Source organism: Neobacillus terrae (assembly GCF_011393025.1).
In the GTDB taxonomy this organism is placed as follows: Bacteria; Bacillota; Bacilli; order Bacillales; family Cytobacillaceae; genus Neobacillus_A; species Neobacillus_A terrae.
The window spans coordinates 1-57,671 of the sequence record NZ_JAAOEO010000011.1 but is presented as its reverse complement, the minus strand read 5'-3'; the positions used below and the strand labels follow the sequence as shown (position 1 = coordinate 57,671).

The window sequence follows — 57,671 nt, the reverse complement described above, 5'->3', positions numbered from 1 at the left end:
ACTCCAATAAAAGCTCAATCTGGAAACATTGACGGATATGTTGTAATGCTTATGGACGTTACTACAAAGGCGGAAGAAGACGAAAGAAGAGAGAAGCTTATTAATGCATTGTCTGTTCCAATTATTAATATATGGGAAAACACCCTCGCTCTTCCTCTAATAGGTGAGTTTGATAAAAGCCGTGCTGATCGGTTAATCGTTTCTGTTTTAGAACAATGCGCTCAAAATAGTATTAAGAACGTCCTAATTGATCTTAGTGGCTTGTATGAATTTGAAGGGGAAACGAAGTTTGAGCTTCAAAAATTAAATGACTGTTTAAATCTGATAGGAACACAATGTATTCTAGTTGGAATTAGCCCAGAATTAGCCATGGCTGCTGGTGATTTAAACAAGAATATTTTGACCTTCCAATCAGCTTATGCTGGATTGCAATACATAATAAAATCTGATCAATAGGAAGTCAGAGTGGTGAAAAATCACCTGGATAAAGAAAACCAAACAAGTCTTCAATATAATGCATTGCCGGAACAGGTTAAAAACCGTCCTGCTATGATGACGGTAAGTGGATTACTATTCCAAAAAGTATAAAAAATCAATGAAAAATAATAAACAGGAAAAAGCTTGGGGAAACCAAGCTTTTTTGTGTGGTAAACAATTAAAATTCATAGGTTTTTGACCATCGACTAAATGTTTATTTTTATATTTAAGCCTAGATTCCGCTAAAATCCTGAAGAAGTTCCTTGTATACCGGATTCTTTTTAAGAATAGAAATGATTTCATTCGCAAGTTTAGTCATTTTCTTGCCATCCTTGCTTTGGTCGCATTCCTTCCATTTAATCTCCCGGGTGGCATCATTAATCCAGACTGTCAGCTCATACGGCGTTTCTAGGGAGTCACCGCAATTGGATGAGAACTTTTTTTCACCAAGGTAGTTTGAAAAAAGCATATATTTATATATTTGATTCATTTCATTTCTGGATAATTGGAAATCCTTGACGACCTTGTAATCTCCATTAGGAAGGGCCATTGTTACAGACTGTTCTTTAGTATTAATCTCTTGTTTTTTTGTTTTTCCAAACTTAAGCCTGAATCCAAAATAGTCTTCTTTTCCTGTGTCATATGAAATCGTAAGCAGATTTCCTACTTCATTATTAGGGCATCCTGTTAGAAAATAATTAGTTTCAACATCGGTTTCTGTTTTCTTAATACCCTTACACTCATATTTGGTTTTTCCACCCTGACCATATTGGTCATAGGAAGTATCAATTGTCAAAATCAATTTTTCTCCGTTAAAGTCAAGGATGTGAAAAATGGGGTCTCCCTCAATTGTATATCTGACCAGCCGAACTTTATCCTTTACGTTCTTGTTTACTTGTTCCACAAATAGGTCAAGTCTCTCTGCATTCTCCATTTTTCCATGCATTTCTGTTATATCAGACTCTAAAATCTCAGGTTTGGGCTTTGTAATTGTTTCCTTAGAAATACTGCAGCTAGATAAGAAAATAAAAGTTAATATAAAAAATCCAGACAGGATGAACTTTTTCAATTAAATCCCCCCCTTTTAAAGGTAGACGGTCAGTATAGGATAAGGTTCCACTCTAATAAGAATAATACCCTTATTTATCCTGAAAAATTAGTAATACAGGGAACGAAAAGGCTCATTCATTCGAGTTATTGTGCAAATGGAATGGAAGGAGGCTGATGGAAGCCTTCTAGCTGTACATGTAATCGTGTAAGCTGGAAAAATAATAAGGAGCCTAATAAAGAAAAAGTTATACCTGATTTTGGATATACTCCCGTCAGCGGACAGAAGTAAATGGATTTAGGTTTAAATCTCATTTGTCATGAAAGCAGGGATATCAGGAAACAAGAGCTGGGTGTAAGAAGAGGAGCCGGAGCAAACATTGTTTTCCATCCTCAATTTACGGGAAACGTACATAATGCCGATATTTTTGATGGGGGCTATGATTGTGCAAAGTCTAGAGAGAATGTAACAGATATTAATAACATTTGGATGTTATTATTTCATTTAAGGGCACAGTGCTTTGAAAAGCTAGTCCCGATAAAGAAGAAATTATTAGTTTTAGAGGTGGATTCTTCGAAAGTGAGGAGAATTCCTGCAAATCGTTTAAACGAAAATCTTTTATAAATGATTGGCTTTACCAGGTGCATTTTAATAGATTTCTATATTATAATATATCCTTGTGAAGATTATGTTTTAAAAATTAGTTGGGTAAGGCGGTGAATATATGTCTAAAAAGAAAAGGAGAAAAGGAAGCTCTTTCTTTACAATTATACTTTTAATATTGGCTGTTTCCTCCTTTTGGGCATATAATACCCTAGTTGAAAAGCCGCAGGAAGATCGAATGCTTCAATATAAACCTCTAATAGCAAATGAGTTGTTAAAATATAAAATGGATCAATTTACTCCATTGCTCATGGCAATCATGTATCAGGAAAGCAAGGGAAAAGGAAATGATCCTATGCAGGCGTCTGAATCAGCCGGAAAACAGCGCAATGAAATTAACAGTCCTGAAAAAAGCATACAGCAGGGTGTATTTCATTTTCATCAAATGTATCTTTATGGCGGAAAAAAGAAGGTAGACCTTGATACTATTATCCAGGCTTATAATATGGGCCCTGGTTATATTGATTTTGTTGCTAAGCACGGCTTAAAGCATACCGAAGCTTTAGCAAAAGCATATTCCGAATTCCAAGTGAAGAAATCCCCCTCTACCTATAAATGCGGAGGTAATTTCGGCAATTTTCGATATCCATATTGTTTTGGGGATTATACCTACACCAAAAAGGTAAAAGATAGTATACCTGTTGTAACCAAGATTATGCAAAAATCGATGGAGATATAGATGAGCCAGCCCCTATTTTATGGGGGCTTTATTTATTTCGGTAAAAGATACACGCGTTGTATAGGTGTTTGTTTATACAGATAATAATCCAGTGCATACACATATAAAAAATTAGAGGGGAGCTTTTATTTGTGGCGATCCGTGGTGAAGGTATTTATATTAATACCATTTCTGGAGGTATTGTTAACTTTGGCGGAGCTGTTTATATCTCCCCGATTTCAATCACAAATAATTTATCTGGTTCAGGAAGTTCAAATTCGGGAGGGGAAATAAATGGAACTGCTGATACATCAGCTTTAGGCTCGCCTCTAACACAGATGAATGAGCAAGCAGCTGACCATTCTCCTCATTATTCTAAGTCCAATTTACCGAGCGTTAGAGGCACTTAATTACTAATAAAGTGAAAAATACTAATTATGAAACTTCATTTGTTTTTTTCATAAGAGATGATATTTTGTGGATTAGCATACTGATAAAGGAGCCTAAAATTGCGCTCCCAGCTATGTCAGAAGGATAATGATGCCCTATCCAAATCCGGGACACGCCAGTTAATAAAGATAACACTGACATGATAGTTCCTAAAGTACGCTTATAATAGAAGATGGTAGTTGAAACTGCAAAAGCAAATAAGGTATGTTTACTTGGAAAAGAAGAATCCTTTTTTGATGGAATAAGTATTCCTACACGTCTTTTTAAAAAAGGTCTTGGCTTAAAATAAAATATTTTAATTAGAAAATGGATGATGAGTGTAATTAATATTGTGATTACTGCCTCAATCGTCATTTTTTTATAGTTCCTTTTTTTAAACCACATAATTAACATGATAGCGATATAGACATATCGGATTCTATTTGAAATTAATATCATGAATTTATCTAAAAGTAAAGAACGGCCTGAAAGAAGATTTATGGCACGAAAAATTTTAAGATCCACAAAATCACCCGTTTTCTGAGTTTTGGATAAATTGGCTAATAAGCTGATTCAGCTCATTCGCTTTTTTGGTAGGAATTTGATGGCTTACATTATTAATAAACTTCAGTTCATTACATTTTAATCTCTTACGCAGAATCTCCGCATAGTGATAAAATTGCTTATCCTTCTGACCATAAATCAATAAAATTGGAAGATGGATCTTATCTAGCTGATTAGTACAAGAATAGCTTAGACAATACTCGTAATATTGCTGAATGTTTCTTGGGTGCCCCTTTTTTGAATCCTTAAACATCTTAAAAAACAGCTTTTTTGTATCCGAGTTGGTCCAGGATATTCCCCACGACAAAACCGAAACTGCCTCAGCCTTTGCCAGATTTATGGCCAAAGTAAGCTGCTTTTTTAGAGTGCTATCGCTTACTTCGGACAATCCGCTTATTGCGATCCCACCTAAAGCAAGATTTTCGTATAAAAGTAAAAATTCCAACAAGATAGATGCTCCAGTAGAATAGCCGCATATAAAAGCTTTTTCAATTTGCAGATGATTTAACAAATGTTTAATATCATCTGCAACAAGCTTATAGGTTATTGGTTTGTTTGAATAATCACTTCGTCCATGGCCTCTAATATCAAAAGTGATTACTTGAAAGTTTCGTGATAATTCCTCAACCTGGTATACAAAGTTGAGGGAAGTGAGTACAGGAGGATGAATAAATACAATAGGAACCCCTTTTCCTTTTACTGAAAAAAATATGCTGCTCTCATCAACATCTAACATTGGCATGTACCTGTACACCTCACAAAATATATAAAAAAATTTTGCCAGCTCCACCTTTTTTAGTCCTTTTTATAATGTACAATATCCAATTTTAAATACAAAAACTCTGACTTCTGCCGTCCTAATTCTTATAAAAAGTTTCCTTATAGCAAGTCAGGATATTATATGAACCCGAGTTTTTATTATTTCTTCCATTTCAATATTAATTAATGAATGCTCCCATATAACTGAATTTCGATTATTATAGAAATAGGAGTACCAAAAAAATTCTCCAATGATTATTTAACCTAAACCAAAAGAGAAATTGTGAATAAATACAATTTAAAATGAATGGATGTTTAAAATTGACTGAACAATTATTAAAAAGAATTTTTAATGCAACACCAATCCGCTTGTCTGGGGGTTACACGAATGAAACCTTTCTATTAGAAGGAACTGAACCACAAATGGTAGCAAAGGTGGTAAACACTTTTAATGAAGATTTACATAATGAAATTTCCAGTTTGAAAATTTTAGATGGTTCAGGCATATCCCCAAAGATTCTTGATGTGGTTGAAACAGACGCCATTCAGATTATTCTTATGGATTACCGGGAAGGTTTTAATGGACAATCCCTGCTGGACAATAAGAAAATAGAAAGAACAAAAGAGCTATACAAATATATGGGAGACACTCTGGCGAAAGTTATTCACTCGAGGAAATACGATAATGATCCAAAAGGCGTAAGGGAATGCAATTTACAAAAACTTGATTTGAAATTGGACTTTGTTCCTGATGACCTTATTCAGCAATCTAAAGAGATTCTTTCTTCTATAGAGGACCAGAAAAGCAATTGGGTATTAACTCACGGTGATTTTGGCATTCATAATGTCCTGTTTACCGAAAACAGCAAAATAACAGTGCTGGATTGGGAGTGGGCAGAGTGGGCTAACCCCTTAACAGATATTGGCTGGGTTTGCTGGTTTACGAGGCTTCATTACCCGGAATATGCTGATGAGCTGCTCCCGCTTTTTATGGAGACCTTTAATACAATGCACTTTTCGCCGGATGAAATGAAAGCTTACTGTGTCTATAGGGTGTGGAAGGTTTTGTATAGGGTACAAAATGCACCACTTGAAGCCAAGAAGGAATGGGTCAGGCGCTTAAAATGGACGCTCGAAACTGAACTGTGGAAATAAAATATATAAATGAAAAATGATGAGTATACCTTTCGTGTTAAGTGTTGACATTCCATGTTGTTGATTGTAAGGGAATCTGCGACACCCCTGCGGAAAAGGGGGCGCGCAGGAAAGTAGGTTAGAAAGGAGTTGCCACTGCCTTTCATCCTACAAACAAGTGCTTGCGCTTTTTTATAAAATCGACAATATAAGTAAAAAGGCCTAAGAAGATTTAATGTATTAGCTTCTTTAATTTCTCTCTTTCCTGGTTAATTTCCCAGGCTGTTCTTATTTTGAATCTCCTAATTACTGATAATGGCGGACACCAGCCTTTAAGGGCATGCTGCATCATAAAAACACTGGCCACTCCAGATAAAAAAAGCCATTTTTTGCTGCCAAGAAGTCCCAACAGAGATGACCACAATGCAAGGGAAGCGAAGTTCATCTCTAAAACCCGTTCTGTATCCCATTCATGATCTAATTCATTTAGGCGGTCTTTTATTTCATGAGAAGATTTTTTTCTGTACAGGTTAATACTTTCATCAATCTCTCTCATGATTTCTTCATTGATATGTGGTGGTGTATTCATATTAACTTTTTTTGAAGTCGGCCGTAAAAAGGTAGTGTCTGAAAACATATAATCCCTCTCGCTTTCAAATTAAGGTATTATCTAGTAGTATGCCAAATAGGACTTACGCTGATTCAGAATCAGTAAACGAACAAGCTGCTATCACGAATATTTACCCTTCATTATGATTAGAAGGCTTTTTTTCATTTACTAGATTCAATACTCGGGATATAGAATCACTAATATTTTCTGCTGTTTCTGTAATGATTTCTCCCAGCTGATCCATAGTATTTTCATTGTTGTGATTGGTTGAAATTTGCTTTTTTTGGTTTTTAGCATTTTGGTTTTCCATTATATCACCCCTTAAAATTAGATGAACAATAAGGCTGAATTTATCCTACTAGGTTAATTAGATATATGGTCACGGAACAGATCAATATACAAATTGCCATGTGTTCCTATAACAGCATAGGATATATCTTCAACTTTAAGTTTTCTTTTATTTAGTTCAGTGTTTAGCCACTCTTCACTATAGCCGTGTTTTAGTAAATTGTTGCTTAAGATGCAAGCATTGTATATTAACTCAATTGCTGTGGTGGTGGGAGGAACATTAATGTGTAAGTCCTGTTTTGTGATAGCTTGATATTCTGCCTTTTTTTGTACAGATAGGGTGCCATCCACCTCCAAAATGGCAAATGCCACCTCATCTATATTGAAAATTCCTTTTTTCCGCAGGGACTGCTTGAGATCCTCAAGTGTGAAGCCGCCTGCTAGCATCGTACTCTCTAGAATATGGCCTTTTTCAATTAAAATGATTGGTTTGCCTACTATCCACTTACGGTAACGAATATTACCGACGGCCATTTTATTAAGTATTAAAATAACTGTCCCCAAAATAAAAAAAGATAAGATAAAGTAACCAAATTTTATTTTTATATTAAAAGCTAAATTCCCGGCAAGGGTCCCCATTGTTATCGAAGCAATATAAAGATGGTACGTTTTTTGGAAAATGGTCTGTTTACCAAGGATATGAACAAAAGTCCAAAGTAAAATAAATGCTATTAAGGTCCTAATGATGATTTCCGTATATTCTGGCATTGGGCGGCTCCTAAGGATAATAATGGCATATGTTATTTTGTCTTTTTTCTCCTTTCTTAATCCTTATTTCTAGTATTAGTGATTCATTTTATAAATGCGAAATATTTTGAATATTATTGACAATATAGTGTATCTAAGTTAAATTAAGTGGTAATAGAAAGACGAAAAAATACGCAGTCGGAAAAATTTCGTTATATATATCAAAGGATATGGAGGTATTTCTGAATGATTTTGCATAATTTTGAAACCGCTTCCAAAAGTGAGGTAGAACATTTTCAACTGCAGCATCTTCAGCAAACAGTTAGGAGGGTATACGAAAAGGTTCCTTTTTATAAAAAGAAGTTTGATGAACTGGGAGTAAAACCTGGTGATATTCAATCAGTCATAGACATTACAAGGCTTCCGTTTACTTTGAAAAAGGATTTAAGGGACCATTATCCATTTGGTTTATTTGCTGTTCCGCAAAACGAGTTAATCCGTATTCACGCTTCCTCCGGCACGAGCGGTAAGCCAACTGTAGTGGGATATACGAAAAATGATATTAATAATTGGGCAGAAATAGTGGCCCGTGCAATCACAATTGGCGGAGGAAAGCCAGGGGAAATCATGCACAATGCATATGGATATGGTCTGTTTACAGGCGGACTCGGCCTTCATTATGGAAGTGAGAAGCTAGGGATGGTGACGGTTCCTGTATCTGGAGGAAATACAGACAGGCAAATTACCATTATTGAAGATTTTAAGCCAACTGTTATTTGCTGTACTCCTTCCTATTTATTAAATCTAGCCGAAAGGATGGGGGAGCTGGGAAAGAATCCTAGAGAAACATCGTTAAAGTTTGGAATTCTTGGAGCAGAGCCATGGTCTGAGGAAATGCGCCAGACGATAGAAGATAGGCTAAATATAAAAGCATGTGACATTTACGGATTAAGTGAAGTTATTGGGCCCGGTGTCTCAATGGAATGCCCCGAGGCACAGGATGGATTACATATCGCTGAGGACCATTTCCTTGTTGAAGTCATTGATCCACTTACACTTCTGCCTGTTCCAGATGGCGAGGATGGGGAATTGGTATTTACAAGCTTAACGAAGGAAGCTTTTCCTGTCATCCGGTACCGGTCAGGTGATGTGGCCTCAATTAATAGAGAAAAATGCAAATGCGGGCGGACTACTATCAGAATGTCACGAGTAAAAGGCCGCATAGATGATATGCTGAACATTCGAGGGGTTAACGTATTTCCATCACAAATTGAGCATTTTCTCCTGCATGTCAAAGAACTCGAACCGCATTATCAAATCCACCTCTTTAAAAAAGGCAGCCTCCAGCACATCGAACTTCAGGCAGAAGTATGTGAATCACTTTATTATGAAGTGAATGGCGATATGCATCACACCAAAATAGACAACCTCAAAAAAGAAATCCAAAGAATTATTAAAAGTCATTGCCTCATTACAGTTGACGTAGAAATTCTGCAGCCAAAGTCTATTCCTAGATCAGAAGGGAAAGCGGTAAGGATAGTTAGTCACTCTGAAGTGAAGATGGGGGGTTAATGAATTAACGATTGAAGATTTCATAGATCATTAATACAAAATTAAATGTTAAAATCTAGCTTCCCTTTTGATGAAGGGAAGCTTTTTACTATCAAAAGAAGAACCCATAAATTTCGCTGAGATACTCAGGCTTAAAAATTGCTATCCAATTGTTTTTAGTGCTTTTAAACAGGGTAAACAGTGATGGCATCCTGTTTTTACATAAAAGAAATATAGAGGAGGAACAACTGAATGGGTGAAGAACGAAAAGTGAATAGTCAAAGTAAAAATGAGCAGCTAGAGCATTTTAGAGCGGATGACAAGGATAAGATTCTCACTACCAATCAAGGGTTAAAGGTTTCAGAAGATGAGTTTTCCTTAAAGGCTGGTGATCGGGGCCCTACATTAATGGAGGATTTCCATTTCAGGGAAAAAATGACCCACTTTGATCATGAAAGAATTCCAGAACGAATCGTCCATGCAAGAGGGTTTGCTGCTCATGGAGAGTTTGAAGTATATGAATCAATGAAAGAATATACAAAGGCGAAGTTTTTACAGGATCCAGCTGCTAAAACACCCGTATTTGTTAGGTTTTCAACTGTTGCCGGTTCACGCGGGTCTGCTGAGACAGTCCGTGATGCAAGGGGATTCGCAACCAAGTTTTATACTGAGGAAGGAAACTATGACTTGGTAGGAAATAATATTCCTGTCTTTTTTATCCAGGATGCAATTAAATTTCCTGATTTAGTGCATGCTCTTAAACCGGAGCCCCATAATGAAATGCCACAAGCAGCATCCGCCCATGATACTTTTTGGGACTTTGTTGCCAATAATCAGGAGTCTGCTCATATGGTAATGTGGGCGATGTCAGATCGGGCAATACCAAGAAGCTTCCGAATGATGGAAGGGTTTGGTGTTCATACTTTTCGTTTGGTTAATGAAGAGGGTAAGGCCCATTTTGTAAAATTGCATTGGAAGCCTGTCCTGGGGACACATTCACTGGTTTGGGATGAGGCACAAAAAATAGCTGGTAAGGATCCCGATTTCCATCGCAGGGATCTATGGGAGTCTATTGAAAAAGGCGATTATCCTGAATACGAATTAGGAGTTCAACTTCTTAGCGAAGAAGAAGAATTTAAATTTGACTTTGATATATTGGATCCTACAAAACTATGGCCTGAAGAGGATATTCCGGTTAAGATAATTGGAAAAATGACTCTTAACCGGAATGTTGATAATGTTTTTGCAGAGACAGAACAGGCGGCCTTCCATCCTGGACATGTTGTTCCGGGCATTGATTTTACAAATGACCCTCTATTACAGGGCCGTTTGTTTTCCTATACGGACACTCAGCTGATTCGTCTCGGCGGCCCTAACTTCCATGAACTGCCGATTAATAGGCCTGTATGCCCTTTCCATAACAATCAGCGTGATGGATATAGCCGACAAACTATTAATGTTGGCCGCGTTAGTTATCATAACAATTCGCTTAGCGGCAATACACCTGCTCCAGCCACTGAAGCAGAGGGTGGCTATGTCCATTTCCAAGAGAAAGTAGAAGGCAGAAAAGTTCGCAGCAGAAGTGAAAGTTTTAAAGATTTTTTCACACAGGCAACGATGTTTTGGAACAGTATGAGTGAACCAGAGAAAAAGCACATTATTGATGCTTTTAGTTTTGAGCTTGGCAAGGTAAAGAGTAAATCTGTACAGCAACAAGTGGTCGACATGTTTGCCAATGTCAGTACGGTGCTGGCCACAGGATTTGCCATGGCAATTGGTGCGAATCCGCCGGAAGCAAAGGTATCTGAAAATAGAAAGTCTTCCCCTGCTCTAAGTATGTTAAATACCAAGAAACTGCCAAATACCCGTAAAGTAGGGGTAATCCTCGCAGAAGGATTTAAGGATAACGAAGTAATGTCAATTTTAGAAGCGTTAAAAAAAGAGGGAATCCAGCCAGAAATTATTAGTGAGAATCTCGGTACTTTAAAAGGGGAGGAAGGGATGGAACTGAAAATTGATCATACCTTCCTGACATGTGACTCCGTACTCTTTGACGCTTTGTATTCGGCTGGTGGTAAAAATTTAAATGATAAATTAATGAAAGAAGCTTCCTACTTTATTACTGAAGCATTTAATCACTATAAGCCGATTGGTGCCACACATGAGGGAATAAACATCATTGCGGGACTGGAAGACAGTCCGGGTGTAATTACTGGAGAAGAGCCAAAAGAGTTTTCTTCTGCATTTATAGAAGCTATAGCTGCACATCGCCATTGGGAGAGACAGATATAGGATAGGTTATAAACAAACAGAGAGGATAATTTCTTCTCTGTTTTTTATTGGACAAATTTCTGTTTTTGAAAACTATCAACGTCAGAGAAATAAAATGTTTTTAAAGGGATAGATAGAATGTTAGTTGAATAGAATGTAAATGATTCAAAAATATTTATTCATGGGAAGTTAAAACTTAATTGAAGGAGAAGAGCATGAAATTATTGTCCTTAAGCACAAAGATTTTACTGCTTTTAAGTCTTATCTCTTTATACTTTATTAAATCAGTAACCATGAGTCCAAAGACTATTTCAGGCAACGGAAATTTGGGTATCTTATTTATCCTTCCTACCGTTATCATTATTCTGTTATTGGCTTTTAAGCTTTGGTCGGATTTAGACAATCTGGAGCTGAGTCCAAAAACCTTAAAGTATATTTCTGTGTGCTCCTTATTTCTTCTGCTCTTATTTTGTTATCTTGAATACACATATGTTTTGAATTTGATTGATCAACTAGGGGGCACACCCGCTCAGAAGACATCCAGGATATACAGATTCCCATGGCTTAATCAATATACTAATACATTATTTTTTAATTTTTATACTTTTATCATTTTGATTTCGGTTGTTGCTGGCCTTTATTCAGTATTCAAATGGGCTGGTGACAGGCATTAGCCTAGAAAGATTGGGCTTCTTGCAGGTTATGAAAGTATGGAGAAAATATAAATGTTAAAACAAATTGACTAATTCTTTATTTTGCCAAAATAAGGAATTAGCAGAAGATTTTTGACTCATTAATCTCTTCACTGAGAATATTATACTTCTGCTATTAAGGGCATAATTCTATTTGGATTATGCTTTTTTGAATATCGATTCACACTGGGGACATTTAGTTTGAGCCCTAAAAGGTTGAATTTAGAATAAAGTAGTTATAACCTTTATATAGGGCCTGGGATACAAGGTTCGAAGGGCTGCAGTTTGAAAAAGGGGTAATCAGCATGACACAAAACAATAGGCAATCAAAATCTTCGCCCTCTTTATTAAGACAGGCTTTGATGGTGAATAATAAACCATTCCCCTGGGTAAAGGCATTCTGTGCAGGATTAGCTGCATCGCTTCCCATTTTTATTGGATTATTATTGGGGAATTTTCAGTATGGACTTTTAGCAGGGCTGGGCGGTTTTACCTATCTGTATGTATTTAATATTCCTTATGCTCAAAGAGCAAAAAAATTATTCTTTGTAGTGTTGGGTATTTCTTTTGTAACGGCTTTAGGGACTTTGGCTGCTCCTTATCCATTTGCTACGGCAATTCTAATGGGAGTCATTGGTGCTGGAGCCATTTTTATTTTTGGTGCTTTAAAAATTATTGGGCCTTCTGCTATCTTTTTCGTTTTAGTTTTCGCAATGACAACCGGAATGCCGGTTCATCCAGAACTTGCTCTATTACGTTCAGGTCTTGCTTTCTTGGGAGGAGTTTTATCGTGGATTATTGCCATGTTGGGATGGTTCTCCAATCCGCATGGTCCGGAAACAGATATGGTAAAAAGAGAATTTTTTGCCCTGGCTTCGTTCGTTGATTCCGTGGGAACTGAGAAATATCATGGAGCTAGACAACGAGTAATGTCGGCCCTTAAGGAAGCAGAAGACAATCTTAATGCCGGGTATATTTCATGGAGAACAACTGACAAGTTTAAGAGGCTTTATATATTAAATGAACATGCAAATTCCATATTTATGTACATACTTGGAAATTTTCAGGGTGACCGAACCATGCTTCCACCTGAGATAGGGGAAGCACTCAGAGAAATTGCAAACAGATTGAATCAAAAAGATAGAATAGACAACGATTTAAAATTAATTCTCCAGCCTGAAAATATAAGTAGGCCAGTTGCAGGGCTATTCTCTAAAGTTTTTGAGGCTGATGCTGTTTTAAATGAACCAGTAACAAAAATAAATAAAGTTATCGGGATATCCAGGACTTCGATTAAAACAGTTTTTCTTGGTGCTATTGATAAAAACTCAATTGTTTTTATTTCTGCTTTAAGGTTTGGAATTGTCATTATTATTGCTGCTATTATTGCCTATCAGTTTGGTTTTCAGCGTTCCTATTGGGTACCGTTATCCTGTGTAGCGGTTATGTCAGGAGCAACAATAGTGGCAACCTATCACCGGGCGATTCAAAGAGGGATTGGTACAATTATCGGGATATTAATTGCCAGTTTGGTTTTAGCCACGCACCCAACCGGTTTTATTATTGCTTTATTTGTTCTTCTTTTAACATTTATAACAGAACTGTTTATTGTAAAAAATTATGGGCTTGCAGCCTTGTTCTTTACTCCGAACGCATTACTTATGGCTGAAAGTGTAAGCAAAGGAAACTTTACCTTTTCCTATTTTGCTTCAGCCAGGCTGTTGGATGTGGCTATCGGAAGCCTTATTGGTTTAATTGGAGTTTTATTAATCGGAAGACGTTCAGCCTCAAGCCGTTTGCCGCATTTATTAACGAAAACGATACGGAGTCAGGGGCAGTTCCTGTTTATTCTGTTTTCTGATCAGGGAAGAGGTTTTAATCCTGAAAAAAGCAGAGAGCGGAACAAAGTGAGAACTAATTTAACGAACTTAAAGACCCTCTATAGTACTGCAGCAGGTGAAATTCCTTTAAACAAAGATGCCGTTGAATATTACTGGCCAATTATTTTTTCGCTGGAACAATTAGGATACCTGCTTGAAAAGAGTGCCCATATGGAGAATCGGCCGCTTCTTAGCGATCAGTCACTTGCACAATTAATATTCATTTTTGAAAAAATGGCAAACGCAGTAAATCGAGAACTATCGCCACCGCTAAGTAATATTCCTGAAATCGAAGGATTTCCGGCAATTCAAAATGAGATAAAATCACTTATGCTTGCAATGCAACTAAAGGAGAAATAAATAAAAAGTAAATCGAGAGGAGGGTAAGCTGACTCTCGCTTTTTTATGAAGAATAACGCTATGAAAATTGCGGGGCTCCCTTGGACTCCTTTTCCAGAGGGACATTGAATAGCACCCTTGAATAGAAGACACACGAAGCAAATGCGAAAGCATAATTGAGGATTTCCGAGGAGGGCATTAAAAGACACCAATACAAAAAAATTTGCGCAAAAGGCTAGTTTCTCTATTGGAAACTAGCCTTTTGTAGCTAATAAAGTCTCGTAGCGAAAAGAAACTATTCTGTTTTCTTATTCGATTCCTTTATGACTTCTGCATAAAATTTAATTGCTTTGATGTAGTTTTTGACGCTGACACGTTCGTTGGTCCCATGCATTCTGTTTAAATCCTCTGAAGTAATTTGAACAGGTAAGAACCTGTAAGTATTTTTCGAGATAGGGTCATATTGTCTTGCATCAGAGCCTGCAAACATTAAGTAAGGAGCAACGACTGCATGATTATAAACATTCCGTGCCGCCTGCTGTACGGTTTTAAATTGCCAGCTGTCCACAGTGGATACCTTCGAAGCCTCTGTTCCTTCCACAGTTACTTTAATATCTTTATCATCTATTGTATCTTCAATAAACTTTTTTACATTTGATAATGAATCACCAGGCATTAGCCGAAGGTTAATAATGGCGGATGCTTGTTCTGGTAAGGCATTATATTGCTCCCCTGCCTGGAAAATGGTAGGCGCAATCGTTGTTCTGATTAAGGCCGCTGATGCAGGCTGCTGCAGTAATATCTTTTCAATGAGAGGCTTAAAAACCATTTTATTGGCGAACACATACTTCATTCCAAAGTTCATCTCTGGAGCGACAAATTCAAATAAATCATTTCCAGGGCCTTTAAGCTCTCCTTTAAACTGTGTATCTTCTAATTTGGCAATCGCGCTTGCTATTCGCCCAATATTGGTGTGGTCTTTTGGTTGGGAAGAGTGACCGCCGCTGCCCTCAATTGATAATTTCGCAGTCGCAGATCCTTTTTCGGACACACCGATAACACCCACTGGGGCTTTAACACCTGGAACCATGTTTTCGACAATCGCTCCGCCTTCATCTAAAACAAACTCAAACTTAATTCCTCTTTCTTTAAGTGTATTTACTATCATGCTTGCCCCTTCGTCTCCGCCAATTTCTTCGTCAAAGCCGAACATCAAATATATATCACGATCCGGTTTAAATTCTTTGTCTAGTAAATATTCCACTGCTTGTAAAATTCCGATAACGCCAATCTTATCATCCAAAGATCCGCGGCCCCAGATTATCCCGTTCAGAACAGCCCCGCTGAAGGGAGGCTGTTTCCAATTTGCTTCCGTTCCTTTTAAAACTGGAACCACATCATAATGACTGGTCAATCCAATTGGATGTTTACTGGAATCAGTGCCTTTCCATTTATACACAAGACCGTAATGGTTCACTTTCTCAAATTCAAGCTGCCTATAAATTTTTGGAAAGCTAACCTGTAAAAAATTTATAAACTTATCAAATTCAGAGAAATCAATTTTACTGCGGTCCTCATAGGAGATTGTTTTATATGTAATGGCTTTAGATAGATGATCTACCGCTTGTTTTTCGTTGATGGAGACTTTAGCAGTGTGCGGGGTGGGCTGTTTCGATTTGACAGTTAAAGTGTTTATTACTGTCACAATTATAAATAGACCAACCAATACAGCGGTTAATAATAGAATAGACTTCCATTTTTTCATTGACATTCCCCCTAATTTTTTACCTTCTTTTTTTATTAATATAGGATGGATCATTTTTTTAGAATACAGAGGTACATTTCAAAAAAGGAAATTTTTACATTTAGTACTATTATTATACTAAAAATTCAGATAAAATAATCTAAAAATAGGTAGAAAGCAGGGTTTTAGTCAATGTTGTATAACTTAGTTTTATTTCTTCATATTTTAGGGGTAGTGATCATGTTTGTTGCAGTTGGTATCACTCTTACTGCAATGATGGGAATGTTACATGCCAAGAAGGTGGATGACTTGAAAGTTTGGTCTTCATTAGCTGTAAAGGTTGATGGTTTACTTCCATTAAGTGTAATCTTTATTTTGGTGCCTGGCTTATATTTGGTTTTCTCCACTTGGGGATGGAAAATTGCTTGGGTGAACATATCTCTTGCAGCATTGATTGTTATGACAATTATGGGACCAGCAATCAACTTACGCAAATTAAAAGGAATTTTAAATGCTGTTAAATCTGAAACTGAGAGTACTCCTTCAGCTGGTTTACAAGAAAAGGTTAGGAACAGGGTACTATGGAACTCAGTTATAATTATGACAATGTTAACAATCGCTATATTATTTTTAATGGTAGTAAAACCGGCTCTTGTCTGGGCTTTCCTTACAATTGCAGCCGCGATCTTGTTGGGAGTAATCACTGCCGGACTGATTTTAAGAAGCTCAGTCAATACATCAATATCAAAAGAAAGCAATTCCTCTGTCAATATTTAAAAAAATAAAATAAGATCGGATAAGGTTATCTCAAAATTGGGATAACCTTTTTAGTCCTAAGAATACAAGTAAAGAGTTTCAAAGGCTTAAACAAATGATAGAGTATTTTCTCATCAAATCTTAATAATTTCAAACATTACATTTTGTTTACTTTTATAAAAGAGTGGAATAAAAAAAATTAAGCCGAGAAATTTCCCAATAATTTTATAAGAAAGCAGGTGGAGAGGATTGAAATCAGAAAGTAATTGGGGTGTTATTGCTGGATTTTCTGCTCTTATTATCGTTTCCGTTCTATTTTATTTCTTTTTAACAACAGTGGATAATAATGAAAAAGCGGATAATAAGTCAAAAGAGGGCCATAAAATAACTGCTTCCAAAGAGAAAGACAATCCCAAAAAGAATACTGCAGTGACCGCTCCAAAATTTACAGCTAAACAATTGAAAGCGGTACCAAAGAAAAACTGGATAGCAAATGGGGGGAATATATCCAACCAGCGTTACTCTTCATTAAATGAAATTAATACTTCTAATATTAAAAACCTAAAAGGAAAATGGGTCACTCACCTAAACTCGGGACTTGAGTTTAAGTATTCGGGTGAGGCTACACCGGTTGTTTATAAAGGTGTTATGTATGTAATTACCGGGGCTGACCAGGTTTCTGCCATTGATGTCAAAAATGGCGATAAGTTATGGACTTATAAACCAGATATCGGAGATCTTGATACTGTTTGCTGCGGCTGGACAAGCCGTGGGGTAGCAATTGGTGATGGTAAGGTTTTTGTCGGTCTCCTGGACGCAAGACTTGTGGCTCTTGATCAGAAGACAGGTAAAGAGGTTTGGTCAACAAAAGTTGATGATGCGAAAAAAGGTTATACTATCACAAATGCTCCTCTATATTATAAAGGAAAGGTATACACCGGGGTTGCAGGCGGTGAATATGGTATCCGGGGCAGGCTTACGGCCTTTAATGCCAAAAATGGTAAGGAGCTTTGGCGATTCTATACCATTCCCGGACCTGGCGAAAAAGGGCATGAAACATGGCCAAGTGACAATGATTCTTGGAAACATGGAGGAGCTCCGGTTTGGCAAACGCCAGCGGTTGACCCTGATTTAGGATTGCTTAATTTTTCAACAGGAAATGCCGCACCGGATTTAGATGGAAGTAAGCGAAAAGGGGATAACCTTTTTTCTTCTTCTATTGTCGCCATTGATGCGGAGACTGGTAATTATAAATGGCATTTCCAAGAGGTTCATCATGATCTTTGGGACCTGGATGCCCCTAACCCAGTTATCCTATTTGATGTAAAAAAAGATGGAAAGACCAGAAAGGCGCTTGGCCAGGCAGGTAAAACTGGATGGGTATACATTCTTGACAGGACAAATGGTAAGCCATTGGTAGGAATTGATGAAAAACCCGTACCGCAGGAACCAAGGCAAAATACTTCGCCGACACAGCCTATTCCTAAGGGCGATGCGTTTGTACCACAGGAAGTAACAGAAGGACAGATCAAAAAAGAGGTAAAAGGCTATAACGGTAATTTTGGCAAAATATTTACTCCTTATTGGGAAAAAGCGCTTCTTGTAAAGCCATCAACATTTGGAGGAGCAAACTGGCCGCCATCAGCATTTAGTCCTGAAACCGGATATTTCTACGTTTTAGGTTCTGATCAGTATTCTACTTTTACTAGAAGTCTAGAAGAATACAAACCGGGAGACACTTATTGGGGAAGTATCATCCAGCCGATACAGGATGCACCTTTAAAAGGTACAGTGACAGCTATTGATGTTAAGACTAACAAAATTGCCTGGCAGAATAAATGGAATGCGACCGCATACAGCGGCCTTTTAACAACTAAAGGCGGTCTGGTATTCGTGGGTCATAATGATGGAAGATTAATTGCTTACAATGCGAAAACAGGAAAACAGGTATGGGAATTTAAAGCGGACGCTGGCGTAAATGCACCTCCAGTTGCATATGAAGTTGGTGGAAAAGAATATATTTCTGTTCTTGTAGCGGGAAATTCCCTGGCTGGTTCTAAGCATGGAGACTCCTTATGGACCTTCTCCCTTGACGGAAAAATCAAATCAGGGACTATTACAAATAATAAGGCCAAGAAGAATGATAATAAGGATAAAGGTAAAGACACTTCAACTGCAAAGGGAAATCCTGATGATGGTGAAAAGGTATTTAAAGGAAACTGCCTGGCATGTCACGGGGAACAAGGTGCAGGGGGACATAACGGACCTAACCTTCAACAAAGTGATATAGCTAAGGATCCGCAAAAAGTAATGGAAAGGGTTAAAAAAGGCGGAACAGTGATGCCTGCCTTTGGTGACCTTTTAACAGACCAGCAAATTAAAGATGTAACATCATATATTACTGAGGTTGTATCGAAAAAACAAAATAAATAAACTTAACGGACCAGTATATTACTGGTCCGTTTTTACATAAAAGGTCCATGATAATATATCTATTTCGGATAGTTGGTTATAGTATAATAAAATTTAAAATATCGAATTTTAAAGGAGATTACTATGTTTCAGAGCCGGCCCTATCCCGAATTTTCCTGGTCACTTACAAGGCATAAAACATTAATGGTTTGTTCGCGCAAGTACGGCTTAAATTATTACACTTCTCATAAAGGCTGGTTCCAGGATTCACCTGAAAGGGCAAAACAAGCTTACCGTTAAAAAAATATTACTAATCTTCCAATCTTGTTTGGGGAAGTTGTCCACGAAATGATTGATGCTGTTGTAAAGAACTTTTTAACCATAGATCAAGTACCAAGTGAAGAACAGCTTGTAAAGTATGTAGGGAATAAATTAAATAATGCTTTTATAGATTCTCTTAAAAATCACTAACAGTGGTACTCCAGGCCAAAGTATTTTAAAATGCTACATGAAATTTATTATTATGGCGGTTTGAATGAAGAACAAATTAAGGATATACAGGACAAGTTAGAGGTTTGTATAAAAAACTTTCTTAAAAGTAAGAGTTTCATGGAAATCCAATATAAAAGGGAAATGGAATTTGTTGAAGCGGAGCAGTTTCGCACGATGAGGTCAATGGGGTGAAGGTGTTTATTGTAATCGAATTCCTTTACAGGGATATTATTTCTGAGAAGTGGGTCATTGTGGACTGGAAAACGGGCAAGGAATCAGCAGAGGACCGTAATCAGCTTGCCCTTTACGCATTGTATTTGAAAAAGAAGTTTAAAGCGCCTCTTGAAAAAATTGAAATTCGAAACGAATCTCTCTTGACCAGCAAATGCCGGACTTATTCGCTTACAGACTTTGATTTGGATACAGTTAATGAACGAGTCCAGCTAAGTTGTCTGGAAATGGGCAAGTACCTTATAGATGAAGAAGAGAATATCCCGGTGGGTATTGAATATTTCCCACGGACCAGTTATGAAAAGAAATGCATCAAAAGTAATTTTCTTGAAATGTGCAATTCCTAAAAACAACCTTTCTAATCATGGGGAAGGTTATTTTTAGACAATCGGAATTTTTATCCATAATTATGAACACACGACGGCCAGGCAAGAAAGGCTTCGTCAGCTATATCATCGTACGGAGGAAAAGTACCTGCTTTACCGAGGAAGGTCTTTCCCATATGTAATCTTGACTTATTAGTTTTGTTCAAATGAAAGATATTTTTTTAAAGTTTCCTGAAGTGTACCTTTGGTTTCTGCTTTATTATCAAAGCGGATTCCCGCATGAATCATTTTTCTGACAAGCTCTGGGCGGAGGCCGGTAAGGACAGCTTTGCATCCCATCATAGAAACTCCTGTTAATACTCTTTGAAAATGATCGATAACATCCATATCCATTGTTGCAATACCGGAAAGATCCATAACAAGTGTCTGGACTCTTAAAGTGGCGATATCGAACAAAACTTTTTCCTCAATGGTCTGAATTCGATAGGAATCGATTGTACCAATCAGCGGCAAGACAGATACGGAAGGGCTAACCGGAATAATTGGAACCGACAAATGCTCAACTAATTTTCTTTGGTTGTTTAGCATCTCATCCTTATAGGTAGAGTAACTTAGGAAAAAGGTATTGAGGAATTTATCCACCCGGTCATTAATCATTTTTTCAAGGTCGTAATACTCTTCGCGTTTCGTCATAAGATTCTTTGGTTGGTCAAGCTGATAAAGGAAATGCCACAATGTACGTCTGATTGCCTGCACCCATTCTAATTTGAATGAAAGTGTTAATGAATGCTCTGCCCAGGCAATGCCTTCTTGGTTAGCAAACTCGGTCAATTCCTCATCATGTTGTTCCACTACATAAAGGATCAATTTTTTGGCATTTTTTAAGAGGTCTATATTGCCCTTTTTTAAAATATCATTAATATTTGAAGCAACATTAACTGCTTCAGAAAGCAATTTATTTTCAAATCTATCCCTGTTTGTCTTGATAAATTTCTTCATTTCTTGACTTAGGATATAGGTCGTTTCCATTTTCAAACACTCTCCAATAGGTTAGTTTCTCTGAAGGATTTACTGCTTTATTATTAATTTACACTATGAGCATGGTGAAATCCTTCCTGTTTTAACATTTATTTTTTTAAAATTGATAAAAGCCCCATATATCAAAATTTGTTTTAAGACTAATTTATTAGAAGGCTTTGTTGATCTTGCCTGTTGATTTTTGCTCCGGCGACCACTTTTTTCTCGCAGGACATTGAATAGCACCCTTGAAATCGCCCACGCACGAAGGAAATGCAATAGCACAAGGAAAGCATCCAGGAATTTACATCGAGCGAAATTTTTCGAAAGCATAATTGAGGATTTCCGAGGAGTCACGCGCCTTTTGCTTCAATCAAATTAAGGAAAAATCAACAATGAGCTTTATCAGAGCCTTTTAGAAAAAAACTTCTGATAACAAATTTAATTGAACTGGGCTTAATTAATATCTCCTTCATCAAATTTTAATGAAAATATCCCTTATATTCGTTATAATGGTGATACCTTTATGAAATATCTCAACAGGAGATGAAGTTATGTTATCTAATATTGGAATGCCAGGGGTCATTTTAATCCTTGTTGTCGCACTCATTGTGTTCGGCCCAAATAAGCTGCCTGAAATTGGACGTGCAGTTGGTAAATCCTTAAGAGAATTTAAAAAAGCTACTGAGGATATTACAGAAGATATAAGAAAAGAAATATCCGAAGAGGTTAAAGAAATTAAGCAAGAAAAAGTCGATTTAAAAAAATAATTTTCTCCAAGAAGGCAGTCTTTCCTTTTTGAGAAACTAGGACTTGGCGAATGCCAAGTTTTTCTAATAAGGACCGTTCGGAATAAAAAGGAGAATTCGCGCTGGTAAACTTGATTTTACGTTTTACAATCAAGGAGTGAAGCCGAGAAAATACTCTTTCCGATAAAAATAAAGCAGGAGCCAGATGAGCCCCTGCTTTTGCTTTTTATTTAGGATTGTTTGTCCATAAACCAGCTGTTTTAAGAACAACTCTTGGATTCAGTTTTAATCCGGCTACAATCAATTCAGCAAGATCTTCAGGCTGCATGACGTTTTCCGGATTACCTGAAATAAGGTTTGTTTCGATTGCTAAATCGGTAGCAACAGTGCTAGGGGTTAAAGCTGTTACCCTGATATTATGCTTTCTGACTTCCATCATGAGGGATTCCGTCAGGCCTAGTACCGCGAATTTGGATGCGCTATAGGCACTTGTTACTGGTGCTCCCTTTTGTCCAGCAGTGGAAGAGACATTCATGATATCCCCAGACTGTCTCTCAATCATGTCTGGAAGGACTGCTCTTGTTACATTGTAAACACCCATTAAATTAACACGGATGATTTTTTCCCATTCTTCAGGGGAAAGGTCAAGGAAGCCTCCAAATTTTGCTGTTCCTGCATTGTTAACAAGAATATCAATCGAACCGAGATCAGACTTAATATGTTCAACTGCGTGGGTTACTGCATCAAGATCAGACACATCAGCTGTAGCAGCTGATACGGTTACATCATACTGTTCAAGCTCTGCAGCAACTTTTTCTAGATTAGACATGGTTAAACCGACCAGTCCCACATTTACGCCTTCTTTTGCTAAAGCGATCGCAGTCGCACGTCCAATGCCCCGGCCAGCTCCGGTAATCAATGCGTTTTTTCCTTTTAATGAAATCATTGCTGTCACTCCTTTTTAATAAAAGATAAATAATATCAAACCCAGGTTTTAAACGCCAACAGAAAGACTGCAAATAATTGCAGCCTTTCCATCAGAACCTACTCCAAATTAGCATGCCGTCCATACATTTTTCCTGTATTCAGGCCTTTTTTTTCCATAAACCTAAGTATTATGGCATCATAGAAAAGCAACAGGGTTTGTTCAAACAGAGATCCCATTGGCTGAATGGTTTTATAATCTCCTTCGGTTTGGTCTTTAGGAGATCCAGGCAACTTAATTGTAAAATCCGCCAGTTTTCCTATAGTGGAATCAGGGAATATGGTCACTGCGGTAATTTTGCCACTAATACTTTTTGCTTTTTCAGCCATTGAAACCAGGCTTTTGGTTTCTCCGGAGCCCGACCCTATTATTAGGATGTCATCTGGCTCAAAGTTTGGAGTTACAGTTTCACCAATTACATAAGCATCTATTCCCATATGCATCATTCGCATGGCAAAGGACCTTGCCATAAATCCAGACCTGCCTGCTCCAGCCACAAAAACCTTTTTCGCTTCCAATATTCCATTAACCAGTTTTTCTGCTTCTTCGTCTGAAATTAACTCAACACTTCGCTTAAGCTCTTCTATAATCTCAGATAAATATTGCACAGTCCTCATTTTAATTAACCTTGTTTGATCATTTGCTGCATTTTTTCAGCTGCTGCTTTTTTATCATCTTGGTTCGCAATGCCGCCGCCTACAATAACAAGATCAGGGTTTACCTCTACCACTTCAGCAAGTGTATCCATTTTTATGCCGCCAGCAATAGCTGTTTTAGCATTTTTAACAACGGATTTAATGGTTTTTAAATCATCAAAAGAGTTTTTGCCAACGGCTTGCAAATCGTATCCGGTGTGTACACAGATATAATCAACGCCCATTTCATCTACCTCTTTTGCTCGTCCAGCAAGGTCTTTTACAGCAATCATATCAACAAGTATTTGTTTGCCTTGCTTCTTTGCTTCTTCTACTGCACCTTTTATTGACATATCCTCTGCTTGTCCCAGAATAGTAATGATATCTGCTCCTGCTTCGGAAGCCTTCATTACCTCATATCCGGCTGCATCCATTATTTTAAGGTCTGCTAGCACTTTTAAATTAGGAAAAGCTTCCTTCATTTCCTTTACAGCTCGAAGGCCCTCATTGATTACCACTGGAGTTCCTATTTCAACGATATCGATATGTTCTTCTACTTCCTTTACTAAAGCAAGGGCTTCAGGAATATTAACTAAATCTAATGCCAATTGTAATTCCATTTATATTCACTCCTCATTATTTAAGAAAATTGGGTGCTACTTTAATTTACCCTTTGTACAAACGATAATCCCCGGGAAGACTATCCAAGGTACATATGCAATTATATATAGAATGAAAAATAAATGTAAGTACGCACTTTAATCTTACATAGTGTCAAAAAGTATACTATGTGTTACACTGGGCTTTAGGGGTGATACTATTGTTACGTTTACAAAATAAAACATTCAATTGTGAAAAAGAACTAACGCTTTCGGTTATCGGCGGTAAGTGGAAAATGTTGATTTTATGGCATCTGGGCAAAGAAGGGACAAAAAGGTTTGGAGAGCTCAAATCTCTTATTCCCGGAATAACTCAAAGAATGCTTGTTAACCAATTGAGAGAGCTGGAGGAAGACCTAATTATTGACCGAAAGGTATACCCAGTAGTACCTCCAAAAGTGGAATACTCGCTGACTAAGCAAGGTGTAAGCTTAATGCCAATTCTGGATTCTATGTACGAATGGGGTAAAAACTATATGGAAAACGTGGCTGAAACCGAAGAAGAAATAAAAATTTCAAATAAATAAAGAAAAACCACAAGTAGTGAGAGAACTTGTGGTTTTTCTTTTTGTTTAGTGCTGATTTTTTACTGATGATAAAATAGGGAATCGGCTCCCTATTCGCCAGCCTCGCTTTGGGGCCTTGCCAGCTCGTTTTTCCGAACGAGATTGAACTAGCATCCAGGAAATGCGAATGCATTTTCGAGGAGTGTCAGCTGATGTCATTACATTTAAACAACTGGGTTTAACAACACACCAATGCAAAAAAATTGGCACACAAATGAATGAAATAACAGTTATCCACAGTTATTTCAGGGTAGAGCCTTCATTTGAACAGTGTGTCTTTTTAATCACTTTTTTCATTTGAGTTTTACGATTTAGAGGAGTAAAGTAAATGGGAAGCGAAGATAAGAAAGAAGGGTTTTTCGTTGAGTAAGCTTCAGCAGGGAACGACAGAATTTCGTAAAGCTAATTTCGCCCTTTTTGCCGGGGGATTTATTACTTTTTCCATACTTTATGATGTACAGCCGCTGATGCCGGTTTTTTCGAAAGAGTTTCATGTATCTGCATCAACAGGAAGTTTGACTCTTTCGGTAACCACTTTTACACTTGCGGTTTCCATGCTATTAACAAGCTCTTTATCAGAAGCCTGGGGCCGTAAGATTGTAATGGCTGCATCCTTATTACTTTCATCACTTATAGTAATGATAACTGCTTTAAGTCCCTCATTTGGATCCTTAATTGGATTTAGAATTCTGCAGGGGGTTGTCCTTGCTGGCCTTCCAGCTATCGCAATGGCTTATCTGGGTGAGGAAGTAGATACTAATAGTCTCGGTGCTGCAATGGGGATTTATATAAGCGGGAACTCAATTGGCGGAATGGCAGGCCGGATTATCACGGGATCGATTACTGACCTTTTTTCATGGCGAATCGCTATGGGCTGTATTGGTGTTATAAGCCTAGCACTCAGTATCTGGTTTTGGCTGAACCTGCCTAAGTCCAAGTATTTTACGCCAAAGCCTTTAAAATTTAAAAATTTATTCGCGTCTCTTATAGGACACCTTAAGGATCCTGCTTTGCTTTGTTTATATGGAATTGCCTTTATTTTAATGGGCAGTTTTGTAACTCTTTATAATTATATCGGTTTCCAGCTGCTTGCACCACCTTACATGCTAAGCCAGACCATTGTCGGCTGGATATTTATCGTATATTTAACTGGCACATTTAGCTCTACTTGGATGGGCCGTTTATCAGACAGAATCGGCCGCCAAAAGGTCCTTTGGACAGGGCTTATTATTATGCTTACGGGGGCAGCTATCACTCTTACAGATCCTTTAATAGTTAAAGTTATAGGTATTGCCATTTTTACTTTTGGATTTTTTGGTGCTCATTCCATTGCCAGCAGTTGGGTGGGGAAAAGGGCCAAGACAGAAAAGGCCCAGGCATCTTCCTTGTATTTATTCTTTTACTACAGTGGTTCAAGTCTTGCAGGAACTGTTGGAGGGTTTTTTTGGTCCCACTTTGGCTGGAAGGGAGTTATTAGCTTTATCGTCTGTCTGCTTCTTTTAGCATTTCCACTATCTATTAAACTCTCGTTCTTACCTGTAAAATCATGGCAAAAGTAATAATAATTTAGTAGAAATATAATAGAAAATTTTTATCTAAAAGGGCTTCCATTTCGGAAGTCCTTTAATTTGCTCTCCATTAATATTTCACTACTGTTGTGTTGAAATAACTATATTGAGAAAATTTTTAAAAATATTTATATTACAAAAGGTATGCTATAATGGTTTTAAAAATATTGGCAATGTTAAACGATGTTGTTGGTTATACGTCTTTTTTTAAGGCTCTTTTTTAAGAGATTGTTGCTATTTGAAGAAATTGCGAGCAAAAATAGGCGAGATCCTCGAAAATGCATTTGCATTTTCTTCGTGCGGTGATGATTCACCGATGCAATCTCAACGTCCTGCGGGAAAAGCAAGCCAGGCGAGACTCCGCAGGTCGTTAGCGACCGAGAAGGCTCGCGGATTGCCCGCGGAAAGCGAGTCTATTTTTGCTTATAAAAACAACAAAGTTTACGAAAAGAGCCTTTTTTAAAAAATCAACAGTACAAATTAACAGAGCTAAAAATATAAAAACTAGGGGAGAATGTTTTATGTTGAAGGACTTTTTCATTGGCTTGTCCCAAAATCAATTTTTAAACAGCGCTGCAAAAAAATATGGATTAAAAATGGGAGCACAAAGCGTTGTTGCTGGAACCAATATTGAAGAAGTAATAAAAAGCATTAAAGAATTAAATGCTCAGGGGATTTCATGTACTGTTGATAATCTAGGAGAATTTGTTTTTAAAGAGGAAGAAGCAACAGAAGCTAAAGAACAAATCCTTAAAGTGATCGAAGCCATTAACGAACACAAAGTGGATGCCCATATTTCCTTAAAACCTACCCAATTGGGGCTGGATATTGATTATACCTTCTGTCTCAACAACTTAAAAGAAATTGTAACCAGAGCAAACCAATATGGTATTTTTGTTAATCTGGATATGGAAGATTACGGCCATCTTCAGCCATCATTCGATCTTTTGGATGCGCTGTCATTTGACTATGAAAATGTAGGTACAGTAATTCAAGCTTATTTTCATGAAGCACAGGAGCTTCTTGAAAGATATAGTAATTATCGCCTGCGTATTGTTAAAGGAGCTTATAAAGAGCCAGCAGAAATCGCCTACCAGGATAAAAAAGAAATTGATGGAAATTTCCTCAAACTTACTGAATGGCATTTGTTAAACGGCAAGTTCACTTCCATTGCCACACATGATCATCGGATCATCAATCATGTGAAGGAGTTTGTGAAAAAGAATAATATTCCGAACGATAAATTTGAATTTCAAATGCTTTATGGTTTCAGAAAAGACCTGCAATTGAAGCTCTCAAGCGAAGGATATAACTTCTGTACATATGTTCCTTTCGGAAAAGACTGGTACGGTTACTTCATGCGCCGACTTGCAGAAAGACCACAAAACTTAAATCTTGTAGCCAAACAGGTATTTAATAAAAAGACAAACACAGTTATCGGCCTTGCAGCCGGTGCCTTTATCCTGGGAAGGCTTTCTAAAGGGAAAAAATAATAGAATAAGTATGCAAAAGCCCAATCCTCGGATTGGGCTTTTGTTTTGGGAGTATGTCATTCTTGATCCCTAGGGCCTCTTTTATAAAAAAGACTTCAAAAAAGCAAACTATTCTTTTTCCTTTATTTGGTTTAAGTAACTATCAACAAGCCTTCTAAAATTTTCTACTTGTTTTTCTCCTAACAGAGCACCGGCAGATTGCAAAGATTGAAGAGCACTTTGAATCAAAAATTTTCTTGGCATCCTGGTTTTTATAACTTCATCCTTGATAAATTCTAAAAGCTCAAGGTACTTTTCACTTTCCGGAATTTGCAACAGAGACTTTAATAAGGGCTTAAGTGCCTCTTTGAAATTTTCCCGAAAAATTTGATTTGTTTTATTATACTGTGGCAGCCACTCTTCCAACTGATGAGGCTGTATAAGCTGAGCTCCCGTTTTCGATACTTCCTCTACTATTTTAACAATCCTGTCCACGGAATAACGGGAAATTTGATGGATGCTTAAATTGGTTCCCTTTGCCATGGCACTGTATTTTAAATTGTACTGGAGAATGCCCATAAACATAATTGAGCAATCCAGCAAGAAGGGTTTTTTATCCTCGCCAAATAAATCTGTAAACCGTTGATATACCCAGTGGATAAACCTTAAGTGATTTCGTCTGATAAATTGCCTTAACTCCGGATCGTTCGAAACAAAAACTTCTTCAAAAAGAGAAAGGAGCTTATGCTTCCTATTTAAAGTCAATTGTAATTCAATTTGTTTAACGAAGACTTCCAGGTTGGCTGGATCCTGGCCTATGAGCAGGTTATTGCGCTCCTGTTCCATCATTTTCGTTATACTTTTAAAAACGGCGATTAATAACTCGTTTTTTGATGAAAAATAGTTATAGAAGGTTCCTTTGGAAATTCCACTGTAATCCAATATATCCTGAATGGAAGTAGCCTGGAAACCTTTATCAATAAATAATTCGTGAGCCTTTTTTACAACAAGCTGTTTTCTGTCATTCATTTCATCACCTGAAAAATCAAATTGTACTGACTGTATAATAAACATGCTACTCTATATCATTGATTATACCAAACCATTTAGGTAAGCGAAATTTTTCTATTGATATATTTGTACCGTTAGTATATTATAGTCTTTATGCGAAATGAGTATTGGAAATTATAGACTAAATTATATACAGGGGGATAAAGAATGGAAGACGTAAAAAAGGCTGATCGTCCGCCTTACGGAATTATTGCGGTTCTCATGATTGGAGCCTTTATTGCATTTTTAAATAACACGTTATTAAACATAGCGCTTCCTTCCATAATGAAGGATTTGAAGATAGAAGCGGCTACTGTACAGTGGCTGACTACGGGATTTATGCTTGTGAATGGTATATTGATACCCTCAACGGCCTATTTAATTCAAAAGTATACGGTTCGCCGATTATTCCTGGCTGCGCTTGGATTATTCACGGTTGGTACAATAGTTGCGGGCTTCGCCCATGTATTTCCTTTATTGTTGACGGGAAGGCTTCTTCAGGCTTCGGGTTCAGCAATCTTAATGCCACTGCTCATGAATGTAATGCTTGTAAGCTTCCCGATTGAAAAAAGGGGAGCAGCAATGGGTGTTTTTGGTTTGATTCTTATGTTCGCTCCAGCAATAGGACCAACTTTATCAGGATGGATTATTGAACATTATGACTGGAGAATGCTATTCCATTTTGTCACACCTATTTCGTTTATCATCCTTTTAGTAGGGTTCTTTATGATAAAGGATAAAAAAGCAAAAGTGAATTTGCGTTTGGATATTTTGTCTCTTCTATTATCAAGTATTGGTTTTGGCGGAATTTTATATGGTTTCAGTTCGGCCGGAAGCAAAGGCTGGGATAGCCCTCTGGTTTATGGAACAATTATTGTTGGGGTTATTTCCTTATTTATATTTATAGTTCGACAGGTCAAAATGGAAATGCCATTGCTTAATTTTAGGATTTATAAATATCCTATGTTTGCTTTATCATCGGTTATTACAATGGTCGTAAATATGGCGTTGTTCTCCGGCATGCTGCTTTTGCCTATTTATGTGCAAAACCTTCGGGGGATAACACCGATGGATGCTGGTTTGCTATTAATGCCAGGTGCCATTTTAATGGCGTTCATGTCTCCAATTACTGGGAAATTGTTTGATAAAGTAGGCGGAAGGATTCTTGCGATTATTGGTTTAATTATACTGACTGTAACTACCTACGAGTTTAGTAAGCTTTCCCTAACAACTACTTATACTCATCTGATCATTTTATATTCTGTTCGTATGTTTGGAATGTCAATGATCATGATGCCAGTTTCAACAAATGGCTTAAACCAGCTGCCAAGAAGGTTTTATCCTCATGGGACTGCCATGAATAACACTTTAAATCAGGTAGCGGGTGCAATAGGTACTGCTTTAATGGTAACAATAATGACAAACCGGGCAGAATCAAAGGGCAAAGAGCTTGGTGCGGCTGCAATGAAAAAAATGACCCAGGTTGCACAAACAACTCATAAACCGCCAAATCCGGCAGCAATTTCTGAAATGAAGCAGCATATAGCTAACCAGGCACTTTTAAATGGGATCAATTATTCTTTCTTGATTGCAACCTTTATTTGTGGTGTAGCTCTTGTACTTGCATTATTCATCAAACGCTCAAAGCCAGCAGAAGACGCAATGGAAAAAAATACTTCTGAACAAAGGACAGTATCCAAATTAGCAGAAAACTAAGAGGATGGCGCGCTTGCGCCATCCTCTTTTGTTTTATTTGCTATTACCTGATTTTTTTAAAAAAGAAAATAAAATTAACAATAAAACCGTAACAACACAAACAATTGACCCAATGATATTGTCTTTATTGAAAAGAAATAAAATAAAAATAAATGCCAGGGCTGCAATTGCAATAATGTTGGTGTAAGGGAACCATTTTAATTGAAACTCTGGTTTTACTTTGTAGTCTCTTCGAAGTTTGAACTGGGCTGCACAAATCGCTATCCAGATTAATAAAACAGAGAAGCCAGGAATGGTCATCATATAACCTATAATTTGATCAGGAGTAATGTATGCTAAAGATACTCCTCCGAGGATAAAGACACTGGTAATCATTATTCCGTTAAGAGGTATTCCTTTTCTGGTTGTTTTTAACAAGCTTTTTGGAGCCTCACCGCTTTGGGCCATACTAAAAAGAGTTCTTGATGTAGCGTAAATTCCTGAATTCGCTGCAGACAATACAGCTGTCAAAAGTACAAAGTTCATAATGGAGGCAGCCCCTGGCAAACCGGAAAGACTGAATACCTGTACAAACGGACTATCGACTGAAGAGACTTTGTTCCATGGAATCATTCCGCAAATAATCAAGATAGGAAGGATGTAAAAAATAATTACACGCCATACTGCACCTTTGATGATGCCTGGCAGTACCTTTTCAGAATTCTTTACCTCAGTAACGGTGACCCCAATGAGTTCAGCGCCGCCATATGAAAACATAACAACTAAAAGAGCACTCAAAGTGCCGCTTATTCCGTGGGGGAAAAATCCACCATGTGCTGTATAGTTTGAGAATGGATCATGAACCTGGCTTGGAAGAACTCCAAATAATATAAGAGCACCCAAGACGATAAAAGCGATAAGCGCCAAAATTTTAATTCCTGCGAACCAAAATTCCATCTCCCCATAATTTTTCACCTGAAAAAGGTTAATGCCGATGATAACCGCCGCACAAATAAAGCTTAAAATCCATAAAGGAGTGGAAGGGAGCCAGTATTGCAAAAAGCTTCCCGCTGCGAGCAGTTCTACTACTGTAACGAGAATCCAGTTAATCCAGTACAGCCATCCAACAATAAATGAAATTCGAAACCCAAATGCTTTATGGACGAGGTTCTGCACATTTAAATTTGGATAAACGATTGCCATCTCACCCAAAGCAGCCATTACAATAAACAGCAGCAAACCTCCTGCTAAATATGCAAGAACTACACTTGGGCCTGCAAGATTCAATGTATCCGAACTTCCTTTAAAAATTCCCGTACCAATCATTCCTGCCAAAGCAATAAATTGAACATGCCTTGGCAACAATCCTTTTTTTAATTGATGGTTATTCTCCATGCTGAAATTCCTCTCATTATAAAATAAAAAAGTCCCTGCTAAATATATCAGCAGGGACGATTGGACAATCGCGGTACCACCCTCATTGCAAGCAGAAACTGCTTGCCACTCATTAAGATAACGGCAATGCCGTCTTTTCCTTATCTAAAAGAAAAAGCTGCTCAGGAAGTGTAATTCATTTCTGCTCTTGTACTGATTTGCACCGGCCACCAGCTCTCTTTAATCAAGAAACAAAAACTACTGCGTTCCCATCTACACATTTTATATTCGTTTATGGTTTGGTGCTTAAACGCTTTTAAGTGATAAAGTATTTTATATTAATATATCATATTTTGCATTCTTGTCAATCAGATAATTTTTAATTAAGTATATGGGATGTTATTTACTCTATGTGGTGAAAGTAAAACGGTTTTGAATATATGTTTATTAAACTATAATTCAAATGAAAAGGAGACACATCTCCATGTGTCTCCTTTAAACAGATTATTACTTTACTGAGCTATTAAAATTGTAGAAGAATTTTGCAGTAATTGATCCATCTGCATTTTCTTTAATATCTGTTACATGAATTCCTGAATCGGCTGGAGTTGAGCTATAGCCCTTCCAGAAGTAGTAGGAACCTGTATGGACATTGCTTGTTACTGGAGTCAGGCTGCTTCCTGTTTTGAAGAAGTCACCAGCATCCCCGCGGTTTACGTAATGCTCAAGGTCATATTTGCCATCTGCCTGAACAACAGACAAACCATAATGAGAAATTACTGTTCCAGTTGACAAAGTAATAGACTGGTTGGATTGGAATCGCTTGTTCATCCAGTTTTCTACATTGTTTGGAGTTCTGTATTGCTTCATTACGTTTTCGTCTACATGCCATGCAACCAGGCCGTGAGCATCTTTTCCCTCACGAATTAAGCCTTTGTTAAAGCCATCTTGCTGAACGTTTTCAAATAAGAAGTACTCAGATCCGTTAGATCCTGGAACTTCCATCTTAACAAATGCCTTGTCGGAATCAGCTTTGTTAACTGGATCTAGCTTAATAGTTTTAACGCCGTCTTCAGGATTAACAACTATTGGACTAGCCCATCCAAGGAACATCTTTGAATACGGATCGAAATGAGTTGGTGAGTTACCGCTATAAGCAGCCGCATCAGGATAGCGCATCCATGAACCGCCTGCCATCATGGAATAGTTACCATCTCCTTGGGATGTATAGGCTGTATCGTATAAATCAGGTAAGCCAAGTGCATGTCCAAATTCATGTGCGAAAACCCCTGCCTGTCCAGGGAATGGACCAGTTTTTGAAGCATCATCATATCCGCCAGTTGCAGCATTAAATCCGGCAACGTTACCGCCAATTTCTGGTTGGATATTGTAATTGTTTACTAATACTCCGTCATAAGTATGATCTTTTAGGAATTGTGTATACCACGTATTCCATTCCTCATATGATTCAATTCCGTCACGGTTTATATCGTCAGCACCGAAACCAGTTTCATAATATTTTCCATAATAAAGTGCGCTCAAAGCGTTCCATTTATGTGACCAGATTTGTGCAGGGTCACCACTGAACTCGGCACCTGTACCTTCATGAACGATAAATACGTTAGGAACTTGCCCGTTAACTGCATATTTTGAGTAGTCTACTACACTATCAGCAGCTTTGAAAAGATCTGAAACCAATTCACCATTATGGGCATCGCCATTTACATTTCCATTTACATATTTTCCATTTTCCGCGTATTTTCCATCCTGGTCAAGATAATAGGAAGCGCCTTTTGGCAGTTCAACCCAAACAAGGTCTGTATTATCTTTTTTAACCAGGGTAACTTTACCGTAGCTTGATTCCTTGTAAATGTTTTGCATAGTGCTATCTGTCGGTGCCTTTACACCATTAAATTCAGCATATTGTTTAAACTCATCGAGCTCGTAAGGATTATAGTGATTTCCAAAAATTAGATCGTCAAAATATTTAGCTGGTACTTGTCCCTTTGGATCACCCTTTGGTTCGTCACCATCTTTAAACTTTGCCAAAATAACCAGTACAGGTACATCACCGACAGCTGGCTGAGGTGTTACATGATTATTTCCAGCCTGTTCGAATTTTGTGCCTTGATTGGCAATTTTGTCTGCAGGATCATTTTTTTCAATGTCTTTGCCCAATTGCTTTGCCTTATCCGCTAATTCAGGAGCGGCACCAACATAATGAGCCAGGCTCAGTCCGTATGTGGATTTTGATTGTGCTTTTACTGCAGGCGCATCATGAGTTTGAACTCCTGCGAATCCGATGCTTCCGGCCATTGCCAGAGCTAAGGCTGACTTAGAAAGAACTTTTAACAAGAAAAACCACCCCTTTAAAAATTTTACATTTCAAATATATCAGAATAATTTGTTTTCTATCAACGAGACTATTTCTCCATTTTTTTTAAAAAGAGGAGACAAGTTTCAGGTCGAAAGGTCTTTAACTTGCTAACATATTCCGAAAAAAGGAATATCACTAGGCTAAAATAATTATTTTTAAAAGATTATAGGGGGTCGAACTTCCTGGCTTTTGTCGAAATTTTTTTAGATGCTCTAATATTTCGCCTCGCAAAAACAGCTTTAATAGAGGGATTGTTCATCCATTTAATAGAGGCTACAATAATATTAAACTTTTAAAGGAGAAATATATATGGAATATAAAATCGTTTCAGGTATGCCTGAACAGAAAATTCTTGAAAATATACTTCAATTACATCACTCTATTTTTAAAGTTAAAGAAAAATCTGGCATAGAAAGCAAACCAAATCTCCTTTTTGCCCTAGCAATAAAAAACGGCAAGGTTGCAGGGTACAAAATTGGATATGAGCTTTACAAAAGAAAGTTTTACAGCTGGCTTGGCGGTGTAGATCCAGACTGCAGAAACCAAGGTATTGGGTCAAAGCTTATGGAGGTTCAGCATCAATACTTACGAGAACATGGCTACAGGATTGTCCAAACAATTACAAAAAATAAGTGGAGAAACATGCTCATTTTAAATTTAAAGCACGGTTATGACATTATTGGTACATATACAGACTACTTGGGAGAACTGAAAATCATTTTAGAAAAAAGACTAGAGGAAGATATAAAATGAAAAAGTGGCTTAGCATATTGTTCTTTTTAGGATTGGTATATGTAGGAGTTTTGCAATTTAAAATTTATGAATACAAAGAGGCTGTTGTTCCCAAGGATGCTGATTATCTAATCGTTCTTGGTGCACGGGTTAAAGGGACCGTTCCTTCTTTGGCTCTGAAATACCGTATCATAGCTGCCGCTGAATGTATGAAAAAACATGGCCGTGTTATTGCCATTGCCTCTGGCGGGCAGGGAAGCGGGGAGGAAATCTCTGAAGCGGAGGCCATTAAACGTGGGCTAATGAAAAGGGGAATAGATGAAGCCAGAATTATACTTGAAAATAAATCTACGACGACATCTGAGAATCTGGCATTTTCTAAAAAGCTGATTCCTTCCGATGCGAATAAAGGATTAATCGTTACAAATGATTTTCACATGTACCGGGCGATGAGTATGGCCAAGGATGACCTGCTTCAAGTATCTGCACTGCCGGCAGAAACCCCTTGGATTGCAGTTCCTAAATCCTATAGCCGGGAATACCTCGCCATTACAAAATATTATTTACTTAAGTTTTTTTAATGTCTTAAAACAGCCGAATTAGTTTTCCGGCTGTTTTTTTGTTTTATCGAACATGATTTCTTTTGGAAGAATTGCCGGTGCTCCTGGAATACTTTTAGGTTTAAAATTTATGTACTCTGCAGAATAAAGCGATACGGAAAGCTGACTTCCTAAACTCCTTGCCCTGATTAATATTGGCTGGCTGTACATATTCTTAAAAACGAAGTCAGGCCCATACCAGCTTACGGTAGCATCTCTTCCAGGAGGAACATAGGTCACTGCTTTTGTGTGCGAATACCTTTGAATAATTTTTAAACCTGCATTATCAGCAGCATTAAATAGGGTTGAGGAGACCTGGCAAATTCCTCCCCCAATTCCCTCGGACAACTCTCCGCGAACAATAATTGGAGCCTTTAAATAGCCCCGCTCGGTTGTCCGTTTCCCGACTATTTTATTAAATGAGAATGTTTCTCCGGGAAATATAACTTTATTGTTAAGTGATTCTGTTGCAAGCGCTATGTTATTGGCGCGTTCCCTGTTCCCTGAATTAAAATAGGTAGTATATCGGCCAATCAGCATTGTATTTATAGAGTCAAGCATCTCACTGTCTACCCTGGGATATACAGGCTGTACAGGAACTTCCAAAATTCTAGGCTTGCCTTCAAAAAAGTATTGAATTAGCTGTACAGACAGCTCTTTCTTATCGAGTTTTTGTCCAAGTTTTTCAGGCATAATGCTGCCATTTTGTCCGATATAGGCATCAGCTGGAGCTTGAGCTACTCTTTCATCAAGGTCGTCAACCAATTCCTCAAGACGAGCAGTGTCAGGAAAGGCAGCACCGGGTTCAGGAATTAAGCTTAGTTTCTCTCTTGTTAAATGCGTTAGCGGAATTCCTTTATTTAAAAGAATCAAATTATCAGACTGGACTGGTACATTTAAACCAAGAAGCAAAGTTAAAATAAAAGTTTGTAACATGTATCCGATTCCTCCTTTCCTTAATATGAACAAGATAAAGGAAAAATATTGGAAAAATCACTGAAACAGTGAAAATTATATTAAATAAAAAGGTGAAGCAATTATGAAACCAAGGATTACAGTTATCGGGAGCATCAATATGGACCTTGTAACAAAAACAAAAAGGGTCCCACAGAGGGGGGAAACAGTTCTTGGCGATTCTTTTTTCACCATACCAGGTGGAAAGGGGGCAAACCAGGCGGTAGCGGCAGCAAGGCTGGGAGCTGAGGTTGATTTTATTGGCTGTGTTGGCGACGATTCTTTTGGACAGGAATTAACGAAAAATCTACTAAACGAGGGAATTAAAGTGGAGTTTATTGAAACCATACCTGTCACTTCATCAGGTATTGCTTCGATTACACTTTCAGAAGGAGATAACAGCATAATGGTGGTCCCTGGTGCAAACTATTTTCTTACTCCTGATATAGTCGAAAAAAATGAAACTGTTATTGCTGAAAGTAATATTCTTCTTTTACAGCTTGAAATTCCAATCGAAAGTGTTTCGAAGGCAGTTTCTCTTGCGAAAAAACATAATGTAAAAGTTATTCTTAATCCAGCGCCTATTCAAAATCTTCCTATAGGATTGGTTAGCCAAATAGATTATTTCACACCTAATGAACATGAAAAGGAGCAGCTTTTCTCTTCTTTTGAGATGACAGCAAAGGAGAAGGAGAGGTTACAGCGAAAATGCATTATCACTCAAGGAGCAAAGGGGGTAACTATTTTTCATGATAGTGAAAAACTGATTGAAGGATATAAAATGCAGATCGTTGATACTACAGGGGCTGGAGATACCTTTAATGGGGCTTTTGCTTATAGTTTGAGTATTGGAAAGAATCTTGAAGAGGCTTGCCGCTTTGCTAATGCGGCTGCAGCAATCTCAGTAACAAAGCTTGGTGCCCAGGGCGGGATGCCAAACAGGAAAGAAGTAGAAAAGTTACTTGAAAGAGATTTTTAAACAGGATTTTTATAAAACATCACGAAACTTTAAGATACCTTTAATGGAAGAGAGGTATCCTAATGTTCAGCACGGCAGATATAACAATAATGAAAGTCACGGAAGAATATGCTGAAGAAGCAAAAAGTCTTGTTCTTGCTGGGCTGGGTGAGCGGTTTGGATTCATTGACGATTCCTTAAATCCGGATTTGTATAAAATTATGGACATATACACCAGGCCTGGCTGTTTGTTTTTATTGGGAATGAAAGACAATGTTGTACTATGCACAGGCGCACTGAGCAGTAAATCCTCTAATATAGCAAGGATTGAAAGAATGTCAGTGAAAAAGGAATATAGGCGACTTGGCCTTGCGGGCAGAATGATGAAGGAATTAGAGCAAAGTGCAGTAAGTTTAGGATATAGAAAAATTGTGCTTGAGACAAATAGAAATTGGACAAGTGCTGTTTATTTTTATGAAAAGCACGGATACCTATTAGATCATTTTGAGGACCAATGTATCCATTTTTCTAAAGACCTATATTAATACATAAAGGAGAGATTATTCTGGAACCTGCGAGTATTCAATTCACTGATCGAATGGCTAGAATCATAGCATTGGCTGAGAAAGAGGCGCAATTATCTGGAAGCAAGGCCATCACCCCCTTGGATCTTCTCCTTGTCTGTCTTCAAGAGAAAACAGGTGTACTTTGGGAAATTTCTTTAAAAATTAATACGAATCTAGGACAACTAAGAGGACTTGCTGAAGCTGAAAAGGATGAGGTACATCAAAGTCCTTTTTTTAGAGTTCCTGTTGACAAAGAAGTGAATGCTGTATTTGCTAAGGCAGTTGAGACAATGAATAGATATAATCAGGTTTATTTAAATGAGGGCCACTTTTTAAAAGCACTAATGAATACAGAAATGGCGGTTAATTGTTTAACAGACAGGGATAGAAATACGATCTTAGAACTGGGGACTAAGTCCCGTGATATGATTACAAACCTCGATAATTATCATTTCCCTGAGTTGTCTATGCAAAATATAAGGAGAGTTAATCATAATGACTTTGATGAGATTGTCCGTTATGTTGAGGAGCATTTTTCATCGGGGTGGGCGCAAACCGTGAGGGAGGGTTTTCTCCAGAGCAGGCATTCAATTTATGTAGCATTTGATAATGAGGGTGGAATAGCAGGCTTTGCTGCCTTTGATATCTACAAGGGTAAGAAAGGCTATTTTGGACCAATGGGTGTTTCCCATTCTGACCGCAGCAAGGGATATGGATTTTCATTGCTGCATCATTGTTTAAAGGATATGAAAGGCATAGGTTATGCTTATGCGATTATTGGTGGGGCTGGACCGTTAGAATTTTATGAAAAGGCTTGTGGAGCAGTCATTATCCCTAAGGGTGCTTCTAGTAACCTTTAACCAAAGTTAATATAATATAAAAAACGTGTGGGGCTGCCACACGTTTTTTTGAAATTAATATAACCAGCCACGACCATATTGCTTTGGCGGTTCAAGCTCCGCACGAAGTTCTTTTGCAGCAGTCCTTGGCCAATATGGGTCACGTAGGAAGCCGCGGGCAATGAAGATAAGGTCTGCACGGTTATTCTGAAGAATTTCTTCAGCCTGGATGCCTGTTGTGATCAGGCCGACTGAGCCTGTTGGAATGTCGGCTCCATGTTTAATGGTTTCAGAAAAAGGAACCTGATATCCTGGGTAAGCTTTAACCTGAGCCGGTGCAACCCCGCCTGAGCTTACATCAATTAAATCAACACCTTGTTCCTTCATCCATTTCGCAAATTGGATATAATCCTCGGCCTTTAAGCCTTCTTCAAGATATTCGTAAGCGGAGACCCTTACAAACAATGGTCCGTCCCAGACAGTTTTTACTGCATCAATGGTTTCTCGGAGGAAACGATAGCGGTTTTCCTCGGATCCGCCATACTCGTCAGTTCTTTTATTCACTGTTGGTGAAAGGAACTGGTTAATCAGGTAGCCATGTGCCCCGTGAAGCTCGATTACCTCGAAGCCTGCTTTTTTAGCTCTTACAGCTGCAAGGCGGAAAGCTTCAATTGTTTCCTTAATTTCTTCAGTTGTCATTTCCTTAGGTGTTTGGTAAGTTTCATCAAAGGCATTAGGAGAAGGTGCGACAATTTCCTCTTTTAAAGCAGCTTTTCTGCCAGCATGGCCAAGCTGGATACCTGCAACGGCACCGTGCTCTTTGATTAATCCCGTTAACTCTTTCAAACCCTCAATATGATCATCGCTCCAAATACCGAGGTCTTGTGGTGAAATTCGGCCCTGTGCAGTGACGGCAGTGGATTCAAGGATAATTAATCCTGCCTGTCCTACCGCTCTTGAGGTGTAGTGTGTCCGGTGCCAGTTTGTAACAATCCCGTCTTCCTTATAACAGGAATACATGCACATTGGTGACATCACAATCCGGTTTTTAAATGTAACTCCCTTTACAGTATAGGGTGTAAATAGTTTAACTGATGATGGCATTAAAAAAGCCTCCTCTGTTTCGGTTTTCTAAATATCTTTTAGTATAGCAGATGGCTTTTTCAAAAGGAAAAAATCAGTCTTTGCGATTCATTTCCCTCAGTTCACTTAGCTTGTAAGCCGTACCCCGCCAGACAATTCCTCCTCTTTTAAATGTTAAAATGCTGGCCCTGATAATGGAGTAAATAAAAATCATCCCTGTTAATGGAAAAGCCAAAAACATCCATGGGGAAAACCGTGTCATTTTTTTTATGACCATTAAATATAAAATTCCAATCGCAACGATATTCGCCACACTCATAAGGATAACCAGCCTGTCCGGCACAAATACAGTGAAAAAAGGAAGAATGTGGGACAAAAAGGTTCCTACTACAGCAAAAAGAACCATGCTTATTCGATAATTCAACCCTGCAAAAGTGTTTTTTTCAAGGCCAACCAATGCTTCCTTCAGAGTTCCATACCATTCGACTTCTATTAACTCAAGGGCAGTTGCTATTCTCTGCCGATAGCCTTCTTTTTTGATTTTTATTCCAAGCTGGAGGTCATCATCAGGACGCATCTTTATTCTTTCATGAGTCCCTAATTGCTCGTACGCTTTTCTCAGCACGAGGTTAAATGCACCAATTCCGGTTCCATTTTTGGATCGTGGATTATTCGCTGTCCACGGTCTTTTAAAATAGGAAAATCCAAATAGAAAGAAACCTACAAACGACTTTAGCCAGAAACCTTTCCCATTTAAATTAGGGGTTGCAGTTAGGTGATCCAGGCGGTTGCGTTCAAAATAGTGAAGCGCCTTTCCAAAAGCCTCTTTTTGATATTGAACATCTGCATCAGTAAAAAGAAGCCACTTTCCGGCGGCTGCTTGTGCTCCCGAATAAAGTGCATGATTTTTTCCAAGCCAGCCCTTTGGCAGCTCCTTAATATGAATCACTTGAACACGATGATCTAATGCTTTTATTTCATTCATTATTTTTCCAGTATCATCTGTTGATCGGTCGTTGACCAGCAGCCATTCAACATTTCGATAGGATTGATTGAGCTGGGAAATAACACTGGATTTTATCGACTTTTCCTCATTTCTTGCTGCAACAATCACACTAAGAAGGGGGCCGTCTTTTAATACTTCCTCTTTTTCCAAAGAATCAAGTGTACGCAGCCCATTAATCGCATCGATTATAAAAACGATCCATACAGCAAGGTTTAAGGTGTATAAAATAACAAGCATGTTTTGTTAACTCCAGTCAGTGTTTTCCCCTATTTTAAAAGAAAAAGGAAGAGAGGTACAAATGAAAGAGTTAATCCTAAGAGCTGTTTAAGATATAATTTAATATAAAGCTTGGGTTTAGGAGGACGTATGAAAAAAACAATTGTGTTTACAGGCGGGGGATCCGCTGGGCATGTAACGCCCAATATAGGAATTATGAAAGAACTTGACTCACAAAAATGGGATATGAAATACATAGGATCTAAAAAAGGAATTGAGAAAGAGCTTATTGAAAAGATTGGCATCCCGTATTATGGAATTTCAAGCCGAAAACTAAGAAGGTATATTGATTTTGAAAATGTGGCAGACGCCTTCCGGTTTTTAAAGGGTTGTGCAGATGCAAGGAGAATACTAAAAAAAATTAAACCTGATCTTATTTTTTCAAAAGGAGGTTTCGTTTCTGTCCCTGTTATTATTGCCGCTCGTTCCCTTGGGATTCCTGCTTTTATTCATGAAAGTGATATGACCCCTGGGCTTGCTAATAAAATTTCACAACGCTTTGCAGCAAGGATCTTTACTTCATTTGAGGAATCAGCAAAATTTTTTCCTTCTCAAAAAACGAAAGTAATTGGTTCTCCAATCCGTAAGGACATATTGAAGGGCTCAAGATTGCAGGGTAAGAAATTTCTGGGATTTGACGGATGCCGTCCCATCCTAATGGTAATGGGAGGAAGCCTGGGAGCCAAAAAAATTAATGAAACGGTTAGGGGTGCATTGCCACAGCTGTTGGAAAACTATCAGATTGTCCATCTTTGCGGAAAAGGAAACCTTGAACCTTCATTGGAAGGCCGTGGTTACAAGCAATTTGAATATATACATGACGAGCTTCCCGATATCCTATCTGCAACGGATATAGTTATTACAAGAGGTGGTTCTAATGCCATTTTTGAGTTTCTTGCGTTAAATATTCCGATGCTGATTATCCCTTTAAGCCGACAGCAAAGCCGAGGAGACCAAATTCTAAATGCGAAATCATTTACTGAAAAAGGCTACGCTGTCACTCTGGAGGAAGAAGAGCTGACGACAGAATCCTTAGTTTCTAACCTTCAGGAAATTCAGCAAAGCAAGGATAAAATAAAAAATGCGATGAAAAACTCTGGCCAGGGAAGTGGGCTTCAAACTTTAGTAGAAGAGATTAATAGTTTTTAAAAAAGGAGAGGAATCAAATGGAATTAGAAGTGTTTGTTCTATCTGCTTTTACCAAAAATGGAGAAGGGGGAAACCCTGCGGGTGTCGTACTCGATACAGAATCTCTAACTTAAAAAGAGATGCAAATTGCTGCTGCACAATTAGGGTTTTCTGAGACAGCTTTTATTTTACCATCCTCACAGGCGGATTATCAGATTCGGTATTTTACCCCTAAAGAAGAAGTGGATGTATGCGGGCATGCTACTGTGGCTTCATTTTCGCTGCTGAATCAAAAAGAAATGGTGAAGCCTGGATTGTACTCCATCGAAACGAAGGCGGGACTATTAAGTGTGGAAATTAAGGAAAATGAATCGGTATTTCTCCAGCAAAATCCGCCGGGATTTCTTGAGGAAATTTCGTCTGAGGAAATAGTGGCTTCTTTAGGGATTAAAGAAGATCAGCTGGTTTCGGGGATGTCGATACAAGTGGTCACAACCGGGCTGCGTGCGATTTTGATTCCAGTCAAAACCCTCGATATTCTTCTTGGGCTGGAACCCAATATGGAGAAAATCACCGATATAAGCAGAAAATACGATTCTACAGGCTATCATGTCTTTACACTTGAAACCCTTCACGGTGCTTCAGCCCATTGCCGAAACTTTGCTCCTTTGCTCGATATTCCAGAGGAAAGTGCAACCGGTACATCCAATGCCGCGCTTGCTTGCTACCTGGCGAAATACAGGGATGAATGGAAAAACAAGGAGTCTTCCTATACCTTTGAACAAGGATATTCGATGGAAAAACCGTCGGAGCTTTATGCTAGTTTATCAGTAGAATCGGGCAAAGTGGTAAATATCAATATCGGAGGATACGCTTCAGAATATCAGTCTAAGAAAATATTAATTTAAAAAGACGGGAAAGTCACTACTCCCCGTCTTTACTATTGAATTGTATTCTATCTAGCTTGGTTGAAATCTCTTTAAGGATTTGATTGCGTTCCTTTTGCGATTTGATTAAAGTAACAGCAAACCAAATAATAAACCCAAGTACAGCAAGATAAACTAACATCAATAAAATTGGTAAAAATGATATCATTCCTATTCCATCCATAATTATTCCCCCTTAAATACTGATGATATATCAAGTTGGATATAATTGGTAGATGAATTTCAAAGGAGTAGTGGGCATAAGTGATGGAATTCGGGCAATAGTTACCAATTAGATGTATATCAGCTATAAATTGGGCATTTGTTTTTATGAATCGTGCATTTATCGGTTAGAATCGTGCATTTAACGGTTAGAATCGTGCATTTAATATTTTTATAGGGGGGTATTTTTCAATTTAACGAAATCGTACAAAGCTAAATATGGATAGATCCAACGAAAAAGATACTTATTTTATAGTAAAACGATAAGAAAAAAGCTAATTTTTATAAAAAATAGTTAAATTGCTTATTAATTTTTAAGGATATATATAGCGGGGTATTTAAAATCTAAAGACCAAACTATAACTTTTGAAGGATAAGGATTTCCTAAGCCTCATGTCAGGAAATCCGTTATCAATCATGATGTCTGCCGCTTTGGCTCGATGGCTGAACTTAGCATTTTCCCCATTTTTCTAGACTGCGCAGTTGCTTCCTTGATGCAATTAACTAACGCTTTATGGACGTTATGTTTTTCCAGAACTTTTATTCCGGCTTCGGTTGTTCCTCCTGGACTAGTAACTTCATGGCGCAGCTGCCGTGAAGGTTTCTCCGACTTTGTCAGCATTTCAGCAGCCCCTAGCAGTGTCTGGACAATCAGTTCCTTTGCTAGCTGTCCTTCAAGACCAATCTCCCTTGCACTTTCTTCCATTGCCTCTACCAGATAGTATATATACGCAGGCCCGCTTCCGGATAGGCCTGTTACTGCATCAAGCTGTGTTTCCTCAACAAAAGCTGCAAGTCCAACTGTTTCAAATAACTTTTTGGCCATCTCTGCTTGTTTTAAACTAACACGTTCATTACATGCCAGGCCTGTTGCTGATTTTCCGATAGCAGCAGATGTGTTCGGCATGGCTCTTGCAATAGAAAGTTTTTTACCCGCCAAAGTTTCAATCGTTTGAATCGAGAGGCCAGCCAGGACCGAAATCAGCAATGTTTGCCCTGATAGATAGCTGCTGATGCCTTGAATGCCAGCTTCTGCATCTTTTGGTTTCATTGCAAGGATAACCGCATCTGCATCCTTAAAAAGTTCTTCTAAATTGTAGGTAACCGTGACGCTATATTCCTTGCGGAGGTGTTCGAGCCTTGCTTCGTCACTTCTGTTGGTTACCCAAATGTTTTGCTTTTCCACCAGACCACTGGCAGTAATTCCTGAAATTAGAGCTTCTGCCATTGAGCCAGCACCGACCATCACTAATTTTCGCATCGAATCTTCCTCCTTTTTTTTGCTGCCACTCATCGGGGCTAATGCTTTTTTTGAAAAATAAAAAGGCCCATCATCCGCAAAGGACGAAAGGCCTAACTTCCGTGGTACCACCTTCATTCACCAATCCGGGATTAACCCAAAATGGCTCACTCTGTTCCGTTAACGCCGGATCCGCGTTTAGGTTTTCCTAACTGCTCTTAAGGTAGGTTCAATGGTTAATTGGACGGTGAAGCCTTTCAGCCGCTGAGCTTCACTCTCTTTCGCCGTTTTCCATTTACTGGCCTTAGTCATTGCCGTTTTACTGTTTTTATTTAAGATCTTAAATATCCAAAGTTTTAATTGTGATTATGCAAGAAATCTAGCCTGTCTGTCAAGGGCCTTTGAGAAAATAAATATTTTAAATATTTAAGAAATTATGTGAAAATAATGACAATTGCTGTGAAAATAGGTACACTTAATCTTATAATCGATTTAATTTTATTGGAGAATAGTATTAAGGAGCATGGGAAAAATGAAAGAATGGAAAAATGGAATCGCAAAATTAAACATCCCAACCCCCTTTGCAGTTGGTGATGTAAATGTTTACGTCGTAAAGGGAGAGCGTCTGACCTTAATTGACGCGGGTCCAAAGACAGATGAGGCATGGGAGGCGCTAAAGCAGCAGTTGAATGAATTGGGACTTAGCACGAATGATATTGAACAAATTGTTCTTACACATCATCATCCGGATCATGCTGGCTTGCTTGATTATTTCCCGGATAGTCTGCCTGTATATGGGCATTGGCTCAATGAACGTTGGATAATGAGGACCGACGCTTTTTATGCCGAGCACGAGGCTTTTCATCGCAAGCTTTTTCAAGATTTTGGCCTGCCTGAGGAGTTCAGTCCGTTCATCACTCATATAAGGCATACATTAAAGTACACGTGTAACAGATCCCTAACAGGTTTATTGGCGGAAGGAGAAGCAATTCCAGGACTTTCTGAATGGACCGTTCTTGAAACGCCCGGCCATGCGCAAAGCCATATTGTACTGTTAAGGGAAAGTGATGGAACGTTGATTGGCGGCGATCTTGTCCTGGCCCATATATCACCAAATCCCCTTATGGAGCCGCCTGTCCCAGGTGAAACAGAAAGGCCGAAACCTCAGCTTCAGCTGAATGCCTCTTTAAAAAAACTTCTGGAGTTTCCGATAAAGCTCGTCTTTACAGGGCATGGTGAGGAAGTAACAGATCTGCCTAACCTCGTTGAAAAAAGGCTGGAACGCCAGCATGACCGAGCAATGAAGGTGAAGAGCTGGCTTGAGGAAGAAGAAATGACTGTGTTCGAAATTTGCCGCCGCTTATTTCCGTCAGTTTACCGCCGTGAACTTGGGCTGACCCTCTCTGAAACTGTTGCTCAGCTTGACTATTTGGAGTCTATAGGAGAAATTGTTATAGGAGACAGCAGACCTGTTCTCTTTAAAGCTAGATGAGGTGAAAGCTGTGGCAGAACGTTTAAAGGGAAAAAATATCGTGATTACTGGTGCCTCCGGTGGGATAGGTGCCGAAATTGCCAGGCTTTGCGCAGAGCGGGGGGCAAATCTCGCTCTTATGGCCAGAAGCCTTGATAAATTGCAGCTGCTAAAAAAGGAGCTAGAGGCTCGGCATGGTATCAGGGTTTACGTCCATCAGCTCGATGTTGCCCAGACTGATATGATTGAGAATGTTTTTTTAGCTGTGAAAAAAGAGATGGATACAATTGATATCTTAGTAAACAATGCTGGGGAACTTTACTGGTACACACATAATTTATTTAATAAGAAAATACTACAGATAGCTTAGGAATATTGAAAAAAATAGATTATTGTTTATAAATATATATACACACAAAATAAGGAATAGTATTATATTTTTATAGAGGATTTTGTGTGTGAAAACTTAAATTATTTTAAGAGACAACAATGCTTTTTACAGTGAAATGTAAGAGTGTTGTTGTCTTTTTTTATTGTTTTAAAAAACTTAGTGAGGTGGTTTAGTTGTCAAAAGTTTTACAGTTCCCATCTAAACAAATAAATATAAAGAACTATAAAACAATAATAAAAAAACTTACTTTCAGTATGTATTCTCATAAGATTACTTATGAAGATGGAACTTGGCGGCAACATTGGTTTATTGTTTTAAAACATATAGAAACTGGTCTCATTCTTGAGTTTACACCTTATAGTAAATATCTTCGTTTTGTAGGAAAGAAAAAATCAATTGATACTAGAAGGCCAGAAACTTTAAGAGTAAAAGGATATTTTATTTGTACTTTCTTGAATTTTGTTTTAATAGAGAATTTTGAGGAATTTCAAATTGCAAATTTAATCGATATTACCATTGAACATGGAAATAGATTTTTACAAGCATATGCTGACGGGAATATATCAAAAGACAAAAAAAGGAAACCAACAGAAACTGTTGAAAGGCTCATGAGGGAAATAGCTCAGTTTTATATTTGGATTCAACATGTTTATGGAGAAAAAGCTAAACAAATAAAGGATCTTCAAATGATAGAAAAAGTAGAATTTTCACACCGTCAAAGTGGTAAAGAGGGTTTTTATATAAATACTCCTTTTCAAGTCTATGTTTCTAACTGTGAAAGTGAAGAAATCCTAAGAGATATTCCAACAAAAGCTCTAACTAAATTAATAAACTTAAGTAAAATTTACTATCCTGAAATTACATTGGCGATTTGTTTACAAGCGTTTGCTGGTTTAAGGATTGGAGAAGTTTGTAATATTAGACAAGAGATCTGTCCGATAGATGGAGGTGGTATTTCTTATATGAAAATCGGAGGGAAATTAGCAAACTTTAAAATAAATTTGTTAAACAAGTATCCTATGCGAAGTGATGGTGTGGATGTCGGTAGTATTAAAAAATATAGAGAACAATATGTATATTACAAATTTTTACCAATACTAGAACCCATTTTCTATAAACATAAGGAGTGGCTAGATAATCATGGGACCGAACCTGGCTATTATCCTTTGATAGTTAATAAAAAAGGAATGGCTGAAACTACTCAGAACTATAGAAAAAAATTTAAAAAACTTGTAAATGATTACTTAATTACAGCTTTATCTGAATCAGAAGATTATGAAGAACAAGTTTATGCCGAAATATTAATGACTAAAGATTTAGCTCCTCATTCTCTACGTCATTGGTTCACTGTCCAATTAGTATTAAATAACGAACCAACCCATTCTATTGCAGGATGGAGAGGAGATGATAATTTAGAAACATCACTTCTTTATACTCGTAATAAATCAGAATTAATAAAGCTTTATAGAGAGGCAACATCTAATTTACTAGAGGATATTTATCGTTATAATTTGAAGTGAATTTTTTGAAAAGTGAAGTGAAGCGAATGTATATTAGATCTAAATTAAAAAAACTTAGAACTGAATATAACCTTACTTTACAGGAAATAGCTGAGCAATTAGGGTATTCAACGGGTTATGTTGGTCATATTGAGAGAGGAATTAGTAAGCCCTCCGAAGAGTTTTTAAGAAAAATAAGTGTCTTATTTAATATTCCATTCGAAGTTTTGTTGGATCAAAATATAGAAGCTAAAGATTTAATGATTTCGAGAAGTGTATTTAGTGTAAAAGATATAAGGGATTTAGCTAAAAAATATTCTCTTTTCTTTGCCACATACCATGCTCCTTATTTAGTTAATACTGTAAAAATCATATGTAAAGGAATGAATTTACCCTTCACCATAGAAGACAATGGAGGGTTGTTAATAAATAAAGAAGTGTATCAAGTTATTGAACTTTTCTTTATGAATAAATCACTTTTTTTAAAGGGAGATAAAGACATTTTTATAACCCATAAAGAGGTTTTGAGTATTTTAGGAGGTGTCGGTAGATCCTTTAATATTATGGGAACCATTGATGGAAAAGATAATGATAAATGGCTAAATCTTATAGATAAGCTTCCAGTTCAATTTTACTATAATTATTACTTCTATTTCCTGAAAAAAGATGTACTAGAGTTTAAAGCTAAAATAGTAACAAGAGATCAAATATGGGCAATCCTGGAAAAGGAGAGAGGAATAAAAATCTCAAAATCATTATTAAATAAAACTTTATACAAGGATTTTTCTGATTTTGAGATAAAGTGGTTACCTTCTAATATCAAAAGATATCCGAAGGAAATTATTAATCTATTAAAGACTCATTTTTTAGAAGGTAAACTAAATAGTAAAAAAATATTTGATATTAGTGACTTTTTACACTTATACAGAAAATATTTGTCCCCCTCCTCCACTAGCAGTTTAAAACATTATGAACCAATTATTATTACCATTTGTGAAGCTTTAGATCTACCATATCAAAGTAATAGTAAATTAACATTTGGATATGACGTACTGCATGTCCTTAAAAGATTTTTAATTAATCAAGCAAAGTACTTTTCTGAAGAAGAAGAGTTTGTCAGCTTTAATGAGGCATTAAAAATTATTTGTAATATAAAGAGTACTACCAAAATGTATGATAAAAAAAATACTAAAAGAAATCTTAGCCTCCGAGCTAATTGGTTAAGTTTTTTAAATAATATGCCTGTTCAATTCTTCTATAAAAATGGGTTCTATTTCTTGAAAAGTGATGTTTTAAGATTTAAAGAAACAACTGTTAATACGGAAGAGTTAAAAAAAATTTTAAGAGAGCAGAACGGTCTGCATGTGAAAGATGAGTCTCTTAGCGATATTTTAAACTCAAAATACCAAAATTATCTGATTGAGTGGCTGCCAGGGGATAAATTATATTCTATTAAAATTTTAGAAAAAATATGTACAGAATTTAAGCCAGACTATAGTAAAAATGACACTTATATTTCTTTAGTTGAAGCTGCAAAAAAATTAGGGTGTAAGAAAGAAAGACTAAGGAATTTCTTTAAGAATGAAATAATTATTTCAACAAGTAGAAAACTTTATGTCCATAAACATGATATTGATTATTGGGAAATCTTTAGAGAGGAAACCGTTCCTTTAATAGCTCTACTAAAACATTTATCGAAAAAGAAAAAAAAGGATGCTTTAGATCAATCTTATAATGCAGCTTTATTAGCTGAAAGAATGAAATCAGAATCAATTAGAATAATTAATGGAACAGAAACTCCTTTTAACCAAAGATATAGTTATGTATATAAAGAGGATATCGAAAAGATAAAAAATATGTTTGAAGAAGTGATGATTAAAAGAGATCCAAGCTTAGATAAAGTTAATAAATTTAAGTCGCTAGTAATTAATATGTCTAATAATAAAGCTAATGTAAGTATGCGAGAATTTTTTAATTTTGCATTAAAACGTCTTGAACTAAAAGGTACTTATGTAAATTCAATGATAGATTTTTATAAGATTATTTCTACAATTGATAAGGAGTTATTTTCTTATTCGGATGAAGAAATAGAATCATTATTAATTTTTTACTCTAAAGAGAGGGGAAAAGATGCCAATAGACATATCTGTCTTTTTCTGAATGAATTACAAAAAAAATACGATACAAAATATAAAAATATATATAGGTTTGACAAAAGAAATGCTTATAAAAAAACTGAAGGAGGAGTTTCACCTTATACAGAAGAACAATATTTTCGTTTCGGATTTCTTTTGTTGAATGAAACACATGCTTGGTATAAAGAATATTTAGAAAAGGCATTGGAAAATACTCGATTCGCTTCTCTCTGGCTCTATAGTTTGTTGCATTATATATGTGCTTGGAGAAGGATAGATATGATCAATCAACTACCACATCCAAATTTGAATATGCAACCTGATGAATTTTTTACTTTAATAAGGGACAATCAATTTACCGAGGAAATAGCATTCAAGATCACTACAGAAGTGGAAATGAGGGTACATTATTTAAATTTAAAACCATTAAAAACGAAAAAATTTAATCCTCCAAATTTAGTATTTGAAATTCCTGAAAGTATAAGATATAGGTTGGGTATGTTACTGGGTTTATGTGAGGCACATCGAAAGTCAAAGAATAATAAATATTTAATCTCAAGTAGAAAATTTAATATAAAAGAACAAATTGATTTTTTTGGGCCGGAATTTACCAATATTTTTAAAGGTAATGGATTAAATAATCTTAGGTTAAATAAAACATTCCAAATACATGTGGCAAAAATTGCAGAAAAAAAGAAAATCGGTACAGGGTATATTCTTTCTAGTTTCGCAAGAAGCCATATGTGTAAAGGTGACCAAAAAACAAATACTACTAGTGTTTATTTAGAAGGATATAGGAAATTAACCGATGGAGAAATTGTAATGAGAGAGCTCTTTGAGCGAGGTGTTTGTAGTTTTGTACCTTATCTTGTGCTAAAAATTATAGAAGGTGAAGAAAATGTACTCAATATGTCTTTGCCTCAACAAACTAAAAGTTTAAAAACATTTAGCGAATTGAGACCATATGATTTAGAAATGCTCCTTGTTCAATTCAATGAAATTTTGGAAAAATCAAAAAAACAGGCAGTTATCCTTATTGAAGAATTTGGCGTCAAAGGAGACATAGATAGTATTTCGATAGAAAAGAAGAAATCAATATACAGGTTCCTAAATACTATTGCAAATGGCGAGGCACCAGCTCGAGAAAAAAATATGAATTGTATTTCTGTTGCTAAAGGAATCGGCTGTATCGAGCCAAATAGGAAAACGTGTATAGGCTGTGGTCAAGAAATCTATCTAAAAACTACTTTGTTTGTAATAGGACAAAGGTTAAGAGAATTGGCAGCATGTGAAGTTGAAAGCAAAACAGACAATGAAAAAAACAAGTATAGAAAGTTGATAGATTCCATGTTTACGCCTGTGTTAAGAGAAATATTATTTGCCCTTCAAAAAATTTTTAATATTGGAGATTTGGAAGAAATCCGCGAAATAATTTTTGGGATAGGTGAAAAAAACAGGGGAGAAAAAATATAAATGTTAGCTATAAAGAAAAAAATTGAAAATGAAGGCGTGTATATTACTAAATTTCTTGAATTTAATAATGAAACTATAAAAGAAGGAACAAAAATATTCGAAGAGTATAGGAAGAATAAAATTATTTTGAATGATTCTTTTTTTGATAATGAATGGATCATAACCAACCAGGTAATTACAAAAATTTTTGATTTTACATTACCTCAAACATTATTTGAATCTGAAAAAAAGAGTAGTCGTGAATTAGGTTCATTTCAGGATTTTAAAAATGTAATAAAGGTTTACTTTGTTTTTGAATTACAGACCAATGCTTTACTTCAATTAAATGTTAGATTTAATGCATTTAAAAATGTTATAAAATATACCCGTTATTTTAGTTCTAATTCATCAGCAGAGGATGTAATTAAAGGCAGAAAGAGATTAGATGAAAAAAATTTGTTGCTATTAAAGACTTGTCTGGAAATATTAGACTTCTATCCAATTCCTGAAACAGAAAATTTCCAAGAAGATTGCTCAATTACATACGAAGAAATACGAGAAAAAATTTTAGTAGAGCAGCGAAATAAAGGTCTTGAACAACGGTTTTTATCTGAATTTCAATCTATCTTTTTCTTTGATAAATTATTAAATCAGTTTTGGGACATTCAAGCAAGTAGTGAGGAAAAAGCCCTTTATTTCCCTATTTATTTATGGTGGAAAATTACAATGGTGCTGCCATTAAGACCTACAGAATTTGTTATCATACCTTTCGATTGTATTAGAGAAATTAATACAGGTGAATATATGTTGAAAATAAGGCGCTCTAACTTAAAAGGGGGTAAAACTGAAGTTACTCATAAATTAGAGTTCGATTATACAATACATGAGTACCCTATATCAATTGATATAGCAAATATGATCTTTGAGTATAAATCGTTGGTTGAAAAATATGGGGAGAGGGAATTTTTATTTTCACTCTCGGCCTATCGTGATTTAACCGGGTTAGAAAATTTTTTTAAACTGAATAAGTTTGGCACAAGGCACCTTAGTTCTTTGATTGGAAAGTTTTACAAAAAAGTTATACAAGAACAATTTGGAATAAAAGTCTTGCAAAAACCTTTTTATGCTCAAGATAAGAACGCATTTTTAGGAAAGGACGAGTTCTTAAAACCAAATGAAATAATGATGATTCAGATTGGTGATACAAGACACTTTTCAATGATTAATTTAGTTTTAAATGATTTTAATCCCATACTTATTAAGGATTTTGCAGGACACAAAGATATCAATATTTCGTATCACTATTTTAATCATATTGGTAAAGTTGTAAAGTGCATGGCTTATTTCAAGTTCCAAGAATTGAAAAAAAGGACAATTGATTTTGGTATCGAGGAGAACTCTATAAATAAAGAAGTTAGCTTTAAGTCTATATTAAGAGGTTTGGAACTACAGTCAAGTGATAAGTGTAAAGAATTGGATTATGGAAAATGTTATTCAAAGAAATTCTTTGTTGGTGATGTTTCAGATTGTTTACCTGTTTTTGGAGATTGTTTAGTGTGTAATCATTTTATTAAAAGTAGTGACGAATTTAATACAATGATAAAAAAGAGAAGAAAACAATTAGAAAACCGAATTAATGATGAAGGCCTGTTTTTATTTAGCGTTTTGAAGTCATTTAATAAAACTCATAAGGAAGCTGCAGAATTTAAGAGAAGAATCTTAAATATACAGCAAAGTGCGGCGGAGTATTTGAAATTAACTGAAAACCTAAATGTAGGTGATATTGATGAGTGAGACTAAAATAAAAAATGGTAGTGGTAGACCATTAAAGTTTAGTAATGAGGAGTTACTAGAAATTATTAATTTGTACATAAAAAAGTATGGACATATAGTATCACGTTTATCACCTTCAAAATTAGCTGAGTACTCTACCAAGGAATTACATAAGCCAGCTCACTACCAGGACTTTACTAGGAGAAAAGAAGTAAAAAAATATATAGAAAAATTGAATAATAACTTAAAACGAGAACTAATTAATACGACCTCTGAAACCGTGGTTGTCCCAATTTATCAAAAACTAAATATTAAAAAATTTATCGAAAAAAATAATACAAAAGAAAAGCTTGAAAGAGCTCTAATTCTTCTCGATAGACACCGTGAAAAGATCCATGACAGTTACGGAGATTTATCGCAAGAATTTATTAAACAAGTGGAATTAACATATAAAAAAGACACAGAAATAAAAAAAATTGAAAATAAAATCCTCGAAGTAGAAAGCGAAAAAAATGAGGTTATCCAAAAATTAAAACAAGAGATTAAAAATCTTGAGAAAAAAAACAAGAAACTTCGTGATAAGAATATTATTTTAGAAAGCTTTGTAAACAGACATCATTATGAAACCATTGTTGAATATTTACTTTATATTGAAGGAGTGATTTCTACCGGAGTAAAAATCGATAAGGAAAGCTTAATTCGATTAGAGGATTATAAAAATGGAAATTTTGATTTGAGTGAAATAATTTCTTCTCTAAGTTATATATTAGAGGTAGAACAATCAAATAATAAAAGTTTTTCACCTGATAAAGACTTAGGAACAATTGATGAATTTTTCATTGAGGAACCTGAAAGAATAGATGAAAGTTTGGATATTAACAAAATAAAAAAATCTCCCCTTAACACTGAAAAGACCTTAGACGAAGATAAAATAAGGGAAAAACTTAATTTGCGTGCAAAGGAAATTGAACATGAAATATTTAAAGGTATTATAAGTTTTGAGTAGTGAATAGTTTATGTCCTAAAACTAGGTTCATGATAATAAATACAAGGTTTCTCAGATGAATGAGAAACCTTGTATTTTTTTTAACTTTACTTTATACAATTTAATATATCCTGCGCTAATATTTTTGAACCACTAGCTCCTTTTAAATACTTTAGGTCTCCATTTGAAGACCAATCTATTTGATTAAGCTTTTGTAGTTTAGCCAATATTGCACTAGAATCTGGCTGCTGGCTTTTATGCAGAAAATTTTTATTAATTATTTCATTTCCTACAATTGCTAGAGCGTTTAGAGAAAGAATGTGTGTTAATCTATAAGATTTAACATCTTCCCATTCCGATGAAAGTATTTCTCTAACAGCGTTAAAATAAAATAGCGTAATACTTAATATTTTTTCTTTAGAAAGATCAGCTAAATCAGATTTCTTAATAAGTAAAGAAACGAGGTTATAAAGGTTTTGCAAAGTGATATGTTTATCTTTGTTTCTCTTACCAATAAGCGTTCCCTTGCTATAAAAAGGACTTTCAGGTCTTAATATTAAATTTGTCGCTATCCAGCTAATGTCATCGTTATCCCTGTTAAGATATCTGCTTAATGAAGTACCAATACCTTTAGCTTTTGTATTTATAATATCAAAAAGTTTAATTTCTTCATCTTCATCTAAGTAATGGAAAACTAAAAATGGAATATTTAACGTTGCATCTGTTTTTTTTACGTATTCTTCAATTCCTGCAAGTCTATGCTGCCCATCCATTAACGAAGCTTTTTTTTTGGCGACTAATCTACCAAATAAGGGACGTTCTTTATTATAGGAGTGAAATTCCCAGTTGCCAGCAGCATTTAATAATATTGGAGTGAATAAAGAATCTTCTCCTTTTGATAAATAATTTGCAAATTCTTTACTTCTCTGCTTGTTTATGGGCCTCTGATAACCTTTTCCTGAAGGGTGATTATATGGTTTTGAGTGAGAAAAGTGAATGGCCACTTGTGAAGAAACAAACCCTTGGTACGCTACTCTACCTCTCATTTTAAATTGCAACACGTTTTCAATTACTATATTTGATGGCAAGTAATCTCCCATTATTAACACCTCATATTAATATATTTATTATTTAAAAATAATAGTACTTATAAGTTCAAAAATCAATGGAAGTTATATCATATGTATCTGTATCAAGTTTGATAGCTCACCTACTCTTTAAGAGAGGTGAATATAATGGGGAATCTGGTTAAATTCGTTGGTAATAACATTCGAGAAATAAGAAAAATGAAAAAATTAACTCAAGAGGAGTTAGCAGAAAAATCTGGTCTTCAAACATCTTTTTTAGCGGGGGTGGAAAGAGGTGAAAGAAATATCACCTTGGAAACCTTAGATAAAATCTTAAATGGTTTAGAGGAAGATGTGAAAACAGTATTCAGCTTTAATAATTTGGTTCTTGATGAATATGTTTCCAAAAATGAAATGGTAGGGTTAATTGTAAACTTATTAGCAGACAGAAAATTACAGGATGTAAAGTTAATACATAAAGTAGCAAAAGAAATTTTTGAAACATATAGCAAAGCAAAAGAATAATCCATATTACAAGCTAGCCTCAACTATTCTTGAATAAGTTTTTTTATGAACATTGACACAGTGATCAATGTTTTTTTTTGGCTGTTTTCGCATAGATTGTTGTTTTTTACCGATACTAATAGGACCTTGCTATAATTGCGTTCTAGGAGGCGGTAAAAATGTGGGAAAGTGTATTTCAAGGATTCTCGGAATTATCTAAATCAGAACAATTTAAGTTATATAATGCGATTAAGTTTCTATTGTTTCCGGCAGATCAAGGAGACATAGCAAAGATATTTAAAGATATCCGTGAAAGTCGATTTCACGAAGGTCTTGCTTGTTTACATTGTGGAAGTGTCTCTGTTAAAAAGAACGGAAAATATCGAGGAAGGCAACGATACCTCTGTAAGGATTGCGGAAAAACGTTCAATGATATGACTAACACTCCCCTATCGGGCACCCATTACCCAAGTAAATGGTTGGAATACTTTAAGATGATGGTTGAGGGCTATACGTTCCCTAAAATCACTGAAGTATTAAAAATTCATATCTCAACTGCCTTCTACTGGCGGCATAAAATCCTTAATGCTCTTAGGTCATTAGGCCACAGTACATTAAAAGGAATTGTCGAGAGTGATGAAACTTACTTTTTGGAAAGTCACAAAGGCAAAAAAGATATCTCCCACCGGAAAGCCCGTAAAAGAGGTGGATCTGCTACAAAAAGGGGCATTTCTAATGAACAAATATGCGTGCTCGTAGCCCAGGACCGAAATGGACAAGTAATTTCAGAAATGGCCGGCACAGGAAGAATTAAAAGTACTGAAATTGACCGTGTATTGGGTCAATTTATAGATAATAACGCTTTGTTATGTTCGGATAACGCAACTAATTATAAGAAGTTTGCAGTAGAAAAAGGGCTAAAGCACGAAGTTGTAAATATACGAAAGGGAATTTACGTCAAGAAGTCAATTTACCATATCCAGCACGTCAACGCCTATCACACCCAACTCAAGAAATTTATGCAAAGGTTTCAAGGTGTGGCCACCAAGTACTTGGATAACTATCTTTTCTGGTTCAAATATATTAATCAAACAAAAACTATCGCCAAAACTGAACGGGTAAAACAATTACTCTTAGGTTCTTGCCGGAATTCAAAACATTCTACAGTGGAGATGTTAAGATCAGCGTAATTTTGGTGTGGAAAAATTTGAATAAAGCCGGCAAACTATTTAAGAGTTTATGTTAAAGTTAGAATAATGGAAATAATCTTGGTTAACTACCATGAAAATAAACTTCTATGAAAAAGGAAAAAAGGCAATACTAAAATAAGACGCAGCTCATTCTTTTTTAAAAAAGGGGAGAGCGCCATTCATGATCTATTGTAGAAAAGTGGACTGGATTAAGATGCTTTAGGTTCTTGTAGAGTGACTATATAGCCTAAACTTTCGAGTCTTCTTAGTGAATGCCGGACAATGGATTGTTGTCTCTGCTTGTCAAAGTAATCTTCGCCTAAGTCTACATACATTTCTTTTCGGGTTAAAAGATAATAAGATATACGTAACATGGCATGAGCGACTACAATTCCTGCGCGTTTCCTGCCTTTTCGTGATGCTGTACGCCTATACAGTGCTCCGAGATAGTTTTTGG

The 57,671-nt window shown here is 36.6% G+C and carries 53 protein-coding genes, 1 pseudogene and 1 other annotated feature (1 of these 55 running past the window's edge); of the genes and pseudogenes, 33 read left to right on the top strand and 21 right to left on the bottom strand.

Features of this window, described 5'->3' with window-relative positions:
- Positions 1-456: the 3' portion of a PAS domain-containing protein gene (locus G8761_RS16255; RefSeq protein WP_166028531.1), read on the top strand. Its footprint begins 303 nt before the window's first position; only the last 456 of its 759 coding nucleotides appear in the window; its start codon lies off the left edge, out of view; its stop codon occupies positions 454-456.
- 253 nt (positions 457-709) lie between these two features.
- Here the strand turns inward: G8761_RS16255 and G8761_RS16250 are convergent, their stop codons facing one another.
- Positions 710-1,546, bottom strand: coding sequence for a DUF4362 domain-containing protein (locus G8761_RS16250; RefSeq protein WP_166028529.1), 837 nt, complete (start codon positions 1,544-1,546; stop codon positions 710-712).
- A 270-nt stretch (positions 1,547-1,816) separates the two neighbouring features.
- Here G8761_RS16250 and G8761_RS16245 point away from each other — a divergent pair, with 270 nt between their 5' ends.
- The 3 genes from G8761_RS16245 (at position 1,817) to G8761_RS16235 (ending at position 3,256) form a co-directional block, all read left to right on the top strand.
- Positions 1,817-2,149 (top strand): hypothetical protein, encoded by a 333-nt coding sequence (locus tag G8761_RS16245; protein WP_166028527.1) that lies wholly within the window; start codon positions 1,817-1,819, stop codon positions 2,147-2,149.
- Positions 2,150-2,249: 100 nt separating this feature from the next.
- Positions 2,250-2,867, top strand: coding sequence for a lysozyme family protein (locus G8761_RS16240; protein WP_166028525.1), 618 nt, complete (start codon positions 2,250-2,252; stop codon positions 2,865-2,867).
- Positions 2,868-2,998: 131 nt separating this feature from the next.
- Entirely contained in the window at positions 2,999-3,256 is a 258-nt protein-coding gene (locus tag G8761_RS16235) for a spore germination protein (RefSeq protein WP_166028523.1), read from the top strand.
- Between the two features lie 25 nt (positions 3,257-3,281).
- On the opposite strand, the gene G8761_RS16230 is transcribed toward G8761_RS16235, so the two are convergent.
- Together G8761_RS16230 and G8761_RS16225 are read right to left on the bottom strand one after the other, a co-directional pair.
- Positions 3,282-3,800, bottom strand: a complete 519-nt coding sequence (locus G8761_RS16230) for a phosphatase PAP2 family protein (protein WP_166028521.1) — start codon at positions 3,798-3,800, stop codon at positions 3,282-3,284.
- Positions 3,801-3,804: 4 nt separating this feature from the next.
- Positions 3,805-4,581, bottom strand: a complete 777-nt coding sequence (locus G8761_RS16225) for an alpha/beta fold hydrolase (RefSeq protein ID WP_166028519.1) — start codon at positions 4,579-4,581, stop codon at positions 3,805-3,807.
- Positions 4,582-4,919: 338 nt separating this feature from the next.
- Here G8761_RS16225 and G8761_RS16220 point away from each other — a divergent pair, with 338 nt between their 5' ends.
- Entirely contained in the window at positions 4,920-5,753 is an 834-nt protein-coding gene (locus G8761_RS16220; protein WP_166028517.1) for an aminoglycoside phosphotransferase family protein, read from the top strand.
- 211 nt (positions 5,754-5,964) lie between these two features.
- On the opposite strand, the gene G8761_RS16215 is transcribed toward G8761_RS16220, so the two are convergent.
- The 3 genes from G8761_RS16215 to G8761_RS16205 form a co-directional block, all read right to left on the bottom strand.
- A complete protein-coding gene (locus G8761_RS16215; protein WP_166028515.1) occupies positions 5,965-6,369 on the bottom strand; it encodes a DUF2892 domain-containing protein in 405 nt (134 codons plus the stop codon).
- 103 nt (positions 6,370-6,472) lie between these two features.
- Entirely contained in the window at positions 6,473-6,652 is a 180-nt protein-coding gene (locus G8761_RS16210; RefSeq protein WP_166028513.1) for a hypothetical protein, read from the bottom strand.
- A 53-nt stretch (positions 6,653-6,705) separates the two neighbouring features.
- Positions 6,706-7,398 carry a DUF421 domain-containing protein gene (locus tag G8761_RS16205; RefSeq protein ID WP_166028511.1) on the bottom strand — a complete coding sequence of 231 codons (693 nt, stop codon included), beginning with the start codon at positions 7,396-7,398 and terminating at the stop codon, positions 6,706-6,708.
- Between the two features lie 225 nt (positions 7,399-7,623).
- Here G8761_RS16205 and G8761_RS16200 point away from each other — a divergent pair, with 225 nt between their 5' ends.
- The 4 genes from G8761_RS16200 (at position 7,624) to G8761_RS16185 (ending at position 14,131) form a co-directional block, all read left to right on the top strand.
- On the top strand, positions 7,624-8,949 hold the full coding sequence (locus G8761_RS16200; RefSeq protein ID WP_166028509.1) for a phenylacetate--CoA ligase family protein: 1,326 nt from the start codon (positions 7,624-7,626) through the stop codon (positions 8,947-8,949).
- A gap of 231 nt (positions 8,950-9,180) precedes the next feature.
- Entirely contained in the window at positions 9,181-11,220 is a 2,040-nt protein-coding gene (locus tag G8761_RS16195; RefSeq protein WP_166028507.1) for a catalase, read from the top strand.
- 194 nt (positions 11,221-11,414) lie between these two features.
- A complete protein-coding gene (locus tag G8761_RS16190) occupies positions 11,415-11,873 on the top strand; it encodes a hypothetical protein (protein WP_166028505.1) in 459 nt (152 codons plus the stop codon).
- A 323-nt stretch (positions 11,874-12,196) separates the two neighbouring features.
- Entirely contained in the window at positions 12,197-14,131 is a 1,935-nt protein-coding gene (locus G8761_RS16185; protein WP_166028503.1) for an FUSC family protein, read from the top strand.
- Positions 14,132-14,405: 274 nt separating this feature from the next.
- Here the strand turns inward: G8761_RS16185 and G8761_RS16180 are convergent, their stop codons facing one another.
- Positions 14,406-15,875 carry a M20 family peptidase gene (locus G8761_RS16180; protein WP_166028501.1) on the bottom strand — a complete coding sequence of 490 codons (1,470 nt, stop codon included), beginning with the start codon at positions 15,873-15,875 and terminating at the stop codon, positions 14,406-14,408.
- Between the two features lie 219 nt (positions 15,876-16,094).
- Here G8761_RS16180 and G8761_RS16175 point away from each other — a divergent pair, with 219 nt between their 5' ends.
- From G8761_RS16175 to G8761_RS16165, 4 genes are all read left to right on the top strand, one after another.
- Positions 16,095-16,631: a hypothetical protein gene (locus G8761_RS16175; RefSeq protein ID WP_166028499.1), complete on the top strand. Its 537-nt coding sequence runs from the start codon at positions 16,095-16,097 to the stop codon at positions 16,629-16,631.
- Between the two features lie 228 nt (positions 16,632-16,859).
- Positions 16,860-19,043: an outer membrane protein assembly factor BamB family protein gene (locus G8761_RS16170; RefSeq protein WP_166028497.1), complete on the top strand. Its 2,184-nt coding sequence runs from the start codon at positions 16,860-16,862 to the stop codon at positions 19,041-19,043.
- Between the two features lie 327 nt (positions 19,044-19,370).
- Positions 19,371-19,493: a hypothetical protein gene (locus G8761_RS27660; protein ID WP_275940709.1), complete on the top strand. Its 123-nt coding sequence runs from the start codon at positions 19,371-19,373 to the stop codon at positions 19,491-19,493.
- Positions 19,494-19,702: 209 nt separating this feature from the next.
- Complete coding sequence (locus G8761_RS16165; protein WP_166028495.1) at positions 19,703-20,092, top strand: PD-(D/E)XK nuclease family protein; 390 nt, start codon at positions 19,703-19,705, stop codon at positions 20,090-20,092.
- A 171-nt stretch (positions 20,093-20,263) separates the two neighbouring features.
- Here the strand turns inward: G8761_RS16165 and G8761_RS16160 are convergent, their stop codons facing one another.
- Positions 20,264-21,100: an STAS domain-containing protein gene (locus tag G8761_RS16160; protein WP_166028493.1), complete on the bottom strand. Its 837-nt coding sequence runs from the start codon at positions 21,098-21,100 to the stop codon at positions 20,264-20,266.
- Positions 21,101-21,642: 542 nt separating this feature from the next.
- Here G8761_RS16160 and G8761_RS16155 point away from each other — a divergent pair.
- Complete coding sequence (locus G8761_RS16155) at positions 21,643-21,858, top strand: twin-arginine translocase TatA/TatE family subunit (protein WP_166028491.1); 216 nt, start codon at positions 21,643-21,645, stop codon at positions 21,856-21,858.
- A 205-nt stretch (positions 21,859-22,063) separates the two neighbouring features.
- Here G8761_RS16155 and G8761_RS16150 read toward each other — a convergent pair whose 3' ends face one another.
- The 3 genes from G8761_RS16150 to hxlA all read right to left on the bottom strand — a co-directional run bounded on the left by G8761_RS16150 (position 22,064) and on the right by hxlA (position 24,077).
- Entirely contained in the window at positions 22,064-22,783 is a 720-nt protein-coding gene (locus G8761_RS16150; RefSeq protein ID WP_166028489.1) for a 3-ketoacyl-ACP reductase, read from the bottom strand.
- A gap of 98 nt (positions 22,784-22,881) precedes the next feature.
- Complete coding sequence (hxlB, locus tag G8761_RS16145) at positions 22,882-23,439, bottom strand: 6-phospho-3-hexuloisomerase (protein ID WP_166028487.1); 558 nt, start codon at positions 23,437-23,439, stop codon at positions 22,882-22,884.
- A gap of 5 nt (positions 23,440-23,444) precedes the next feature.
- Complete coding sequence (gene hxlA, locus G8761_RS16140; protein WP_166028485.1) at positions 23,445-24,077, bottom strand: 3-hexulose-6-phosphate synthase; 633 nt, start codon at positions 24,075-24,077, stop codon at positions 23,445-23,447.
- 200 nt (positions 24,078-24,277) lie between these two features.
- Between hxlA and G8761_RS16135 the strand changes: the two genes are divergently transcribed.
- From G8761_RS16135 to G8761_RS16125, 3 genes are all read left to right on the top strand, one after another.
- Positions 24,278-24,643 carry a winged helix-turn-helix transcriptional regulator gene (locus G8761_RS16135; RefSeq protein ID WP_166028481.1) on the top strand — a complete coding sequence of 122 codons (366 nt, stop codon included), beginning with the start codon at positions 24,278-24,280 and terminating at the stop codon, positions 24,641-24,643.
- Positions 24,644-25,044: 401 nt separating this feature from the next.
- On the top strand, positions 25,045-26,241 hold the full coding sequence (locus G8761_RS16130) for an MFS transporter (RefSeq protein ID WP_166028479.1): 1,197 nt from the start codon (positions 25,045-25,047) through the stop codon (positions 26,239-26,241).
- A 530-nt stretch (positions 26,242-26,771) separates the two neighbouring features.
- A complete protein-coding gene (locus G8761_RS16125; protein WP_166028477.1) occupies positions 26,772-27,743 on the top strand; it encodes a proline dehydrogenase family protein in 972 nt (323 codons plus the stop codon).
- Between the two features lie 108 nt (positions 27,744-27,851).
- Here G8761_RS16125 and G8761_RS16120 read toward each other — a convergent pair whose 3' ends face one another.
- A complete protein-coding gene (locus tag G8761_RS16120; RefSeq protein WP_166028475.1) occupies positions 27,852-28,751 on the bottom strand; it encodes a TetR/AcrR family transcriptional regulator in 900 nt (299 codons plus the stop codon).
- Between the two features lie 189 nt (positions 28,752-28,940).
- Between G8761_RS16120 and G8761_RS16115 the strand changes: the two genes are divergently transcribed.
- The gene (locus tag G8761_RS16115) at positions 28,941-30,488 is read left to right on the top strand and encodes an MDR family MFS transporter (RefSeq protein ID WP_166028473.1); all 1,548 of its coding nucleotides are present in this window, start codon (positions 28,941-28,943) and stop codon (positions 30,486-30,488) included.
- Between the two features lie 33 nt (positions 30,489-30,521).
- Here the strand turns inward: G8761_RS16115 and G8761_RS16110 are convergent, their stop codons facing one another.
- Positions 30,522-31,862, bottom strand: a complete 1,341-nt coding sequence (locus G8761_RS16110) for an amino acid permease (RefSeq protein ID WP_166028471.1) — start codon at positions 31,860-31,862, stop codon at positions 30,522-30,524.
- 49 nt (positions 31,863-31,911) lie between these two features.
- Positions 31,912-32,126 (bottom strand) — a binding site (T-box leader).
- A gap of 222 nt (positions 32,127-32,348) precedes the next feature.
- Positions 32,349-34,196 carry a M6 family metalloprotease domain-containing protein gene (locus G8761_RS16105; protein ID WP_166028469.1) on the bottom strand — a complete coding sequence of 616 codons (1,848 nt, stop codon included), beginning with the start codon at positions 34,194-34,196 and terminating at the stop codon, positions 32,349-32,351.
- A gap of 331 nt (positions 34,197-34,527) precedes the next feature.
- On the opposite strand from G8761_RS16105, the gene G8761_RS16100 reads away from it, so the two are divergent.
- Complete coding sequence (locus G8761_RS16100; RefSeq protein ID WP_166028468.1) at positions 34,528-34,971, top strand: GNAT family N-acetyltransferase; 444 nt, start codon at positions 34,528-34,530, stop codon at positions 34,969-34,971.
- Positions 34,968-35,531, top strand: a complete 564-nt coding sequence (locus tag G8761_RS16095) for a YdcF family protein (RefSeq protein ID WP_166028466.1) — start codon at positions 34,968-34,970, stop codon at positions 35,529-35,531. The genes G8761_RS16100 and G8761_RS16095 overlap by 4 nt, the downstream gene beginning before the upstream one ends.
- An 18-nt stretch (positions 35,532-35,549) precedes the next feature.
- Here G8761_RS16095 and G8761_RS16090 read toward each other — a convergent pair whose 3' ends face one another.
- Positions 35,550-36,485, bottom strand: coding sequence for a VanW family protein (locus tag G8761_RS16090; protein ID WP_166028464.1), 936 nt, complete (start codon positions 36,483-36,485; stop codon positions 35,550-35,552).
- A gap of 100 nt (positions 36,486-36,585) precedes the next feature.
- Here G8761_RS16090 and rbsK point away from each other — a divergent pair, with 100 nt between their 5' ends.
- The 3 genes from rbsK to G8761_RS16075 all read left to right on the top strand — a co-directional run bounded on the left by rbsK (position 36,586) and on the right by G8761_RS16075 (position 38,887).
- Positions 36,586-37,482 (top strand): ribokinase, encoded by an 897-nt coding sequence (rbsK, locus tag G8761_RS16085; protein WP_166028734.1) that lies wholly within the window; start codon positions 36,586-36,588, stop codon positions 37,480-37,482.
- A 62-nt stretch (positions 37,483-37,544) separates the two neighbouring features.
- On the top strand, positions 37,545-38,006 hold the full coding sequence (locus G8761_RS16080) for a GNAT family N-acetyltransferase (protein WP_166028462.1): 462 nt from the start codon (positions 37,545-37,547) through the stop codon (positions 38,004-38,006).
- A 53-nt stretch (positions 38,007-38,059) separates the two neighbouring features.
- Complete coding sequence (locus G8761_RS16075; protein WP_207789240.1) at positions 38,060-38,887, top strand: GNAT family N-acetyltransferase; 828 nt, start codon at positions 38,060-38,062, stop codon at positions 38,885-38,887.
- Positions 38,888-38,941: 54 nt separating this feature from the next.
- On the opposite strand, the gene namA is transcribed toward G8761_RS16075, so the two are convergent.
- Entirely contained in the window at positions 38,942-39,970 is a 1,029-nt protein-coding gene (namA, locus tag G8761_RS16070; RefSeq protein WP_166028460.1) for an NADPH dehydrogenase NamA, read from the bottom strand.
- A 73-nt stretch (positions 39,971-40,043) separates the two neighbouring features.
- A complete protein-coding gene (locus G8761_RS16065; protein ID WP_166028458.1) occupies positions 40,044-41,192 on the bottom strand; it encodes a glycosyltransferase family 2 protein in 1,149 nt (382 codons plus the stop codon).
- Between the two features lie 129 nt (positions 41,193-41,321).
- On the opposite strand from G8761_RS16065, the gene G8761_RS16060 reads away from it, so the two are divergent.
- The gene (locus G8761_RS16060) at positions 41,322-42,380 is read left to right on the top strand and encodes an undecaprenyldiphospho-muramoylpentapeptide beta-N-acetylglucosaminyltransferase (protein WP_166028456.1); all 1,059 of its coding nucleotides are present in this window, start codon (positions 41,322-41,324) and stop codon (positions 42,378-42,380) included.
- Positions 42,381-42,499: 119 nt separating this feature from the next.
- Entirely contained in the window at positions 42,500-43,267 is a 768-nt protein-coding gene (locus tag G8761_RS16055) for a PhzF family phenazine biosynthesis protein (protein WP_243450051.1), read from the top strand.
- Positions 43,268-43,283: 16 nt separating this feature from the next.
- On the opposite strand, the gene G8761_RS16050 is transcribed toward G8761_RS16055, so the two are convergent.
- Together G8761_RS16050 and proC are read right to left on the bottom strand one after the other, a co-directional pair.
- On the bottom strand, positions 43,284-43,469 hold the full coding sequence (locus G8761_RS16050; RefSeq protein ID WP_166028455.1) for a hypothetical protein: 186 nt from the start codon (positions 43,467-43,469) through the stop codon (positions 43,284-43,286).
- 453 nt (positions 43,470-43,922) lie between these two features.
- The gene (gene proC / locus G8761_RS16045) at positions 43,923-44,768 is read right to left on the bottom strand and encodes a pyrroline-5-carboxylate reductase (RefSeq protein ID WP_166028453.1); all 846 of its coding nucleotides are present in this window, start codon (positions 44,766-44,768) and stop codon (positions 43,923-43,925) included.
- A gap of 511 nt (positions 44,769-45,279) precedes the next feature.
- On the opposite strand from proC, the gene G8761_RS16040 reads away from it, so the two are divergent.
- The 6 genes from G8761_RS16040 (at position 45,280) to G8761_RS16015 (ending at position 54,474) form a co-directional block, all read left to right on the top strand.
- Positions 45,280-46,239 (top strand): MBL fold metallo-hydrolase, encoded by a 960-nt coding sequence (locus G8761_RS16040; RefSeq protein ID WP_166028451.1) that lies wholly within the window; start codon positions 45,280-45,282, stop codon positions 46,237-46,239.
- A 10-nt stretch (positions 46,240-46,249) separates the two neighbouring features.
- A complete protein-coding gene (locus G8761_RS16035; protein WP_166028449.1) occupies positions 46,250-46,588 on the top strand; it encodes an SDR family NAD(P)-dependent oxidoreductase in 339 nt (112 codons plus the stop codon).
- A 194-nt stretch (positions 46,589-46,782) separates the two neighbouring features.
- Positions 46,783-48,129 carry a site-specific integrase gene (locus tag G8761_RS16030; protein ID WP_166028446.1) on the top strand — a complete coding sequence of 449 codons (1,347 nt, stop codon included), beginning with the start codon at positions 46,783-46,785 and terminating at the stop codon, positions 48,127-48,129.
- Positions 48,130-48,134: 5 nt separating this feature from the next.
- Complete coding sequence (locus G8761_RS16025; RefSeq protein ID WP_166028444.1) at positions 48,135-51,716, top strand: helix-turn-helix domain-containing protein; 3,582 nt, start codon at positions 48,135-48,137, stop codon at positions 51,714-51,716.
- Entirely contained in the window at positions 51,717-53,489 is a 1,773-nt protein-coding gene (locus G8761_RS16020; RefSeq protein WP_166028442.1) for a hypothetical protein, read from the top strand.
- Positions 53,482-54,474 carry a hypothetical protein gene (locus tag G8761_RS16015; protein WP_166028440.1) on the top strand — a complete coding sequence of 331 codons (993 nt, stop codon included), beginning with the start codon at positions 53,482-53,484 and terminating at the stop codon, positions 54,472-54,474. The genes G8761_RS16020 and G8761_RS16015 overlap by 8 nt, the downstream gene beginning before the upstream one ends.
- Before the next feature lie 86 nt (positions 54,475-54,560).
- On the opposite strand, the gene G8761_RS16010 is transcribed toward G8761_RS16015, so the two are convergent.
- On the bottom strand, positions 54,561-55,553 hold the full coding sequence (locus tag G8761_RS16010; RefSeq protein WP_166028438.1) for a DGQHR domain-containing protein: 993 nt from the start codon (positions 55,551-55,553) through the stop codon (positions 54,561-54,563).
- A 135-nt stretch (positions 55,554-55,688) separates the two neighbouring features.
- On the opposite strand from G8761_RS16010, the gene G8761_RS16005 reads away from it, so the two are divergent.
- Together G8761_RS16005 and G8761_RS16000 are read left to right on the top strand one after the other, a co-directional pair.
- Entirely contained in the window at positions 55,689-56,045 is a 357-nt protein-coding gene (locus tag G8761_RS16005) for a helix-turn-helix domain-containing protein (RefSeq protein ID WP_166028436.1), read from the top strand.
- Between the two features lie 158 nt (positions 56,046-56,203).
- On the top strand, positions 56,204-57,214 hold the full coding sequence (locus G8761_RS16000) for an IS1595 family transposase (protein ID WP_166028434.1): 1,011 nt from the start codon (positions 56,204-56,206) through the stop codon (positions 57,212-57,214).
- Between the two features lie 209 nt (positions 57,215-57,423).
- On the opposite strand, the pseudogene G8761_RS26850 reads toward G8761_RS16000, so the two are convergent.
- Positions 57,424-57,671 (bottom strand): annotated as a pseudogene (locus tag G8761_RS26850) (IS110 family RNA-guided transposase); the annotation flags it as partial.

Bases quoted from the DNA above. Each gene is read 5' to 3' on its own strand.
- hxlB (WP_166028487.1), bottom strand. From the start codon at position 23,439: ATGAGGACTGTGCAATATTTATCTGAGATTATAGAAGAGCTTAAGCGA.
- G8761_RS16225 (WP_166028519.1), bottom strand. From the start codon at position 4,581: ATGCCAATGTTAGATGTTGATGAGAGCAGCATATTTTTTTCAGTAAAA.
- G8761_RS16095 (WP_166028466.1), top strand. From the start codon at position 34,968: ATGAAAAAGTGGCTTAGCATATTGTTCTTTTTAGGATTGGTATATGTA.
- G8761_RS16210 (WP_166028513.1), bottom strand. From the start codon at position 6,652: ATGGAAAACCAAAATGCTAAAAACCAAAAAAAGCAAATTTCAACCAAT.
- G8761_RS16020 (WP_166028442.1), top strand. From the start codon at position 51,717: ATGTTAGCTATAAAGAAAAAAATTGAAAATGAAGGCGTGTATATTACT.
- G8761_RS16050 (WP_166028455.1), bottom strand. From the start codon at position 43,469: ATGGATGGAATAGGAATGATATCATTTTTACCAATTTTATTGATGTTA.
- G8761_RS16195 (WP_166028507.1), top strand. From the start codon at position 9,181: ATGGGTGAAGAACGAAAAGTGAATAGTCAAAGTAAAAATGAGCAGCTA.
- G8761_RS16185 (WP_166028503.1), top strand. From the start codon at position 12,197: ATGACACAAAACAATAGGCAATCAAAATCTTCGCCCTCTTTATTAAGA.
- G8761_RS16110 (WP_166028471.1), bottom strand. From the start codon at position 31,862: ATGGAGAATAACCATCAATTAAAAAAAGGATTGTTGCCAAGGCATGTT.
- G8761_RS16115 (WP_166028473.1), top strand. From the start codon at position 28,941: ATGGAAGACGTAAAAAAGGCTGATCGTCCGCCTTACGGAATTATTGCG.
- G8761_RS16215 (WP_166028515.1), bottom strand. From the start codon at position 6,369: ATGTTTTCAGACACTACCTTTTTACGGCCGACTTCAAAAAAAGTTAAT.
- G8761_RS16040 (WP_166028451.1), top strand. From the start codon at position 45,280: ATGAAAGAATGGAAAAATGGAATCGCAAAATTAAACATCCCAACCCCC.
- G8761_RS16000 (WP_166028434.1), top strand. From the start codon at position 56,204: ATGTGGGAAAGTGTATTTCAAGGATTCTCGGAATTATCTAAATCAGAA.
- G8761_RS16100 (WP_166028468.1), top strand. From the start codon at position 34,528: ATGGAATATAAAATCGTTTCAGGTATGCCTGAACAGAAAATTCTTGAA.
- G8761_RS16200 (WP_166028509.1), top strand. From the start codon at position 7,624: ATGATTTTGCATAATTTTGAAACCGCTTCCAAAAGTGAGGTAGAACAT.
- hxlA (WP_166028485.1), bottom strand. From the start codon at position 24,077: ATGGAATTACAATTGGCATTAGATTTAGTTAATATTCCTGAAGCCCTT.
- G8761_RS16075 (WP_207789240.1), top strand. From the start codon at position 38,060: ATGGCTAGAATCATAGCATTGGCTGAGAAAGAGGCGCAATTATCTGGA.
- G8761_RS16015 (WP_166028440.1), top strand. From the start codon at position 53,482: ATGAGTGAGACTAAAATAAAAAATGGTAGTGGTAGACCATTAAAGTTT.
- G8761_RS16155 (WP_166028491.1), top strand. From the start codon at position 21,643: ATGTTATCTAATATTGGAATGCCAGGGGTCATTTTAATCCTTGTTGTC.
- namA (WP_166028460.1), bottom strand. From the start codon at position 39,970: ATGCCATCATCAGTTAAACTATTTACACCCTATACTGTAAAGGGAGTT.
- G8761_RS16180 (WP_166028501.1), bottom strand. From the start codon at position 15,875: ATGAAAAAATGGAAGTCTATTCTATTATTAACCGCTGTATTGGTTGGT.
- G8761_RS16005 (WP_166028436.1), top strand. From the start codon at position 55,689: ATGGGGAATCTGGTTAAATTCGTTGGTAATAACATTCGAGAAATAAGA.
- G8761_RS16010 (WP_166028438.1), bottom strand. From the start codon at position 55,553: ATGGGAGATTACTTGCCATCAAATATAGTAATTGAAAACGTGTTGCAA.
- G8761_RS16120 (WP_166028475.1), bottom strand. From the start codon at position 28,751: ATGAATGACAGAAAACAGCTTGTTGTAAAAAAGGCTCACGAATTATTT.
- G8761_RS16190 (WP_166028505.1), top strand. From the start codon at position 11,415: ATGAAATTATTGTCCTTAAGCACAAAGATTTTACTGCTTTTAAGTCTT.
- G8761_RS16055 (WP_243450051.1), top strand. From the start codon at position 42,500: ATGCAAATTGCTGCTGCACAATTAGGGTTTTCTGAGACAGCTTTTATT.
- G8761_RS16150 (WP_166028489.1), bottom strand. From the start codon at position 22,783: ATGATTTCATTAAAAGGAAAAAACGCATTGATTACCGGAGCTGGCCGG.
- G8761_RS16060 (WP_166028456.1), top strand. From the start codon at position 41,322: ATGAAAAAAACAATTGTGTTTACAGGCGGGGGATCCGCTGGGCATGTA.
- G8761_RS16125 (WP_166028477.1), top strand. From the start codon at position 26,772: ATGTTGAAGGACTTTTTCATTGGCTTGTCCCAAAATCAATTTTTAAAC.
- G8761_RS16080 (WP_166028462.1), top strand. From the start codon at position 37,545: ATGTTCAGCACGGCAGATATAACAATAATGAAAGTCACGGAAGAATAT.
- G8761_RS16245 (WP_166028527.1), top strand. From the start codon at position 1,817: ATGGATTTAGGTTTAAATCTCATTTGTCATGAAAGCAGGGATATCAGG.
- G8761_RS16160 (WP_166028493.1), bottom strand. From the start codon at position 21,100: ATGGAAACGACCTATATCCTAAGTCAAGAAATGAAGAAATTTATCAAG.
- G8761_RS16065 (WP_166028458.1), bottom strand. From the start codon at position 41,192: ATGCTTGTTATTTTATACACCTTAAACCTTGCTGTATGGATCGTTTTT.
- G8761_RS27660 (WP_275940709.1), top strand. From the start codon at position 19,371: ATGATTGATGCTGTTGTAAAGAACTTTTTAACCATAGATCAAGTACCA.
- G8761_RS16205 (WP_166028511.1), bottom strand. From the start codon at position 7,398: ATGCCAGAATATACGGAAATCATCATTAGGACCTTAATAGCATTTATT.
- G8761_RS16175 (WP_166028499.1), top strand. From the start codon at position 16,095: ATGTTTGTTGCAGTTGGTATCACTCTTACTGCAATGATGGGAATGTTA.
- proC (WP_166028453.1), bottom strand. From the start codon at position 44,768: ATGCGAAAATTAGTGATGGTCGGTGCTGGCTCAATGGCAGAAGCTCTA.
- G8761_RS16090 (WP_166028464.1), bottom strand. From the start codon at position 36,485: ATGTTACAAACTTTTATTTTAACTTTGCTTCTTGGTTTAAATGTACCA.
- G8761_RS16240 (WP_166028525.1), top strand. From the start codon at position 2,250: ATGTCTAAAAAGAAAAGGAGAAAAGGAAGCTCTTTCTTTACAATTATA.